At 72.6% G+C, this 51,593-nt stretch carries 45 protein-coding genes (1 of these 45 only partly in view); 26 read left to right on the forward strand and 19 right to left on the reverse strand.

Going from position 1 to position 51,593, the window contains the following annotated elements; translation table 11 throughout:
* From ABTX62_RS13730 to ABTX62_RS13745, 4 genes are all read left to right on the forward strand, one after another.
* On the forward strand, positions 1-123 hold the 3' end of the coding sequence (locus tag ABTX62_RS13730; RefSeq protein WP_352116341.1) for a cellulose binding domain-containing protein. Its footprint begins 1,371 nt before the window's first position; the window shows 123 of its 1,494 coding nt (coding positions 1,372-1,494); the start codon falls outside the window, past its left edge; its stop codon occupies positions 121-123.
* Positions 124-332: 209 nt separating this feature from the next.
* Positions 333-1,442, forward strand: coding sequence for a ribosome small subunit-dependent GTPase A (rsgA, locus tag ABTX62_RS13735; protein ID WP_352116342.1), 1,110 nt, complete (start codon positions 333-335; stop codon positions 1,440-1,442).
* A gap of 86 nt (positions 1,443-1,528) precedes the next feature.
* Positions 1,529-2,941 (forward strand): DNA-3-methyladenine glycosylase 2 family protein, encoded by a 1,413-nt coding sequence (locus ABTX62_RS13740; protein WP_352116343.1) that lies wholly within the window; start codon positions 1,529-1,531, stop codon positions 2,939-2,941.
* A complete protein-coding gene (locus ABTX62_RS13745) occupies positions 2,941-3,435 on the forward strand; it encodes a methylated-DNA--[protein]-cysteine S-methyltransferase (protein WP_352116344.1) in 495 nt (164 codons plus the stop codon). The genes ABTX62_RS13740 and ABTX62_RS13745 overlap by 1 nt, the downstream gene beginning before the upstream one ends.
* Before the next feature lie 3 nt (positions 3,436-3,438).
* Here ABTX62_RS13745 and ABTX62_RS13750 read toward each other — a convergent pair whose 3' ends face one another.
* On the reverse strand, positions 3,439-3,921 hold the full coding sequence (locus ABTX62_RS13750; protein ID WP_352116345.1) for a DUF456 domain-containing protein: 483 nt from the start codon (positions 3,919-3,921) through the stop codon (positions 3,439-3,441).
* A gap of 211 nt (positions 3,922-4,132) precedes the next feature.
* On the opposite strand from ABTX62_RS13750, the gene ABTX62_RS13755 reads away from it, so the two are divergent.
* Positions 4,133-5,524: a protein phosphatase 2C domain-containing protein gene (locus ABTX62_RS13755; RefSeq protein ID WP_352116346.1), complete on the forward strand. Its 1,392-nt coding sequence runs from the start codon at positions 4,133-4,135 to the stop codon at positions 5,522-5,524.
* Between the two features lie 58 nt (positions 5,525-5,582).
* Here the strand turns inward: ABTX62_RS13755 and ABTX62_RS13760 are convergent, their stop codons facing one another.
* On the reverse strand, positions 5,583-6,902 hold the full coding sequence (locus ABTX62_RS13760; protein ID WP_352116347.1) for a transcriptional regulator: 1,320 nt from the start codon (positions 6,900-6,902) through the stop codon (positions 5,583-5,585).
* A 231-nt stretch (positions 6,903-7,133) separates the two neighbouring features.
* On the opposite strand from ABTX62_RS13760, the gene ABTX62_RS13765 reads away from it, so the two are divergent.
* Both ABTX62_RS13765 and ABTX62_RS13770 read left to right on the forward strand, forming a co-directional pair.
* Complete coding sequence (locus ABTX62_RS13765; RefSeq protein ID WP_352116348.1) at positions 7,134-7,757, forward strand: hypothetical protein; 624 nt, start codon at positions 7,134-7,136, stop codon at positions 7,755-7,757.
* A gap of 426 nt (positions 7,758-8,183) precedes the next feature.
* The gene (locus tag ABTX62_RS13770; RefSeq protein ID WP_502997944.1) at positions 8,184-8,666 is read left to right on the forward strand and encodes an ATP-binding protein; all 483 of its coding nucleotides are present in this window, start codon (positions 8,184-8,186) and stop codon (positions 8,664-8,666) included.
* A 57-nt stretch (positions 8,667-8,723) separates the two neighbouring features.
* On the opposite strand, the gene ABTX62_RS13775 is transcribed toward ABTX62_RS13770, so the two are convergent.
* Positions 8,724-9,764: a DUF2637 domain-containing protein gene (locus ABTX62_RS13775; RefSeq protein WP_283971625.1), complete on the reverse strand. Its 1,041-nt coding sequence runs from the start codon at positions 9,762-9,764 to the stop codon at positions 8,724-8,726.
* A 304-nt stretch (positions 9,765-10,068) separates the two neighbouring features.
* Complete coding sequence (locus ABTX62_RS13780; RefSeq protein WP_352116350.1) at positions 10,069-10,920, reverse strand: (2Fe-2S)-binding protein; 852 nt, start codon at positions 10,918-10,920, stop codon at positions 10,069-10,071.
* A gap of 178 nt (positions 10,921-11,098) precedes the next feature.
* Here ABTX62_RS13780 and ABTX62_RS13785 point away from each other — a divergent pair, with 178 nt between their 5' ends.
* Entirely contained in the window at positions 11,099-11,896 is a 798-nt protein-coding gene (locus tag ABTX62_RS13785) for a GntR family transcriptional regulator (RefSeq protein WP_352116351.1), read from the forward strand.
* A 330-nt stretch (positions 11,897-12,226) separates the two neighbouring features.
* On the opposite strand, the gene ABTX62_RS13790 is transcribed toward ABTX62_RS13785, so the two are convergent.
* Positions 12,227-12,994, reverse strand: coding sequence for a hypothetical protein (locus tag ABTX62_RS13790; protein ID WP_352116352.1), 768 nt, complete (start codon positions 12,992-12,994; stop codon positions 12,227-12,229).
* Positions 12,995-13,148: 154 nt separating this feature from the next.
* Complete coding sequence (locus ABTX62_RS13795; protein WP_352116353.1) at positions 13,149-14,822, reverse strand: PucR family transcriptional regulator; 1,674 nt, start codon at positions 14,820-14,822, stop codon at positions 13,149-13,151.
* Positions 14,823-15,200: 378 nt separating this feature from the next.
* Here ABTX62_RS13795 and ABTX62_RS13800 point away from each other — a divergent pair, with 378 nt between their 5' ends.
* From ABTX62_RS13800 to ABTX62_RS13820, 5 genes are all read left to right on the forward strand, one after another.
* The gene (locus tag ABTX62_RS13800; RefSeq protein ID WP_352116354.1) at positions 15,201-16,091 is read left to right on the forward strand and encodes an FAD binding domain-containing protein; all 891 of its coding nucleotides are present in this window, start codon (positions 15,201-15,203) and stop codon (positions 16,089-16,091) included.
* A complete protein-coding gene (locus ABTX62_RS13805; protein ID WP_283971619.1) occupies positions 16,091-16,675 on the forward strand; it encodes a (2Fe-2S)-binding protein in 585 nt (194 codons plus the stop codon). Before ABTX62_RS13800 ends, ABTX62_RS13805 begins: the two co-directional genes overlap by 1 nt.
* A gap of 2 nt (positions 16,676-16,677) precedes the next feature.
* A complete protein-coding gene (locus tag ABTX62_RS13810; protein ID WP_352116355.1) occupies positions 16,678-19,119 on the forward strand; it encodes a xanthine dehydrogenase family protein molybdopterin-binding subunit in 2,442 nt (813 codons plus the stop codon).
* A gap of 110 nt (positions 19,120-19,229) precedes the next feature.
* Positions 19,230-20,687: an NCS2 family permease gene (locus ABTX62_RS13815; RefSeq protein WP_352116356.1), complete on the forward strand. Its 1,458-nt coding sequence runs from the start codon at positions 19,230-19,232 to the stop codon at positions 20,685-20,687.
* A gap of 36 nt (positions 20,688-20,723) precedes the next feature.
* Positions 20,724-21,875 (forward strand): XdhC family protein, encoded by a 1,152-nt coding sequence (locus ABTX62_RS13820; RefSeq protein WP_352116357.1) that lies wholly within the window; start codon positions 20,724-20,726, stop codon positions 21,873-21,875.
* Positions 21,876-21,925: 50 nt separating this feature from the next.
* On the opposite strand, the gene ABTX62_RS13825 is transcribed toward ABTX62_RS13820, so the two are convergent.
* Together ABTX62_RS13825 and ABTX62_RS13830 are read right to left on the reverse strand one after the other, a co-directional pair.
* On the reverse strand, positions 21,926-22,366 hold the full coding sequence (locus tag ABTX62_RS13825) for an SRPBCC family protein (protein ID WP_352116358.1): 441 nt from the start codon (positions 22,364-22,366) through the stop codon (positions 21,926-21,928).
* 28 nt (positions 22,367-22,394) lie between these two features.
* A complete protein-coding gene (locus ABTX62_RS13830) occupies positions 22,395-23,183 on the reverse strand; it encodes a polysaccharide deacetylase family protein (RefSeq protein WP_352116359.1) in 789 nt (262 codons plus the stop codon).
* Positions 23,184-23,327: 144 nt separating this feature from the next.
* Here ABTX62_RS13830 and ABTX62_RS13835 point away from each other — a divergent pair, with 144 nt between their 5' ends.
* Complete coding sequence (locus ABTX62_RS13835; protein ID WP_352116360.1) at positions 23,328-24,329, forward strand: glycosyltransferase family 2 protein; 1,002 nt, start codon at positions 23,328-23,330, stop codon at positions 24,327-24,329.
* Positions 24,326-24,934 carry an HAD-IIIA family hydrolase gene (locus ABTX62_RS13840; protein ID WP_352116361.1) on the forward strand — a complete coding sequence of 203 codons (609 nt, stop codon included), beginning with the start codon at positions 24,326-24,328 and terminating at the stop codon, positions 24,932-24,934. Before ABTX62_RS13835 ends, ABTX62_RS13840 begins: the two co-directional genes overlap by 4 nt.
* Positions 24,935-25,331: 397 nt before the next feature.
* On the opposite strand, the gene ABTX62_RS13850 is transcribed toward ABTX62_RS13840, so the two are convergent.
* The 5 genes from ABTX62_RS13850 to ABTX62_RS13870 all read right to left on the reverse strand — a co-directional run bounded on the left by ABTX62_RS13850 (position 25,332) and on the right by ABTX62_RS13870 (position 29,628).
* Positions 25,332-25,652 carry a DUF3040 domain-containing protein gene (locus ABTX62_RS13850; RefSeq protein ID WP_283971611.1) on the reverse strand — a complete coding sequence of 107 codons (321 nt, stop codon included), beginning with the start codon at positions 25,650-25,652 and terminating at the stop codon, positions 25,332-25,334.
* Between the two features lie 91 nt (positions 25,653-25,743).
* A complete protein-coding gene (locus ABTX62_RS13855) occupies positions 25,744-26,670 on the reverse strand; it encodes a polysaccharide pyruvyl transferase family protein (protein WP_352116362.1) in 927 nt (308 codons plus the stop codon).
* A gap of 105 nt (positions 26,671-26,775) precedes the next feature.
* Positions 26,776-26,916 carry a hypothetical protein gene (locus ABTX62_RS13860; protein WP_352116363.1) on the reverse strand — a complete coding sequence of 47 codons (141 nt, stop codon included), beginning with the start codon at positions 26,914-26,916 and terminating at the stop codon, positions 26,776-26,778.
* A 31-nt stretch (positions 26,917-26,947) separates the two neighbouring features.
* Positions 26,948-29,221 carry a heavy metal translocating P-type ATPase gene (locus ABTX62_RS13865; protein WP_352116364.1) on the reverse strand — a complete coding sequence of 758 codons (2,274 nt, stop codon included), beginning with the start codon at positions 29,219-29,221 and terminating at the stop codon, positions 26,948-26,950.
* 134 nt (positions 29,222-29,355) lie between these two features.
* Complete coding sequence (locus ABTX62_RS13870) at positions 29,356-29,628, reverse strand: heavy-metal-associated domain-containing protein (protein ID WP_352116365.1); 273 nt, start codon at positions 29,626-29,628, stop codon at positions 29,356-29,358.
* 173 nt (positions 29,629-29,801) lie between these two features.
* On the opposite strand from ABTX62_RS13870, the gene ABTX62_RS13875 reads away from it, so the two are divergent.
* Positions 29,802-30,791: a DUF8832 domain-containing protein gene (locus ABTX62_RS13875; protein ID WP_352116366.1), complete on the forward strand. Its 990-nt coding sequence runs from the start codon at positions 29,802-29,804 to the stop codon at positions 30,789-30,791.
* Positions 30,792-31,053: 262 nt separating this feature from the next.
* Here the strand turns inward: ABTX62_RS13875 and ABTX62_RS13880 are convergent, their stop codons facing one another.
* A complete protein-coding gene (locus ABTX62_RS13880) occupies positions 31,054-31,272 on the reverse strand; it encodes a heavy-metal-associated domain-containing protein (protein ID WP_352116367.1) in 219 nt (72 codons plus the stop codon).
* A 159-nt stretch (positions 31,273-31,431) separates the two neighbouring features.
* Here ABTX62_RS13880 and ABTX62_RS13885 point away from each other — a divergent pair, with 159 nt between their 5' ends.
* The 8 genes from ABTX62_RS13885 to ABTX62_RS13920 are packed head-to-tail and all read left to right on the forward strand — an operon-like array spanning position 31,432 to position 39,851.
* On the forward strand, positions 31,432-31,782 hold the full coding sequence (locus ABTX62_RS13885; protein WP_352116368.1) for an NADH-quinone oxidoreductase subunit A: 351 nt from the start codon (positions 31,432-31,434) through the stop codon (positions 31,780-31,782).
* A gap of 23 nt (positions 31,783-31,805) precedes the next feature.
* Positions 31,806-33,242, forward strand: coding sequence for a hypothetical protein (locus ABTX62_RS13890; RefSeq protein ID WP_352116369.1), 1,437 nt, complete (start codon positions 31,806-31,808; stop codon positions 33,240-33,242).
* Positions 33,235-34,179, forward strand: coding sequence for an NADH-quinone oxidoreductase subunit H (locus ABTX62_RS13895; RefSeq protein WP_352116370.1), 945 nt, complete (start codon positions 33,235-33,237; stop codon positions 34,177-34,179). The genes ABTX62_RS13890 and ABTX62_RS13895 overlap by 8 nt, the downstream gene beginning before the upstream one ends.
* An 18-nt stretch (positions 34,180-34,197) precedes the next feature.
* Complete coding sequence (locus ABTX62_RS13900; protein ID WP_352116371.1) at positions 34,198-34,761, forward strand: NADH-quinone oxidoreductase subunit J; 564 nt, start codon at positions 34,198-34,200, stop codon at positions 34,759-34,761.
* A complete protein-coding gene (gene nuoK, locus ABTX62_RS13905) occupies positions 34,758-35,063 on the forward strand; it encodes an NADH-quinone oxidoreductase subunit NuoK (RefSeq protein WP_283971601.1) in 306 nt (101 codons plus the stop codon). Before ABTX62_RS13900 ends, nuoK begins: the two co-directional genes overlap by 4 nt.
* A complete protein-coding gene (locus tag ABTX62_RS13910; RefSeq protein ID WP_352116372.1) occupies positions 35,060-36,910 on the forward strand; it encodes an NADH-quinone oxidoreductase subunit 5 family protein in 1,851 nt (616 codons plus the stop codon). The genes nuoK and ABTX62_RS13910 overlap by 4 nt, the downstream gene beginning before the upstream one ends.
* 5 nt (positions 36,911-36,915) lie before the next feature.
* Positions 36,916-38,424, forward strand: coding sequence for a complex I subunit 4 family protein (locus tag ABTX62_RS13915; protein ID WP_352116373.1), 1,509 nt, complete (start codon positions 36,916-36,918; stop codon positions 38,422-38,424).
* Positions 38,425-38,429: 5 nt separating this feature from the next.
* The gene (locus ABTX62_RS13920; RefSeq protein ID WP_352116384.1) at positions 38,430-39,851 is read left to right on the forward strand and encodes an NADH-quinone oxidoreductase subunit N; all 1,422 of its coding nucleotides are present in this window, start codon (positions 38,430-38,432) and stop codon (positions 39,849-39,851) included.
* 95 nt (positions 39,852-39,946) lie between these two features.
* On the opposite strand, the gene ABTX62_RS13925 is transcribed toward ABTX62_RS13920, so the two are convergent.
* Complete coding sequence (locus ABTX62_RS13925; protein ID WP_352116385.1) at positions 39,947-41,476, reverse strand: MFS transporter; 1,530 nt, start codon at positions 41,474-41,476, stop codon at positions 39,947-39,949.
* Positions 41,477-41,775: 299 nt separating this feature from the next.
* Here ABTX62_RS13925 and ABTX62_RS13930 point away from each other — a divergent pair, with 299 nt between their 5' ends.
* Positions 41,776-43,329 (forward strand): Re/Si-specific NAD(P)(+) transhydrogenase subunit alpha, encoded by a 1,554-nt coding sequence (locus ABTX62_RS13930; RefSeq protein ID WP_352116374.1) that lies wholly within the window; start codon positions 41,776-41,778, stop codon positions 43,327-43,329.
* Positions 43,330-43,335: 6 nt separating this feature from the next.
* A complete protein-coding gene (pntB, locus tag ABTX62_RS13935; protein WP_352116375.1) occupies positions 43,336-44,769 on the forward strand; it encodes a Re/Si-specific NAD(P)(+) transhydrogenase subunit beta in 1,434 nt (477 codons plus the stop codon).
* An 81-nt stretch (positions 44,770-44,850) separates the two neighbouring features.
* Here the strand turns inward: pntB and argG are convergent, their stop codons facing one another.
* From argG to ABTX62_RS13955, 4 genes are all read right to left on the reverse strand, one after another.
* On the reverse strand, positions 44,851-46,305 hold the full coding sequence (argG, locus tag ABTX62_RS13940) for an argininosuccinate synthase (RefSeq protein WP_352116376.1): 1,455 nt from the start codon (positions 46,303-46,305) through the stop codon (positions 44,851-44,853).
* 84 nt (positions 46,306-46,389) lie between these two features.
* On the reverse strand, positions 46,390-47,385 hold the full coding sequence (gene meaB / locus ABTX62_RS13945) for a methylmalonyl Co-A mutase-associated GTPase MeaB (RefSeq protein WP_352116377.1): 996 nt from the start codon (positions 47,383-47,385) through the stop codon (positions 46,390-46,392).
* Positions 47,382-49,574, reverse strand: coding sequence for a methylmalonyl-CoA mutase (gene scpA / locus ABTX62_RS13950; RefSeq protein WP_352116378.1), 2,193 nt, complete (start codon positions 49,572-49,574; stop codon positions 47,382-47,384). Before scpA ends, meaB begins: the two co-directional genes overlap by 4 nt.
* The gene (locus ABTX62_RS13955; protein ID WP_352116379.1) at positions 49,574-51,382 is read right to left on the reverse strand and encodes a methylmalonyl-CoA mutase family protein; all 1,809 of its coding nucleotides are present in this window, start codon (positions 51,380-51,382) and stop codon (positions 49,574-49,576) included. Before ABTX62_RS13955 ends, scpA begins: the two co-directional genes overlap by 1 nt.
* Between the last annotated feature and the right edge of the window lie 211 nt (positions 51,383-51,593).

Genomic DNA, 51,593 nt, shown 5'->3' on the forward strand with positions numbered 1-51,593 from the left:
TACAACAAGGCGGTCCCCGCGGGCGGCGACCTGGCCTTCGGCTTCCTCGCCTCCTGGCACGGGAAGAACTCCCCGCCGTACGACTTCGAGCTGAACGGCCGCGCCTGCGCGAAAAGCGGTTGACGCACCTCCGCCGTGACGGGATAGCGTGACGGCGGTTCCGCGCACACGACGGTTCCACGACGAGAAGAAGCAGAAGAAGAGAGGAGGTGTCGACCGATGGCTGTCATTGCGATGAGCGCTGCCCGCGTCCAGTTCATCACGTCCACCTCCGCGGCCGCCGGCTGATCCGACCGACTGTCGGGCCGGGGCCGACCTGGAAAGGGTCACCCTTGTCTTCCTCTTCCGCTTCATCCGTTTCCTCCGCGCTCGCTCCCTACGGCTGGGACGAGGCCTGGGCCGAGGCGTTCGCCCCCTACGCGGCCGAAGGGCTGCTGCCCGGCCGCGTCGTCCGGGTCGACCGCGGGCAGTGCGACGTCGTCACCGCCGGCGCACTCCTGCGGGCCGACACCGCGTTCGTCACCCCGCACGACCCCCTGCGGGTCGTGTGCACCGGCGACTGGGTCGCCGTCGAGCCCGGCGGGAACCCGCGCTACGTGCGCACCTGTCTGCCACGCCGCACCGCCTTCGTCCGCTCCACCTCCTCCCAGCGCTCCGAGGGGCAGATCCTCGCGGCCAACGTCGACCACGCCGTCATCGCCGTGTCCCTCGCGGTCGAGCTGGACCTCGGCCGCGTCGAGCGCTTCCTGGCGCTCGCCTGGGAGTCCGGGGCCCAGCCCGTCGTCGTCCTCACCAAGGCCGACCTCGTGCCGGACGCCGTGACCCTTTCTCACCTCGTCCAGGACGTGGAGACGAGCGCGCCCGGCGTGCCGGTCGTGCCGGTCAGCTGCGTCGACGACAGGGGAGGGCTCGACGTGCTCACCGCGATCGTCGGCGGGGGGACGTCCGTGCTGCTCGGGCAGTCCGGCGCGGGCAAGTCGACCCTCGCCAACGCGCTGCTCGGCGAGGACGTGATGGCCGTCCAGGCCACCCGGGACATCGACGGCAAGGGCCGTCACACCACGACCACGCGCAACCTGCTCGCGCTGCCCGGCGGGGGCGTCCTGATCGACACCCCAGGACTGCGCGGCGTCGGCCTGTGGGACGCCGAAACCGGTGTCGGGCAGGTGTTCTCCGAGATCGGGGAACTGGCCGAGCGGTGCCGCTTCCACGACTGCGCCCACGAGGCCGAGCCGGGCTGTGCCGTGCTGGCCGCCGTCGAGACCGGCGCACTGCCGGAACGACGGCTGCAGAGCTACCGCAAGCTCCTGCGGGAGAACCAGCGCATCGTCGCCAAGACCGACGCCCGCCTGCGGGCCGAGATCCGCAAGGACTGGAAGCGGAAGGGGGCGATCGGCAGGGCCGCGATGGAGGCGAAGCGCGGACCGCACTGGCGCTCGTAATAAGGCCGCCGGGGGCCGCCGACCGCGTCGAGGGTGCTGTCCGATTTCCGCCAGCGGCCACCCGGCCCACGGCGGAGACTGGACCTGTGACGGACCAGGGAACGGACGAGGACACCAGGTACGAGGCCGTACGGGGCCGCGACGCCCGTTTCGACGGCGTGTTCTTCTTCGCCGTCGAGACGACCGGCATCTACTGCCGGCCGAGCTGCCCCGCGGTCACCCCGAAGCGGGCCAACGTACGGTTCTTCGCCACGGCCGCCGCCGCGCAGGGCTCGGGATTCCGGGCCTGCCGACGGTGCCGCCCGGACACCGTGCCCGGCTCCGCCGAGTGGAACGTCCGCGCGGACGTGGTCGCCCGGGCCGTGCGGCTGATCGCCGACGGCGTGGTCGACCGGGAGGGCGTCCCCGGGCTCGCCGGACGTCTCGGCTACAGCGCACGACAGGTGCAGCGGCAGCTCACCGCCGAGCTCGGCGCCGGGCCGGTCGCCCTCGCCCGGGCCCAGCGGGCCCACACCGCGCGCGTCCTGGTGCAGACCACCGAGCTGCCGATCACCGAGATCGCGTTCGCGTCGGGATTCGCCAGCGTGCGGCAGTTCAACGACACGATCCGGGCCGTGTACGCGGCGACCCCGAGCGAGCTGCGCGCCGCCGCACCGAAGAACGGCCGGGGCCGCCGTACGGCCACCCCGAACGCCGGCATCCCGCTCCGGCTCGCCCACCGCGGCCCCTACCGGGCCGGGCCCGTCTTCGACCTGCTGGAACGCGAGGCCGTGCCCGGGATCGAGCAGGTGAGCGGCCCGCCCGGCACCCGCACCTACCGGCGCACCCTCCGCCTCCCGTACGGCACCGGCATCGTCGCCGTCGGCGAACGCCCCGGCACCACGCGGACCCGACCCGGCGCCCACCCGGGCGGCTGGCTGGACGCCCGGCTTCACCTCACCGACCCGCGCGACCTGACCACCGCCGTCCAGCGGCTGCGCAGACTCTTCGACCTCGACGCCGACCCGTTCGCCGTCGACGGGCGCCTCGCCGCCGACCCGCGGCTGGCCCCCCTGGTCGCCGCCCGGCCCGGTCTGCGCTCACCGGGCACCGCCGACCCGGAGGAACTCGCGGTACGCGCGCTGGTGGGGCCAGCGGAGGCGGAACGGCTCGTACGGCGCCACGGCAAGGCCCTCGACGCCCCCTGCGGCAGCCTCACCCACCTCTTCCCCGAGCCCGCCGTCCTCGCCGGGGCAGAACCCGACGGCATCCTCGGCGCGCTCACGACCGCCCTCGCCGACCACGCCGTCCGCCTGGACCCCGGGGCCGACCGGGAGGACGCGCGGCACGCCCTGCGCGCCGTGCCCGGGCTGGACGCCCGCACGGTCGCGGTCATCCGCACCCGCGCCCTGGGCGACCCGGACGTGGCCCCGCCCGGCCTCGACGCCCCCGACCACTGGCGCCCCTGGCGCTCGTACGCTGTGAACCACCTGCGCGCAGCAGGGGAGTGGGAGTTGTGATGACCGACCCGACCTACTGGACGAGCGTGCCGGGCCCCCTCGGGCCGCTGCTCCTGACCGCCGCCCCGACCGGCGAACTGACCTCCGTGTCCGTGCCCGGCCAGAAAGGCGGACGCGAGGTGCGCGACGACTGGCGACGCGACGCCGGGCCCTTCCGGGAGGCCGAAGAACAGCTCACCGCCTACTTCGCCGGGGAGCTGAAGGAGTTCCACCTGGCCTGGCGCACCGAGGGCACCGCCTTCCGGGAGAAGGTCTGGGCCGCCCTGGACGACATCCCCTACGGCTCGACCGTGACGTACGGCGAGATCGCCGTGCGCATCGGGGCGCCCCGGGCGGCCGTGCGGGCCGTGGGCGGTGCGATCGGGGCGAATCCGCTGCTGGTGGTCCGCCCCTGCCACCGGGTGATCGGGGCGGGCGGCGCACTGACCGGATACGCGGGGGGCCTGGACCGCAAGGTGCGGCTGCTGACGCACGAGGGGGTGCTGCCGGCGTGAGACTCAGCCCCACACGACCGCGCCCGCCCAGGCCGCCGCGATCAGCTGGCAGGTGAACAGTTCGACCAGGATGCGGGAGCCGCCCGCGCGCATGACCGTGCGCAGGGCGGCGACCGCGTCGGCGTGACGGCCGAGGCGCAGCCGTTCGAAGAGGTAGACACCGGCCAGAAATCCGGGGATCGCACCGAGGACGGGGACCAGGACGAAACCGAGGACGGAACCGGCTCCGGCGTAGGCCAGCATGCGGCTGTTGGTGCGGTTCACGCGCAGCCGCCGGGGCGGCAGGGCCCAGCGCACACCCAGCGAGACGAGCAGCAGAACCGTGGCGCCGACCAGCACCCACCAGGCGACGGGCTGCGGATCCTTCAGCGCCCACCACATGACCGCGGCCCACACCAGCCACGATCCCGGCATGGCGGGCAGCAGCACTCCGCACAGCCCGAGCAGGATGACCAGCCCGACCAGCAGGAGGTCCCACACTCCCATCTGACCAGACTGCCGGAATACGCGAGAACGCGCAGGTCAGCAGCGTGGCCGGGGCTCAGACCCGCAGGTCAGCCGCTCGCGGACCGCCGGACGCCGAATATCGCATGACAGTTCTACGGCTCACTCGACGTGTCGTTCACCGGCGGGTGACTGGCCGGTTTTTTCCACAAGCCCCGTTTTCACCCCGCTCGTGCGGTGGACAATGACCGGCATGAGCCAGCAGGGGGGAAGGCCCACCGGTCCCGAGGACGACTGGTGGAGGCAGTTGTACGACGACTCCACCGACGACACGGGCCCCACGCCGGCACCGGACTCCCTCGACGACCGGTTCGCGTCCGCGTCCGGGGCCGTGGGAGACGGTCCGGAAGGACGGTCCGGATCCACGGCCGGGCCGGTGCGGCGGCCCTCCCGAGCGGAGCCGGTGGTCCCGGCGCCCCGGTCCGGGGCCGACGACATGATGGACGTGCTCCGCCCCGGCGACCCGTCACCCGACAGGCGACGCCCCACCGGCTCACCCGCCACCCAGCGCCCCGCCGAGCCCCCGCAGCCGCCTCCGCCGCCTCCGTCCTCGCCCCCCGCCACCCCTCCCGCGACCGACCGTCCCGGCCCCCGGATCGAGCGCCCCGTGCGCACCCCCGGGTCCCGTGGCCACGTCGGGACCCGGCCGCCCACCTACGACGCCGAACCCACCGCTCTCCCGGCCGCGGATCCGGATGATCTCGATGACCTCGTGGCGGACACCGTGCTGGACGGGGCCCGGTACGGAGCCTGCACGTTGCGGGCCGTTTCCGTGCGGGGGGACTCCGCGCGGTACCGGGGGGAGCCCCGCAGGGACGCGCTGCTCACGGCCCGGTTCGGCGCGGGGGAGCAGGCGCTGCTGCTGGTGGCGATGGCGACCGGGGTCCGGGCCACGCGGGGTGCGCACCGGGCCGCCGCCGAGGCCTGTGGCTGGATCGGGCGGGCCGTGGGGCGCAGTCACACGCGTCTGGTCGAGGACATAAGGGACGGCCGGCGCGGCGACCTCAAGTCCGGGCTGCACCGGCTCACGGACCGCAGCCTCGGCAAGCTGCGGGCCAGCGCCTCCGAGCAGGGCGTGGACCCCGAGGAGTACGCGGCCGGCCTGCGCTGCCTGCTGTTGCCGGCCGATCCCGCCTGCCGTACGCGTGTGTTCTTCGGGGTCGGGCCGGGCGGCCTGTTCCGGTTGCGGGAGGGGGAGTGGCAGGACATCGAGCCGCAGGTCGCCGAGGTCAAGGGTGAACCCGTCGTGGGGTTCGGCTCGCCGCCCTCCGAGAACCCCGAGGGCGACCGGCTCACCATGGACCTGGGCATCCCGACACCGCCCAGCCCGTACGAACCGGCGCCGGAGCCGCCCCGCGAGCCCTTCCGGTTCCGGACCTCCGTCGCCCGCCCGGGTGACACGCTCCTGATGTGCAGCGCCGGTCTCGCCGAACCCCTGCGCGGTGAGCCCGAACTGGGCGAGTACCTCGCCGAGCGGTGGTCCCGGACCGAACCGCCCGGCCTCGCCGCGTTCCTCGCCGACTCCCAAGTACGGGTCAAGGGTTATGCGGACGACCGTACGGCCGCCGCGGTATGGGAGGCGTGAGCGCGGCTCGTGTGACCTGATGCAACCCGGGGGACGGTGAGCGTGACGTGTCCTGGTTCTAGCGGTAGGGCGTCCACTCGCGCGCGGAGGTGTCGTACATGTAGCGGGGCAGGTCCTTGATGCCGCTGGTGCGGAACGGGCGACCGCCGTCGTCGATCCGTACCGTGCCCGTGCGGCCCTGTGAGGACCAGTCCAGCTCGAGGTACCAGCGGCAGTCGCACGCCAGGGTCCGGGCGTTGACGAGCAGCACCTCGGGGTCCTGGGCGGAGACGCGGTAGGGCATGCGCATCGCCGGGATCGGCGTACCCGCGTCGCCCCCGGCGACCGAGCGGGCGATGGGGCGGTTCTTGTCGAGGTCCACGTCGAACGAGCGCGGCGTGAGCGAACCGCCGCAGCCCTGGTCCATGGAGTAGGCGTTGCCCGGGGCGGGCGCCGAACGCCCCACGACGCGCACACGCAGTGCCTCCAGCACGACCGCCGTGTCGGTGCGCCCCTGCAGGGACAGCCGCACGAGTGTCTCGCCGCCATGCACCGCGTTGTGTGCGGCGGCCCAGACTCCGGCGTCCTGCGGGACGGGCGGCGGTGCCACCTGCCCGGGTGGCCTGGCGACGACGTAGTCGTGGCCGCAGCCGAGCTTCCAGGCCTGGGAGTCGGCCGACCAGGTGAGGGGGACGGCGGGGTCGGCCGCGCCGGCGGGCGGGGTGGCGCGGCCGGAGGGGGAGGGCGAGGGGGAGGGCTTCTTCTCCGGAGGGGCGGAGGGCGAGGGCGGCCGGGCGGTGGGGGAACTGTCGCTCGGAGCGGGGGAGGCGCTCTCGCGGTCGGGGGCTTCTGACCCCGCCGTACCGGACGGGGCCGGACCGGTCGACGGGACACGGCCGTCGGCGGCCGCACGCCGCCCGTCCAGCAGTGCGGCCAGGCTCCCGAGTACCGCGAGCACCGCGCAGGCGGCCGCCAGTCCCACCGCGACGCGTCCCCGGCGGTACCAGGGGCGGCGGGGAGAGGGCGGCGCCTCATCGGCAGGACCGTCGCCGTCGACCGGCGCGCCCTCCGGTTCCTCCGCCTCGGCGGCGACCGCGCCCTCCTCGGCCGTACCGGCCACGCCGGCGGTGCGGGGCCGCTGCCGTGCCGCCACCGCCAGGAGCCAGCGGCGGTGGAGCTCATGACGTTCCTCCGGGGACGCCCCGCACAGGGCGGCGAAGCGCTCCACGGGGGCGAAGTCGACCGGGACCGCCTCGCCCGCGCAGTAGCGGTGCAGGGTCGAGGTGTTCATCGCCAGGCGCCGGGCCAGTGCCCCGTAACTGCGGTCCGTGCGCTCCTTCAGCGTTCTCAGCAGCGCCGCGAACTCGCCGACGTCGTCCACATCGTGCTGTGCCGACACCGTTCCCCCGTCCTCAAGGTCCGACCCGGCCCGGAACGGCATCCCAGGCACCTCATGTACCTGCACGTCAGACGGGCTGGGATGGTTCCACCGTGCCGGATCGGACGCGGGCTGTTGCGTCCGCCCGGTGTGACCGCTGATGCTTCTGGTGCCGCACCGACCAGGTCCGGGCCGCCCAGCCGGCCCGGCAGCGGCATCGACCATCCACGCATTCAGTCACGGGGGACACCCATGTCCAAGCACGTCCGAGCCAGCGCGCTCACCGCCCTCACCGTCGCCGCCCTCGCGGCTGGCACGGTCCTCACGGCACCGGCCGCCGGTGCCGCGCCGAAGGCCGCCGCACCGAAGTTCCTGTCGGCGTCCCAGCTGCCGCCGCACCCGACGTCGTCCTGGACCGCCGGCCCGGTCACCGAAGGGTTCCCGGACGGACTCGGCTTCTGCGTGGACACGGAGAGCGTGACCTCCTACGACTACCGGTACCGGGAGTTCCGGACCGACCTGGAGACCAGCGCCGAGCAGTTGACCGTCGTGGCGGACACAGCGGCCCTGGCGAAGGCCCTGGCGAAGCACTACGACGACCTGATCCGCACCTGTGCCGAGCGCATCGAGAGGAACGACCCGGACGTCAAGGCCGAGGGCCGGGACTACGGTTCGCTGCCGGTCGAGGAAGGCGCCCGCGTCCGTGGCCTGCACACCGAGACGTCCTGGGGTGCCACGGACATCTCGCTGCTGTCCGTCGGGCGCGACGGCAGGACGGTCACCGTCGTGGGGTGGGGCCAGATGGGCGACTTCGGGGACGCCCCCGTGGGCGCCTTCAAGAAGACGACGACCACCGCCGTCAACAAGCTGTACTGACCGAGCCCGACGGAAGACCGGGGCCGTCCTCCCGCCACGGGGGTGGGGGAGGACGGCCCCTACCGCTCGTGGCGGCCGTGCGGACCGTCGGACTTCGGCCAACTTCACCGCGGCGCCGCGCACTCCGGCCCGCCGCCCCGGCCGTTCGCCGCGTACGCGCGGAGCGACAGTCGGCCCTCGGCCCATCGTCCGATCTCCCTGCGGTCGGGCTCCACTCGAGGACTCTGATCGGCTACCCTCTTGTCCCCCTCTCCTCCACCCGCCTGTCGCTCGGGGGCCCGCCGCCCGGACCGCCCGTCCCGCCCCGGTGGCCGAACACCTGGTCGTTGACGATTCGACATGACTGCCGCGTGCCCGTTGGGGCATGGATCCCCGTGAACGTGTTCGAGCAGGAGGGGAACCGACATCGGCGCGCGGGCGGGGGTCATGGAGAGGCAGGCACGACGAGGCGGTCCCATAGCGATCGGGGGCTTCTCGACGAAGACGGTGGTGGACAGGACCGACGACGTCACGGAGCAGACGCCGGCGCCTCAGTTGAGGCGCAGACTCGGGCGGGCGGACCTGCGGGCCGTCCCGGAGGCCCGCCGGGCCCTGCGGGAACTGCTCGGACAGTGGGGGAAACACGGACAATCGGACGTCGCGGAACTGCTCACCAGCGAACTCGTCACCAACGCGATCGTCCACACCGACCACGACGCGGTCCTCACGGTCACCGTCTTACCCCGCGGACTGCGGGTGGAGGTGCGGGACTTCGTGGCCCGCAGGCCCCGGCTGCGGGTGGCGGTCCCCGACGAGGGCACGAACGGCAGGGGCCTGCTCCTGGTGCAGTCCCTCGCGGACGCCTGGGGGGTCCGGCCGCACGGAGTGGGCAAGGCCGTCTGGTTCGAGCTGGAGGCCGAGGCGGCCTGAACGCCGAAGGGGCGCGGCCCGCAGGCCACGCCCCCTCACCGCCGTTCTGCGGCTCGGCTAACCGAACTGCTGCTCGAGGTCCTTGAGCTTGCGCTCCAGGGAGTCCAGCCGCGGCAGTGCCATGGTGTCGTCCTCCGCGGTGAGGTCCACGGTCACCGGGTCAGCGCCTTTGCGGACCGGCTGAAGGGAGGGACGCGAGCGGACGGGCAGGGGCTCCGGTGCCGATATGGCAGGCTCCGCGGAGACTTGCGAGGAGCCGCGCTCCACCTGCACCTCGAGCTGCCGTCCGCCGCCCCGGCCGAAGTGGCCGCGGTGACCGCGGCTGATCGCCTTCAGCTGGGCCCGCTCCACGCGCTGCTGGTCACGCCGCCGCTGCCGGGTCTCTTCCTTCTTGCGCTTGTCCTCGCGCACCTCGTCGACCGCCTCGTCCAGGCTGCGCACACCCTCGAGGAGCATCAGCGACCAGGCGCGGTAGGTCTCCCGGGGGGCCCGCACCCAGCGCACCATACGGATCTGCGGCAGCGGGCGGGGCACCAGGCCCTGCTCCCGCAGGGCGGCTCGGCGGGTCTGCTTCAAAGCGCGGTCGAAGAGGACCGCGGCCGACAGGGACATGCCGGCGAAGAAGTGGGGAGCACCCGCGTGGCCGGCGCCCCGGGGCGCGTGCACCCAGTTGAACCAGGCCGCGGCGAAGGCGAACGTCCAGACGAGTATCCGGGAGCCGAGTGCCGCGTCACCGTGGCTGGCCTCGCGTACCGCGAGGACGGAGCAGAACATCGCCGCACCGTCCAGGCCGAACGGGACGAGGTACTGCCAGCCGCCGGACAGGCCGAGGTTCTGCTCACCGAAGCCGACCAGACCGTGGAAGGAGAGCAGGGCGGCCACGGCCGCACAGCAGAAGAGCAGGAGGTAGGAGAGGGTGCCGTAGAGGGCTTCCTTGCGTCTGCGGCGTTCCTCGCTGCGCTCCCAGGAGTCGTCCGCGCTCGTGTCCTTGACCGAGGAGCGCTTGCCGCGCGCGAGCACCGCCACCGCCGCCAGCATGCCCAGGAGAAGCACGGCGCCCGGAAGCAGCCAGTTCAGCGATATGTCGGTCAGTCTCATCTGGGTGGTCCCTTGCATTGGGATAGGGCGTAACGCCCGCCATATTGGCCCAATCCCATTGGCCCTCAGGGGGTTTCGGGGCAAGAGGCCGCCAAGGAAGTGCAAGGGAATGCCCAGGGCGGCGTTCTGCTCGAACTGCCGCTTGAGGGGCGGGAGTTGAGTTCGAACAAGACTACCCGTACGAGTGGTTCTCCGGAAAGTTCCCGTGACGCGTGAGGAAGGTGTGAATCGCCTGTGGGCGCATGGGCGACCGGTTCCGCGGTGATCTTACGGGACGCCGGGAGTGATCGACCCCGCTCGTGCCTCAACCGGCCGTGGCCAGCAGCCTGGTGACCCGGTCCGTGTCACAGGTGCGCGGGCACGTGGCGCAGGTGTCCTCCGGGCGCAGCGTGTAGAACATGCAGCAGCTCGCGCGGTCGCGGGTGAGCAGCGGCTCACCGCCGGGGCCGGTCAGCTCCCGGAACGCGGCCGTGCCCACGTACGGCTTGGTCGCGCCCGGCAGGAGCAGCTCCAGCTCGCGCATCGCGCGCCGCTCCTCGGTCTCACCGAGCAACTGGGCGACGTACCAGAGACCCTCGACGATCTCGTCGGTCGCCATCCCCCACAGGGCGCGGCCGCGGCGCCGCATCCGGGGGCCGAAACCGGTCAGGACCGGCTCCAGGTGCTCGGCGACCGCCGACCGCACCTCCGCCCGCAGCGCCTCCTCGTCCGGGACGACCCGGGCGCCGGGCAGGGCGGCCGCCTCGTCGCCGGGCAGGCAGGCGAAGCCGGTGGGGCGGACGGCCAGGTGCCCGAGGGCGTGGCCGGGGGCGGTGCGGTCGTACGAGACGTGCGTCACGGGGTAGCGGGGGACCCGGCGGTGCAGGAACCACGGCACGGTGATGAGGAGGCAGGCGGGCCAGGCGTAGCGGTGCAGACCGAAGCCGGCGACGACGTCGGGGCGGGCCTGGGTCGCGTAGTCCCGCTCGATCTGGTCCACGTCCCACGCGAGGAAGCGGTCGAGGGCGGGGCCGGCGGCCGCGAGGTCGGCCGCCGCGGTCCAGCCGCCGCCCCGCGGTGACCGGTCCTCGCCGGCCAGTTCGGTGACGGCGAGCCCGGGGAGGACCTCGGCCAGGCGGGTGTAGGCGCCGGAGACGGCCGAAAGGGGCGCGGGCATGTGATCACCGATCCGTCGGGCTGAAACGGGGCTTCTCGAAGGTAAGCCTAACCTTACTTGTGATCCGTGGAAACTGAACGGGGATGTGTTCTGAGGGCCGGGGCGCTTATGGTGCTTGACGGACGAGTAACAACCCGCCGCAATGACCCCAAGTAGCGATACGTCCGGAGGAGGACCCGTGAAGCAGGGAGCGCAGGGCTCCGCGGAAACGGGGACTCCGTGGGCGGCCGGTACGGCCGCGCCGGGTGCGCCGGCCGGGCAGGCGCGCGTCCCGCAGCAGTCCGGGGCGGTGCGGGGGGAGCACACGCACAGTGAGCCGCCCGCGCCACGGGCTCGGCCGGTGATCCAGCGGGCCTCCGTGCGCGGGCAGATCCTGAACGCGCTGCGGGCCGCGCTGGTGGCCGGGGATCTGCGGCCGGGAGAGGTGTACTCGGCGCCGGTGCTCGGCGAGCGGTTCGGGGTCTCGGCGACGCCGGTCCGGGAAGCCATGCAGCAACTGACCCTCGAAGGGGCCGTCGAGGTGGTGCCCAACCGTGGGTTCCGGGTGGTCGAACGGGGGGTGCGGGAACTGGCGGAACTGGCCGAGATCCGCACGCTGATCGAGGTCCCGGTGATGCTGCGGCTGGCCCGTACCGTCCCCGCCGAACGCTGGGCCGCGCTGCGCCCACTCGCCGAGGCGACGGTCCGCGCGGCGTCCTCCGGCTGCCGCGCGACCTACGCGGAGTCCGACCGGGGATTCCACCGGGCCGTGCTGTCCCTCTCGGGTAACGAGCAGTTGGTCCGGATCGCGGAGGATCTGCACCGCAGGGCGCAGTGGCCGCTGGTCGGGGGTGCGCCGGGGGGTCGGGGGCGGGCCGACCTGGTGGCGGACGCGCACGAGCACACGGCGTTGCTGGACGCGCTGATCGCGCGGGACCTGGATGTGGTGCGGGCGCTGGTGGGCGAGCACTTCGCGGGGGCGGCGGCGGCCGGTTGAGCTCGAGCGGTGGTGGGTGCGCGTCGTCTGCGCCTCTTCGCCGGGTGTGGGTCGGGGCCGCGCCGGGGGTGTCCGTCCTCGGAACGGCGCGATGGGGTGTCATACCGACTCACTGGCGTTGACGCGCCAACCGCTGCGGGCGGACACCCCCGACACGTCCCCTTGCGGCGTACGGCGGCTGTGGCCGCGTGGGGGCGGGCCGCCGCTTCCGCTGAGTTGCGGGCAATCGGGCCGCCCAGGACGGCACGGGTGGGCACCCCGTCACCCCGTCACGCCGGGTTGCGGATCTACCCGCCCTCTCAGCGACAGCGCCGAGTCCCCCGTACCCCCTCAAGCCGTCGCGGCCGGTGGTACCGGCGGTGCCAACTGGCGGGACAGCCACGTCGGTACGCCCCCGAGCAGCCGGAACAACCGCCGGGCCTCCTCCCGCAGCCGGGAGGCCTCCGGCTCCGTCTCGGCGTCGGCGAGGGACACCAGCGCCGGGGCCGTGCCGACGAGGTAGCCCAGCTCCTCCCGGATCCGCAGGGACTCCGCGAAACCGTGCCGGGCCTCCGCCAGCTCCCCGTCCCGCAGGGCCAATCCCGCGAGGTGACGCCATGTGAAGGACAGCAGCAGCGGGTCGGAGTGCGCGGTCGCCCCCGCATGGGCCCGACGGTACGCGGCCCGCGCGGCCTGGGGCGCGCTCGTCAGGTTCTCCGCCAGGAGACCGCGACGGAAGTCGAGCAGGGCCCGCGCCGGAGCCCCCGGAGGGACCAGCGCCGCGGCCCGCCCCAGCGCGGCCCGTGCCTCGTCGGCCCGGTCCCGCACCGCGAGCAGGGTCGCCGCGTAGGCCAAGTACCCGCGTTCACAAGCGGCCGCGCCCCGTTCGTCGTCGCTGTGAGCCATCGCCTCGGCCGTGCGCAGCGCGTCCTCGGCCTCCTCCCAGCCCTGCTCGGTGTAGAGACACCGTTCCACCAGCAGCGACGCGCGTTGCAGGGCCGTCGCCGGTGTGGCCGGCAGCAGCAGGGCGGCCGCGTCGGCCCAGCACCCGCGGGAGCGCAGCCGCCATACCGCGGTCTGGAGGGGATCGTCACCGGCGGTCGTTCCGTTACCAGACATGGCGGAATGCGCCACGTTGCCCTCCCCGAGCACGCCATCGAGCTGTTGAGTGGTGGCGGCATCTCAGCACGAATCGGCGGGCCGGGCCAAGAGGCCGGGTGAAGGATTTCACAAAGTCGTGGGACTCGGGGGTGTCCCGGGTTCGCCCCGCGTATCAGCTCATGCGCAGCGCCAGGAAGAAGTCCAGCTTGTCCTCCAGGCGTGACAGGTCGCGACTCGTCAACTGCTCGATACGCCCGACCCGGTAGCGCAGCGTGTTGACGTGCAGGTGCAGACGGCCGGCGCAGCGGGTCCAGGAGCCGTCGCAGTCGAGGAACGCCTCCAGGGTGGGGATCAGCTCGGCGCGGTGGCGGCGGTCGTAGTCGCGCAGGGGGTCCAGGAGGCGGGCCGTGAAGGCCCGGCGGACGTCGTCCGGGACGAACGGCAGCAGCAGGACGTGCGAGGCCAGTTCCTGGTGGCCCGCCGCGCAGACCCGGCCCGGCCGGGCCGCGGCGACGCGGCGGGCGTGGCGGGCCTCCTCCAGCGCGCCGCGCAGGCCCTCCGCCGAGTGGACGGCCGCGCTGACGCCCAGGGTGAGGCGGCCGTCGCCGTCGAGACCCGCCGTCAGGGGGTCTCGCACCGATTCCAGGAGCGCGTCGGCGAGGACGCCCCTCTCCGAGCCGTCGTGCTCCGTGGAGACGGCCGGAAGGGGCACCAGGGCGATGGCCTCGTCGCCCGTGTGGGCCACGGCGATGCGGTCGGAGTGCTCGGGCCCGGCGGCGGCGGGGTCGACGAGGACCTCCTCCAGCAGGGCCTGCGCCACCGGGCCGCCCTCGATCTCCTCGCCGTCCCACTCGACGCGGGCCACGACCACCTGCCAGTGCGGCGCGGTGCCCAGGCCGGGCAGCAGCACCGGCGCCGCCACGCGCAGCCGGGCGGCGATCTCGGCGGGTGCCGCGCCCGTCTGGACCAGTTCCAGGACCTCCTGGGCGAGGCGGCGGCGGACCGTGCGGGCGGCGTCGCGGCGGTCCCGTTCGACCGCGATCAGCTGGGTGACGCCGTAGAGCAGGTCCAAGCGTTCCTCCGGCCAGTCCCCGGCGTCCGCCTCGACGGCCAGCAGCCAGTCCGACAGGACGGTCTCGCGGACGTCCCGGGACGGCTGCGGGGAGCGGCCCGTGGAGCGGACCGGAAACAGGGAGTACGTGGTGGCGCCCAGGACGGCGCGGTGAGGGCCGCGGCGGCCCGTGCGGGTGGCGGCCAGGTGCTCTCCGGCGAGCCGGGCGCACGTCCCGGCCGGCAGGGTGGGGCCCGCCGCCTTCGAGCCCGCGATCAGGCGGCCGGTGGGGGAGAGGACCCAGGCCCGCAGGTCCAGGTCCGTGCCGAGCAGGTCCAGGACCACGTCCGGGCCGCCGCCCGCCGGGCCGGAGGTCATCATCCGGCGGTGCCGGTCGACGACCGCCGCGAGGTCTCCGGCGCGCTCGCCGGAGACCTGCCGCACGACGTGCTCGGTGATCGTCGCGAACGCCACCGACTCGTGCACCGCGAAGAGCGGCAGGTGGTGGCGGGCGCAGGCCACCACCAGGTCTTCGGGGACGTCCTCGAGCTCCGCCTCGCCCGCGGCGAGCGCCGTCACGCCCGCCTGCACCAGGATCCGGACGAACGGCTCCGAGTCGTCGGCGTCCCGGCGCCAGGCCAGACCCGTGAGCACCAGCTCACCGCCCGCGAGGTAGCGGCTGGGGTCGCGCAGGTCGGTGGTCATCACACCCCGCACGGTGCGGTCCAGCTCGTCCTCGCCGCCGAGCAGCTTGAGGCCCAGCGCGTCGGTGTCCAGCAGTGCGCGCAGCCGCATTCTCGTCGCCGCCGTTCTCTGTCTCGAAATCTTTGGTGGATCTTGGAGGGAAATGCGAGGAACGCATGTTCGGGGGGTCGGTGGGCGGCGCCCGTCGGCCTCCGGACCGCATCCGGGTTGTGTCCCAGGTCACGCGGCTGTGTTGCGCGTTTCGCCAGGAGAACGAGGAGGTTTCCGATGACCTCCGTTCATACGAATCTACAAGATGCCTTTCCTGGCCAGCCAACTCCTTCATGGTTTCCGTGACTGACTCGCTCGGCGCAACGCGCTGTGTACTGGCTCCACTACGCGTCAACAGCACATGAACGAGCCGGGACCGCCGCACACGGATTGGCTCAATCTGAACGTTCCACGAGAAGACGAAGAAGAGAGCCGGTCATGGACTTCCTTCGCCCCGCCAGCTGGGAGGAGGCGCTCGCCGCGAAGGCGGAGCACCCCTCGGCTGTGCCGATTGCGGGTGGCACCGACGTGATGGTCGAGATCAACTTCGACCACCGCCGACCCGAGTACCTCCTGGACCTGAACCGCATCGGCGATCTCTCCGAGTGGGAGGTCGGCGAGGAGAGCGTGCGGCTGGGTGCCTCCGTGCCGTACACCAAGATCATGGAGAACCTGCGCACCGAGCTGCCGGGTCTCGCCCTCGCCTCGCACACGGTCGCCTCACCGCAGATCCGCAACCGCGGCGGCGTCGGCGGCAACCTCGGCACCGCCTCCCCGGCCGGTGACGCCCACCCCGCCCTGCTCGCCGCGGGCGCCGAGGTGGAGGTCGAGTCGGTGCGCGGCACGCGCCGCATCCCCATCGACGCGTTCTACACGGGCGTGAAGCGCAACGCGCTGGCGGCGGACGAGCTGATCAGGGCCGTGCACGTGAAGAAGGCCGACGGACCGCAGCAGTTCTCCAAGGTGGGCACGCGCAACGCCATGGTCATCGCCGTCTGCGCCTTCGGGCTCGCCCTGCACCCGCGGACCCGGACGGTGCGGACCGGGATCGGCTCGGCCGCTCCCACACCCGTCCGGGCCGGGGCCGCCGAGGAATTCCTGAACGCCGCGCTGGAGGAGGGCGGCTTCTGGGACAACGGGCAGATCATCACCCCGTCGGTCGCCAAGCAGTTCGCGGACCTGTGCTCCGCCGCCTGCAACCCGATCGACGACGTCCGGGGCACCGCGAGCTACCGCCGCCACGCGGTCGGCGTCATGGCCCGCCGCACACTGACCTGGACCTGGGAGTCCTACCGCGGCGCCCGCCGCACCATCGAGGGAGCTGCGTGATGCGCGTCAACTTCACGGTCAACGGCCGTCCGCAGGAAGCCGACGACGTGTGGGAGGGCGAGTCCCTGCTGTACGTGCTGAGGGAGCGGCTCGGGCTGCCGGGTTCGAAGAACGCCTGCGAGCAGGGCGAGTGCGGCTCGTGCACGGTCCGGCTGGACGGTGTGCCGGTGTGTTCGTGCCTGGTCGCCGCCGGGCAGGTGGAGGGCCGGGAGGTCGTCACCGTCGAGGGGCTCGCCGACTTCGCCAAGCAGCGTGCGGAGCACGGCGGTTGCGCCACCGGCGCCTGCGGCACCTCGCTCCAGGACGCCCGGCAGTGGGCGGCGAAGGGGCAGGACTCGCAGACCGGCGAGGGCACCGAACTCTCCCCGATCCAGCAGGCGTTCATCGACGCCGGCGCCGTGCAGTGCGGCTTCTGCACCCCCGGTCTGCTGGTCGCCGCCGACGAGATGCTGGAGCGCAACCCGAACCCGACCGACGCGGACATCCGCGAGGCGCTGTCGGGCAACCTGTGCCGCTGCACCGGCTACGAGAAGATCATGGACGCGGTCCGTCTCGCGGCCGCCCGGCAGGGAGAGGCGGTCTGATCATGGCTTCCCCCAGCGGAACCCCCACGAAGATCACCCAGGGATCCCGGACCAAGGGCGGCATCGGCGAGAGCACGCTGCGCCCCGACGGCACCCTCAAGGTCACCGGCGAGTTCGCGTACTCGTCCGACATGTGGCACGAGGACATGCTGTGGGGGCAGATCCTGCGTTCCACCGTCGCGCACGCCGAGATCGTGTCCATCGACACCGGCGAGGCGCTGGCCACGCCGGGCGTCTACGCCGTCCTGACCTACGACGACCTGCCCACCGACGTGAAGAACTACGGGCTGGAGATCCAGGACACCCCGGTCCTCGCCCACGGCAAGGTCCGCCACCACGGCGAGCCGGTCGCCCTGGTCGCCGCCGACCACCCGGAGACCGCGCGCCGCGCCGCCGCGAAGATCAAGGTGGACTACCGGGAGCTGCCCGTCGTCACCGACGAGGCCTCCGCCACCGCCCCCGACGCGATCCTCATCCACGAGCACCGCGACGACCTCCCCCAAGGGCCTCCGGCAAGCTCCGGTCCAGGGGGGACCCCCATCGCCGGCCACGTCCCGCACCCCAACATCGTGCACCGCCAGCCGATCATCCGGGGTGACGTCGCGGCGGCACGCGAACGGGCCGACGTGATCGTCACGGGCGAGTACACCTTCGGCATGCAGGACCAGGCCTTCCTCGGCCCCGAGTCCGGCCTCGCCGTGCCCGAGGAGGACGGCGGCGTCCACCTCTACATCGCCACCCAGTGGCTGCACAGCGACCTGCGACAGATCGCGCCCGTGCTCGGACTGCCCGAGGACAAGGTACGGATGACGCTGGCCGGCGTCGGCGGCGCGTTCGGTGGCCGCGAGGACCTGTCGATGCAGATCCACGCCTGCCTGCTGGCCCTGCGCACCGGCAAGCCCGTCAAGATCGTCTACAACCGGTTCGAGTCGTTCTTCGGGCACGTCCACCGCCACCCCGCGAAGCTCCACTACGAGCACGGGGCCACCAAGGACGGCAAGCTCACCCACCTGAAGTGCCGGATCGTCCTGGACGGCGGCGCCTACGCCTCCGCCTCCCCGGCCGTCGTCGGCAACGCCTCCTCCCTGTCCGTCGGCCCGTACGTGGTCGAGGACGTGGACATCGAGGCCATCGCCCTCTACACCAACAACCCGCCCTGCGGCGCGATGCGCGGTTTCGGCGCGGTCCAGGCGTGCTTCGCCTACGAGGCGCAGATGGACAAGCTCGCCGCGAAACTCGGCATGGACCCGGTGGAGTTCCGCCGGCTCAACGCCATGGAGCAGGGCACGCTCCTGCCGACGGGCCAGCCCGTCGACTCCCCGGCCCCGGTCGCCGAACTCCTGCGCCGCGTCAAGGCGATGCCGATGCCGCCGGAGCGCCAGTGGGAGTCCAGCGAGGGCGCCGACGTACGGCAGCTGCCGGGCGGCCTGTCCAACACCACGCACGGCGAGGGCGTCGTCCGCGGGGTCGGCTACGCGGTCGGCATCAAGAACGTCGGCTTCTCCGAGGGGTTCGACGACTACTCCACCGCCAGGGTCCGCCTGGAGGTCGTCGCCGGTGAGCCCGTCGCCACCGTGCACACCGCCATGGCGGAGGTCGGCCAGGGCGGCGTCACCGTCCACGCGCAGATCGCCCGCACCGAACTGGGCGTCACACAGGTGACCATCCACCCGGCCGACACCAAGGTGGGCAGCGCCGGTTCGACGTCGGCCTCGCGGCAGACGTACGTCACCGGCGGCGCCGTGAAGAACTCCTGCGAGCTGGTCCGCGAGAAGGTCCTGGAGATCGGGCGCCGCAAGTTCGGCTCCTACCACCCGGCCTGGGCGACGGCCGAGCTGCTCCTGGAGGACGGCAAGGTCGTCACCGACGGCGGTGAGGTCCTCGGCGACCTGGTCGACGTCCTGGAGGGCGAGGCCGTCGAGGTCGAGGCGGAGTGGCGGCACCGGCCGACCGAGCCCTTCGACCTGCGCACCGGCCAGGGCAACGGGCATGTGCAGTACTCCTTCGCCGCGCACCGGGCCGTCGTCGAGGTCGACACCGAACTCGGCCTGGTCAAGGTCATCGAACTGGCCTGCGCCCAGGACGTCGGCAAAGCGCTCAACCCGCTGTCGGTGCTCGGCCAGATCCAGGGCGGCACCACGCAGGGCCTGGGCGTGGCCGTCATGGAGGAGATCGTCGTCGACCCCAAGACGGCGAAGGTCAAGAACCCCTCCTTCACCGACTACCTGATCCCGACCATCCTCGACACGCCGACCATCCCGGTCGACGTCCTCGAACTCGCCGACGAGCACGCCCCGTACGGGCTGCGCGGCATCGGCGAGGCGCCCACCCTGTCGTCGACCCCGGCCGTGCTCGCGGCCATCCGCGACGCGACCGGGCTCGAGCTGAACCGGACCCCGGTGAGGCCCGAGCACCTGACGGGTACGCAGCTCTCCGAGGGCTGAGCAGTCTCGTTCCCCCGGGGGGCGCCGCCCCCCGGGTCCCCAGTTCGTCTCGGGCCGTCCCCCGGGTCGTGAACATCCCAACCCCCTTTGAAACTTGGGAGACGGCACCCATGACCCAGCAATCACTGGAGCCGAGGGCCACAGCCGAAGACGCGGGTGAAGGCACCCGCGTCCCGGCCGGACGGTCCTGGCTCGACCGGTACTTCCACATATCCCACAGAGGGTCCACGGTCGCCCGTGAAGTGCGCGGCGGCATCACGACCTTCATGGCGATGGCGTACATCCTCCTGCTCAACCCCCTGATTTTGTCCGGCAAGGACGCGGCCGGAGTCACCCTCGCCCAGCCGGCCCTGATCACCGCCACCGCGTTCGCGGCGGCCTTCACCACCCTGCTGATGGGCTTCGTCGGCAAGGTGCCCCTGGCCCTCGCCGCCGGCCTGTCCGTCTCCGGGGTGCTCGCCTCCCAGGTCGTGCCCGAGATGACCTGGCCGCAGGCGATGGGCATGTGCGTGATGTACGGCGTGATCATCATGCTGCTGGTCGTCACCGGCCTGCGCGAGATGATCATGAACGCGATCCCGCTCGCCCTCAAGCACGGCATCACCATGGGCATCGGCCTGTTCATCGCCCTCATCGGTTTCTACAAGTCCGGCTTCGTGCACCAGGGCAAGGCCACGCCCCTCGCGCTCGGCCCGGCGGGCGAACTGGCCGGCTGGCCCGTCCTGCTCTTCGCCGGCACCCTGCTGCTGATCTTCATGCTCCAGGCCCGGAACGTCCCGGGCGCCATCCTCATCGGCATCGTCAGCGGCACGGTCGTCGCGGCGGTCCTGAACGCCGCCGGCGTCGTCGACCCCAAGCAGTGGGCGGGCGGCGCGCCCGAACTGCACGGCAGCGCCGTCTCCATGCCGGACTTCTCGCTCTTCGGGGACGTGGAGTTCGGCGGCTGGGGCGAGGTCGGCGCGATGACGGTCGGGATGATCGTCTTCACCCTGGTGCTGGCCGGGTTCTTCGACGCGATGGCCACCATCATCGGCGTCGGCACCGAGGCGAAGCTCGCCGACGACAAGGGCCGTATGCCGGGCCTGTCGAAGGCGCTGTTCATCGACGGGGCCGGCGGCGCCATCGGAGGCGTGTCGGGCGGCTCCGGGCAGACGGTGTTCATCGAGTCGGCGACGGGTGTCGGCGAGGGCGCCCGCACCGGTCTGGCCTCCATGGTCACGGGCCTGTTCTTCGCGGCCTGCCTCTTCTTCACCCCGCTCACGGCGATCGTGCCGCAGGAGGTCGCGTCCGCCGCCCTCGTCGTCATCGGCGCGCTGATGCTGATGAACGCCCGGCACGTGGACTGGGCCGACCGGGCCACCGCCATCCCGGTGTTCCTCACCGTCGTGCTGATGCCGTTCACGTACACCATCACCACCGGTGTCGCCGCGGGCGTCATCTCCTACGTCGCCATCAAGGCCGCGCAGGGCAAGGTGCGCGAGATCAGCGCCTTCATGTGGATCCTCACGGCGGTGTTCCTCGTCTACTTCGCCCTCAACCCGATCGAGAACTGGCTCGGCGTCCACTGACGCCCCGCCGCCGCAACCCCGAGGAGACCGAGACAGATGCTGGACATCGCCGAGGAGTTGAACCGGTGGGTCGAGCAGGGCCGTGACTTCGCCGTGGCCACTGTGGTGGCCGTCGGCGGCAGCGCGCCCCGCATGCCCGGCGCCGCGCTCGCGGTGGACACCGACGGCACGGCGATCGGCTCGGTGTCCGGCGGCTGCGTGGAGGGCGCGGTCTACGAACTGTGCGAGCAGGCGCTGCGGGACGGCGAACCCGTCCTGGAGCGCTTCGGATACAGCGACGACGACGCTTTCGCCGTGGGCCTGACCTGCGGCGGCGTCATCGACATCCTGGTCACCCCGGTACGGGCCGCCGATCCGGTCCGCCCGGTGCTCGCGTCCGCGCTCACCGCCGCCGCCCGAGGGGAGGCGGCGGCGGTGGCGCGGATCGTGTCGGGCCCGCGCGAACTGACGGGCCGGGCCCTCGTGGTCCGCCCCGACGGCTCCTTCGACGGCGGTTTCGGCGCCCATCCGGAGCTGGACCGCACGGTCGCCGCCGAGACCGGCGCCTTCCTCGACGCCGGCCGCACGGGCACCCTGGAGATCGGTGAGCGGGGCTCCCGCTGCGGAGCGCCCCTCACCGTTCTGGTCGAGTCGTCGGTCCCCGCCCCCCGCATGATCGTCTTCGGGGCGATCGACTTCGCCGCCGCCCTGGTCCGCATGGGCAAGTTCCTCGGCTACCGCGTCACCGTGTGCGACGCGCGCCCCGTCTTCGCGACCCGGCCGCGCTTCCCCGACGCCGACGAGATCGTCGTCGACTGGCCCCACCGCTACCTGGAGCGCACGGACGTCGACGCGCGGACGGTCCTGTGCGTACTCACCCACGACGCCAAGTTCGACGTGCCCCTGCTGAAGCTGGCGCTGCGCCTGCCGGTGGCGTACGTCGGTGCCATGGGCTCCCGGCGCACCCACCTGGACCGCAACGCCCGGTTGCGGGACGTGGGCGTCACCGACATGGAGTTGAGCCGCCTGCACTCGCCGATCGGCCTGGATCTCGGGGCCCGCACCCCCGAGGAGACGGCCCTGTCGATCGCGTCGGAGATCGTCGCCGGTCGGCGGGGCGGCAGCGGCGTCTCCCTGACCGGGGCGCACACGCCGATCCACCACGAGCCGGAGTCGAAGACGGTGGGGCGGATCGGCTCGGTGGCCTGACGGCCCTGCCCGGGTGGCGCCGGTGCGTCCCCGTCCCGGCGGCCGGTCCGTCAGGGCTGTCTGAGCAGGCGGTTCAGGGCCCGTCCGAACACGTACCGCGAGGAGCGCCGCACCACACCGTCGAAGAGCGACGGCAGGAACCGGACGCGGATCTCCTCCCGCCAGATCACCCGCGTACGGCCCCCCGGCCCGGGCCGCACTTCGAGTTCGGCCCATCCCAGCACCACCCGGCCCCGCTTCTCCAGCCGGCACCTCCCCACGGCCCCGCCCTCGGGCGGCTGCCACACCGTGACCTCCATCGGGTCGTCGAAGACCAGCGGCCCGGCGCCCGAGCGGGCCACGACGAGGGTCCCCTCGCGCGTCGGCCCGGGCGGCACCACCCGCACCACCGTCAGCGGCACCGCCTCACCGTGCCGCGGCCACCGTGTGATCCGCCGCCAGGCCTCGTCGAGGGGGAGCGGTACGGTGCGTTCGAGCAGGAAGTTCGCCACTCCCCGATCGTAGGGAACCAAGGGCGCGTCATCGGTACACCTCACCCGGTTCCGCCTTTCCCGGCGCCAGCAGCTGGGGCACCGTGACGAAGGCGAAGCCGCGTTCCTTCAGCGCGTCGATGATCCCCGGTACGGCCGGCACCGTGCCGTCGTAGAGGTCGTGCAGGAGGATGATCCCGTCCCGGGAGGACTGGTCGAGGACGCGGCGGGTGATCAGGTCGGAGTCCGTCGTCCGGTAGTCCTTCGCCGTCACGCTCCACAGCACCTCGGACAGGCCCAGTTCGCGGCAGACGGCGTGCACCGTGTCGTCGGTGCGGCCCTGCGGCGGGCGCATCAGGGTGGGGCGCCGGCCGGTGAGGCGTGCTATCTCCTCGTTGGGGCGTTCCAGTTCCTCGCGTATCTCCTCGGGTCTCAGCTTCGTCAGTATCTTGTGGTCCCAGGTGTGGTTGGCCACCTCGTGGCCCTCGTCGGCCATCCGCCGCACCAGCTCCGGGTACTTCTCGATGTGCCGCTTGCCCAGGAGGAAGAAGGTCGCCGGGACCTGCTTCTCCTTCAGGATGTCCAGCAGCCGCGCGGAGTGCTCGCTCGGTCCGGCGTCGAAGGTGAGTGCGATGCACTTGACCTCGCGGCAGTCGACGGCGCCGAGAGGGGCCGCCTGCGTGTCCGTGGCGGGGCGGGCCCGGGCGGCGCTGGGAGCCGTGGTGTCGGCCCCCGTGCAGCCGCTCAGGGCGAGGGTGAGGGCGGCGGTCACCGCGAGCGTTCCCGCCGTTCGGAACGCGGTCCCCGTTTTCTTCGTCTTCCTGGTCAGAGAAGGCATGCCGGGACTATACAGTGCGTGTATACATGCGTCGTATAGTCACCGAGGCGTGCTCCGACGGCCTGACCAGGTGTTTGAGGAAGCCGTACCGCGGCACCCGCCAGCACCAGGGTCCGCGCACACGTCGGAGGGAGGCCCGCCCGCATGACCTCGTACGCCGTCGTGATCCCCACGCTCGTACCGGACACCCTCGCCGACTGTCTCGCCGCCCTGGCCGCCGCGACCGGGCCACGCCCCGAGGAGATCGTCCTCGTCGACGACCGCACCGACCCCGAACCCGGTCCGCTCCAGCACCCGTTGAGCGTCCTCGGCGACCTGCGGGAGCGGACCACCGTGCTGGGCGGCGGCGGTCGTGGGCCCGCCGCCGCCCGCAACACCGGGCTGCGCGCCGTGCGCGCGCCGTGGACCGTGTTCCTCGACGACGACGTCCAGGTCGGGGCCCACTGGTGCGACCAGCTGGCCGAGGACCTCGCCGAGGCGTCCCCCGACACCGCCGGCGTCCAGGGCGTCCTCGTCGTGCCGCTGCCCGGCGAACGCCGCCCCACCGACTGGGAACGCGGCACCGCCGGACTCGCCAGGGCCCACTGGGTCACCGCCGACATGGCCTACCGCACGGAGGTCCTCAAGCAGGTCGGCGGCTTCGACGAACGCTTCCGGAGGGCCTTCCGCGAGGACGCCGACCTCGCGCTGCGCGTCCTCGACTCGGGCCGGCGCATCCGGCAGGGCCGCCGCACCACGCGCCACCCCGTGGGCTCCGCCTCCCGCTGGGCCTCCGTGCGCCGGCAGCGCGGTAACGCCGACGACGCCCTCATGCGGCATCTGCACGGCCCCGACTGGTGGGACAAGGCCGTCGCGCCGCGCGGCCGGATCCGCAGCCACGCGGCCATCACGACCGCTGGGGTCGCCGCCTGCACCCTCGCCGCCACCGGCCACGGACGGGCCGCGACGGCCTGCGCCCTCGGCTGGGCGGCCGGCACCGCGGAGTTCGCCCGCGCCCGGATCGCCCCCGGCCCGCGCACCCGCCACGAGGTGACGACGATGCTCGCCACCAGTGTGCTCATCCCGCCCGCCGCGACCTGGCACCGGCTGGCAGGTGCCTGGCGCCACCGACACACCCCCGCCTGGCAGGAGGAGGCCACCCCGTGAGCCCGGTCAAGGCCGTGCTGTTCGACCGCGACGGCACACTCGTCGAGGACGTCCCCCACAACGCCGACCCCGACCGCGTACGCCCCGTGGACGGCGCCCGCGAGGCGCTCGGCCTGCTGCGCGAGCACGGCATCCGCACCGGCGTCGTCACCGACCAGCCCGGCGTCGCCCGCGGGCTGCTCACCGACGCCGACGTCCGCCGCGTCAACCACCGGGTCGACGAACTCCTCGGCCCTTTCGACGTGTTCGCGGTCTGTTCACACGACCCCGACGACGGCTGTGGCTGCCGCAGGCCGCAGCCCGGCATGCTGCTCTGGGCGGGCGGGCGGATCTGCACCGGGCCCGCCGAACTCGTCGTCGTCGGCGCGACCGCCGCCGACGCGGAAGCCGCGCGCCGGGCGGGCGCCCACGGCATCCTCGTCCCGAACGGGCGCACCCGCCCCGAGGAGACAACGCGGGCCGACCACGTCGCGCCGGACCTGCTCACGGCCGTCCGCGCGGTACTGGACGGACCGCCGAAAGGCCGCGTCCTCGTCGACGAACGCCCCATCCAGCAGGCGTTCACGGCCGACCCGGGACCGGACGGGCAGACCGGGCACGCGTGACCGCCCAGGCCCGTGACGGGCTGGGGCGTCCGCGACGACCTGGGGTGTCCGTGACGGTGCCGGGCTCGTGACGGGCTGGGGTGTCCGTGACGGTGCCGGGCTCGTGACGGCGCCGGGCCCGTGACGACCTGGGATGTCCGTGACGGTGCCGGGCTCGTGACGGGCTGGGGTGTCCGTGACGGTGCCGGGCTCGTGACGGGCTGGGGCGTCCACGAGGGCCGATCCATGCGTGCTTGACGGTCCCGCACCCGGTGACCGCCCCGGCCCCGACCGCGCCCACCTCGCGGTCGCCCACGCCGCGCGCTCCGTCCCCCTGTTCGGGCCGGTCGCACCCAGCCGCTGGGGACCGCCACGCGATCCGCGCCACCGCGCCCTGTGGTACGGCCCGGAGGGGGGTTCAGTCCTCGCACCACCGGCACATCAGCCGGAACGCGGCGAACAGCGTCAGGGGCCACAGCGCGGCGAACGCCCAGATCACACCCGGCTCGGACGTGACGATCCCGGCCACCATCAGCCCGACCGACACCGCGAGCAGGACCGCCACGGTCCAGCCACGGGGGCGGTAGGAGCCCAGACGGGCCAGGACGCGGGCGGGGTCGGGGCGGCGGCTCACTCGGTGGGTGCGCAACCTGCGGGCCAGGCGACGGTCGCGGCGCAGGGCCCGCTCCATCTCGTCGAGGATGCGCTGCTCGTTCTCGGGAAGTCGACCGATGGACACGCTCTCTCCTTCCGGGCGGCCGGACCGTCTCTCCTCCGAGGGGGAAGTGCGGCGGGGGACGTACATGCGGGTGCCCCCTGGTGCCCTCGGGCTAACCGGGCACCGGCCGTGCCAGCGCCTCGACGAGCCGGTCCGCGCTGTCCGGCACCGTGCCCTCGCGGAACCCGTCGCGGATCTGCCGGGCGGTCACCCGGCCGCCGGTCAGGCACCAGTCCCACCAGCGGTCCAGCTGCCGCACGTCCAGCCGCTCGGCGGGCACCAGCGCGGGCCAGCCGCACGCGCGGGCCTGCGCGGTCAGCTTGGCGCCGCCGGCGACCGGGTCGACGGCCAGCACCGGCGTGCCGACGCGCAGGGCGATCACCAGACCGTGCAGCCGGTCCGTGACGACGAGGTCCAGCCGGGCCAGCACGGACTGCAACTGCGCGGGTGTCGCGCTCAGATGCCAGTCGTGCGTGTCCAGCCGGGTCTCCAGCTCCAGCCGGCCGCAGTCCTTCCCGGCCAGCCAGCGCGTCACCTCCTCGGCGACCTGCCCGTGCCGCCGCAGATGCCCGTACTCGGCCTGACCGTGGGTGAGGATCACCCCGACGACGGGCCGTGCGGGTACGTCCGGGGCGCGCGCCGCGAGGTCCTCCACCGGCTCACTGTCCGGTCCGTCCCGGGGCAGCACCCGGTGGAAGCCGGTCACGGCCGTGCTGGCGGGATCGATCACCGAGGTGCCGACGGCGATCCGCACGCAGTGCGCGAACCGCCGGTGCAGTTCCTCGATCTGCGGCCCGTGCAGCGGGCCGCACACGAACACCAGATGGGTGTAGTCCTCGGGCCACAGCCGGTCCAGATGCAGCGCCTCCGGACGGAAGCGGGGACTCCAGGCCACGTCGTAGGGAAGGCCCGTGCCCCGCAGCACGTCCTCCACCCGGCGCAGGGCCAGCACGTCCCCGGCGGTCGCCTCCCCGTCCCGGAAGCTGAACCACCCGGTGAGCAGCACCCTGCGCGGTCGCTTGCGCTCTTGTGTGTGCACATGCCCTGAGTGCCCGCCCGGCGAGAAGGCAATCAGGGCATTACGGCTATATGCCGTGCCGTCACGGGGTGTAGAAGGGGACGTCCGCCCGGTCGGTGGCCGTGCTCACCGCCTGTACCTCCAGCAGGAACTCCCCGTGTCCGACGCGAACCCGGTGCTGCCGTCGTCCTTCTCCGGCCACACCTCGAAGTTCTCGTACCGCAGGCAGTAGCCGGGGAGGTCGGCCGGCTCCAGCTCTCCGGCCACGGCGGCCTCCTTCCCGTCCTGGTCGGCCGCTTCAGCGGTCGGCGGGCTGGAAGCCGCGCAGCCGCAGGCTGTTGCCGACCACGAAGACCGAGGAGAAGGCCATGGCCGCTCCGGCGATCATCGGGTTGAGCAGGCCGGCGGCGGCGAGCGGCAGCGCGGCGACGTTGTAGGCGAAGGCCCAGAAGAGGTTGGACCTGATGGTCCCCAGCGTCCTGCGGGACAGGCGGATGGCGTCCGCCGCGGCCCTCAGGTCACCCCGCACGAGCGTCAGGTCTCCCGCCTCGATCGCGGCGTCCGTACCCGTTCCCATCGCCAGGCCCAGATCGGCCTGAGCCAGCGCGGCCGCGTCGTTGACGCCGTCACCGACCATCGCGACCGAACGGCCCTCGTCCTGGAGGCGCTTGACGGCGTCGACCTTGTCCTGCGGCATGACCTCGGCGATCACGTGCTCGGGGGCGATGCCCACCGCCGCGGCGACCGCCGCGGCGACCGCCTTGTTGTCGCCCGTCAGCAGGATGGGGGTGAGGCCGAGCCCGCGCAGCCGCTCGATGGCCTCGGGGCTGGTCTCCTTGACGGCATCGGCGACCTCCAGGACGGCGCGGGCCTCGCCGTCCCAGGCGACCGCGATGGCGGTACGCCCGGCCGCCTCGGCCTCGGCCTTGGCGCGCCGCAGTTCCTCCGGCAGGGACATGGCCCACTCGTCCAGCAGCTTCTCGCGTCCGACCAGAACCGCGTGGCCCTCGACGATGCCCTGGACGCCGAGGCCGGCGATGTTGGCGAAGTCCTCCGGAGCGGGGAGCGTGCCGACCCGGGCGGCGGCGCCGGAGGCGACGGCCTGGGCGATGGGGTGCTCCGAGGAGTGCTCCAGGGCGCCGGCGAGGCGCAGGACGTCGTCCTCGCCGGTTCCGTCGACGGTGTGCACGGCGAGCAGGGTCATCTTGCCGGTGGTGACGGTGCCGGTCTTGTCCAGGACGATGGTGTCGACCTTGCGTGTCGTCTCCAGGACCTCCGGGCCCTTGATCAGGATGCCGAGCTGGGCGCCGCGCCCGGTGCCGACCATGAGGGCCGTCGGCGTGGCCAGGCCCAGGGCGCACGGGCAGGCGATGATCAGGACGGCGACCGCGGCGGTGAAGGCGGCGGTCAGTCCGGCGCCGCTGCCGAGCCAGAAGCCCAGGGTGCCGAGCGCCAGGGCGATCACGACCGGTACGAAGACCGCGGAGATCCTGTCGGCGAGCCGCTGTGCGGCGGCCTTGCCGTTCTGCGCGTCCTCCACCAGCTTGGCCATGCGGGCGAGCTGGGTGTCGGCGCCGACACGGGTGGCCTCGACGGCCAGGCGGCCGCCGGCGTTCAGCGTGGCACCGGTGACGGCGTCCCCGGTGCCGACCTCTACGGGTACGGACTCGCCGGTGAGCATGGAAACGTCCACGGCGGACGACCCCTCGACGACCACACCGTCGGTGGCGATCTTCTCACCGGGCCGCACCAGGAACCGGTCGCCGACCTTCAGCTCGCCGACGGCGATGAGCTCTTCCCGGCCGTCACGCACCACCGTGACTTCCTTGGCGCCGAGCTCCAGCAGGGCCTTCAGCGCCGCCCCCGCCTTCCGCTTGGAGCGCGCCTCGAAGTAGCGCCCGGCCAGGATGAAGGCGGTGACGCCGGCCGCGGCCTCCAGGTAGATGTTCCCGGCGCCGTCGGTGCGGGCGATGGTCAGCTCGAAGGGGTGCGTCATGCCGGGCGTACCGGCCGTGCCGAAGAACAGTGCCCACAGGGACCACAGGAACGCCGCCGAGGTACCGACGGAGATCAGCGTGTCCATCGTGGCGGCACCGTGCTTGGCGTTCGTCCAGGCGGCCTGGTGGAAGGGCCAGGCGGCGTACGTCACCACGGGCGCCGCCAGCGTGAGCGAGAGCCACTGCCAGTACTCGAACTGCAGCGCCGGGACCATGGCCATCGCGATCACGGGGCCGGCGAGCGCGACGGCGGCGGTCAGCCGCTGGCGCAGCGGCCGCAGCTCGTCGCTCTCCTCCCTGGGCGAGCCCTCACCGGACGCCGAGTCGTCGGAGCGGGCGGTCTCGGGCCGGGGCTCCCGCGCGCTGTAGCCGGTGGCCTCGACCGTCGCGATCAGGTCCGAGACGGTCACGTCCTCGCGGAAGGTGACCTTCGCCTTCTCGGTGGCGTAGTTGACGGTGGCCTCGACCCCGTCCAGGCGGTTGAGCTTCTTCTCGATCCGGGCGGCGCACGAGGCGCAGGTCATGCCGTCGATGGCGAGTTCGACCTCGGCGGCGCCGGGCGTGGTGGTGGTCATGTCTGCTCCTCGGAGCTCACGGACGCGATGCGCGAAAAAAGGAGATGCATGAAAGACATGCGAAAGAAGAGATGCGCGAGAGGACAGGGAGAACGGGGGCCGCGAGGGTCTGCGGCCCCCACCCGGCTCGTGGGTCAGGCGGCCACGCGGCCGGCGAAGTCGTAGCCGGCCTCGTCGACGGTCTTGGCGATCAGCGCGTCGAGCGCCTCGCCGGGCTCGGCCGCGGTCGTCACCGTGACCAGGCCGGTGCCGATCTCGACCTCGACCGCGGCGACCTCGTCCAGGCCGCTCACCGCCTTGGCGACGACGCCCTGGCAGTGCGCGCTGCCCACGCCGCCGACCTTGTAGGTGGTCTTGATCTCCGCCGTGGTGTGGCAGCTTCCGTCGGGGGTGCAGCAGTTCGACACGGGTCCTCCGCAACTCATGGGCTTATACCCCTAGGGGGTATCCAGGAGCGCTTCCATGTATACCCCCCTCCCGTATGCGTGGCAAGCACTGTCCAGACTTGACTTGATACCCCACGGGGGTATGTTGAAGGCGTCGGTCGCCTGCATGAGCGGCCCGGAGAGTAGGAGTGGTCATGAACACCGGACTGAGGATCACCGTCTTCTCCGTCGCGCTCGCCGCGACGTTCGGCGCCGCCTACGGCGTGGGCGGCGTGGTCGGCCCGACCTCGCCCGAGCCGAAGAACGGCACGCACAGTGACGCTGGAGGCCACGCCTCCGCCGGGGACGAGAAGGAGACGGCCGGGCACCGCGAGGCGCGGGGCGGCGGTCACGAGGCGGCACCGCCGGGCGGCCTCGAGATCTCCAGCGGCGGCTACACGCTCGACCTGAAGACCCCGCGTGTCGAGGCCGGCAAGAAGGCCGACCTGCGCTTCGCCGTGGTCCAGGACGGGACCGGACGCAAGGTCACCGGGTACCAGCGCGAGCACGGCAAGGATCTGCACCTGATCGTCGCCTCACGTGACCTGGCCGTCTACCGCCACCTGCACCCCACCCGGGCCGCGGACGGCACCTGGTCGACGCCCGTGAACCTGCCCGAGGCGGGCGGCTACCGCGTCTTCGCCGACTTCAAGCCGAAGGGCGGCGAAGCGCTCACCCTCGGTGCCGACCTCGCCGCGTCCGGGCCGTACGAGCCCGGCGAACTGCCCGAGCGCAACACCACGGCGAAGGTCGACGGCTACGAGGTGAAGCTGCGCGGCGCGTTGACCCCCGGCAAGGCCGGCGAACTCACGCTGAACGTGGCGAAGAACGGCAAGCCGGTCCGCAATCTCCAGCCCTACCTGGGCGCTTACGGCCACCTTGTCGCCCTGCGCTCGGGTGACCTCGCCTACCTGCACGTCCACCCCAACGGCGAGCCCGGGGACGGCAGGACGAAGCCCGGCCCCGACGTCTCGTTCACGGCGACGGCGCCGAGCGCCGGCGCGTACCGCCTGTTCCTGGACTTCCAGCACGAGGGCAAGGTCCGTACCGCGGCCTTCACGGTGCACGCGGGCGGTGCGGCGGACGCGTCCGGGCAGCCCTCGCGGCCCCGGCCCGCCGAGGAGGAGGCCGGACACACGCACTGAGGTACGCGGGACCGTGGGCGACCACGGCCCATGGGCCGCCAGGGATTACGGCATGGTTGCGGCTTGGCCGCCCTGGCGCAGCGTCAGGACCCGCCACGGTGCGGGTCCGCCGGCGCGCGTGCCGGCATCGGCGCCGGCGGCCACTCGGCCGGAGCCGCTGTGGGACCCGTGGGGTGGGAGGCCGCGGCCCGGAGCGGCGCCGCCGTCGTGAGCCCGACGACGGGGCGACCGACAGCCCGGCGCAGCGGGTCCGCCCGCCGGGTTACCGGGGCTCTCCGCCGGCGAGCTGGTAACCGGCCTCGTCGACCGCGGCGGCGACGGCGGCGCGATCCAGCGGCTGCTCGCTGGTCAACGTGACCCTGCCCGACGGCAGATCCACCTGGACGTCATCGACCCCGGGGAGGCCGGCGAGTTCGGAACTGACGGCCTGAACGCAGTGAGCGCACGTCATGCCCTTGACGTCGTACACCTTCTGAACCATGTGCTTCTCCTTTCTCGGGAAGGAGGCATCACCATACCCCCAGGGGGTAACCGGGTCCTGGGAGGAATTGTTCCCGACGGCTCGGGCCCGCTTCCAGGGCCCGGACCGGACGGTCGCGCACCATGAGCGGTAGGACGCCGAGAACGGAGGTCGGGCGGGATGGACGCGTGGCAGCCGATGCTGGTTCTCCTCGGTGTGGTGGGGGCCGGCCTGGCCGGCCTGTACGGGCTGGGCCTGTGGCTGGCGGCAGCGCGGGCTCCCCTCGAAAGCGGCCCCTTCGCCGGAGGGCTCGAGCCGGGCGAGCACGCCGTGTCCCGGTTCCATGTGCGCTGGTACCCGGTCACCATGATCTTTCTCGCCTTCGACATGGAGATGCTCTTCATGTACCCGTGGGTGAAGGTCGTCTCGGAGGTGGGTACCTCGGCCGTCGTCGAGATGTTCCTCTTCCTCGGCATCCTGTTCGCGGCGGTGGCGTACGCCTGGCGTGAGGGGGCTCTGAGGTGGACCTGAGAGGGCTTGTCCGGCATACGGCGATGAACCGCCCGGCGGTACTCGTGGTCACGCTGCCCGGAGCGACGGAACTCCGGCTGGAGACGGAGGCGGAGATGCGTCGGCGGGGGTGGCCCGTGGTCGGCGCTCCGGCCGCCGCGGATCTGCTGGTCGTCTGCGGCGTTCCGGCGCCGGAGGACGCGGAGTGGCTGGACCGCATCGAGCGGTCGATGCCGGAGCCCGCCGTGCGCGTCGTGGTGGGGGAGAGCGGGCAGGTCGCACACGCCCTCGGCGCGGCGCGCGGAGACCTGGCCGACAGGGCGGTGACTCCCCGCGGCGCCGACGCGGCAGCCGATTCCGTTTCCGTGCACCATCGCGACACGGCGGATCAGACGCGGAGCCCGCGCCATGGACACGCGGGGCACGAGCCCGGATCTCACCACGACCAGCCCCACCCGTCCGGTCCGCAGGAACACGGGGACGACCACGAGCACGGCCGCGGCGACCACGAGGGACACGAGAACGAGGACGGCCACGGCGCACACCACGACAGCTCGCGGCCCGATGCATCCGACGGCCAGGGTCATGACGACCACGGCACGGGCCATGACCTTGGTGGCCCTACGGACCACCAAGGTCATGGCGGCCACATGGATCATATGGGCCATGACACGCACGCCATGGGCGAGGTGGCGGGCCTGCCGATGGCCGACCGGGCGGACGACCGGGACGAGTTGCGGCTCGACCGGCTGCACGTGCCGATCGGTCCCGCGCTGAGCGACTGGCCGACGGGGCTCATTCTCCGTCTCACCCTTCAGGGAGACGTCGTACAGGACGTCGAGGTGGACCACCTCTCCGTGGCGCACGATCCGCGACCGCCGTTCTGGGACGAGCCGTGGCTGCGGGCCGCGCACGGCGAGGAGGTCGCCGGAGGGGACGCGGCACGCCGACGCTGTGCCGCGCATCTGGACAGCGCGGGACGGCTGCTCGCCGTCGTCGGCTGGGACGACGTGGCGGCGCGGTGCCGTCGGCTGCGGGACGAGCTGCTGTCGGGGGCGCCGCGTGAGCCGGTCGGCGGCGATCTGCGCAGGACGGTGCGCCGAGTCGGACGGTCCAGGTCCCTGCGCTGGTCGATCGCCGGACTGGGGGAGTTGCCGGCGGAGACGGCGCGGGCTGCCGGAGTGACCGGACCGGCGCTCGCCGCGGACGGGGACGCGTACGACCGGCTGCTGAGGTGGCTGAGCGAGGCCGAGCGCGGCCTCGAAGGGATCGGCGACGCACAGCCGTTGGCGCCGGACGACCGGACCGGTCCGCGTGGCCGGCTTGACGGGCCACAGCCGCCGTCGCGAGCGCTGCTCGACGTCCTCCCCGACCTCCTGGCCGGCGCCGAGTTCGCCTGCGCACGGATCATCGTGGCCAGCCTGGACCCCGACCTCGACGAACTCTCGCTCGCACCCGTGCCCGGAGTGGTCCATGCCTGATGCAGCGCCCCTGTGGGCGACCGTCGTCCTCCCTGTCGCCCTGGCCGTGGCGGCCGTGGTCGCGGCCGGATTCGACGCGGTGCTGTCCGGATCGGCCGAGCGCGGGCCCGCCGGAAGTGTCCGGGAGGCCGGGCTGCGGGCGACGGCTCCCTTACGCGAGGCGCTGCGGCTGCTCGTTCAGCGGCCGCGCCGCACGACGGCCGCCGACCGGTTGCTCGGAAGGCTGGGCGTGGCGCTGGTTCCGGTGGCCGCCGTGCTCGCGGGTGCCGTACTGCCGTGGGGCTTTCGTGCCGTGAGTGATCCGTCCGTCGGCATCGTGTGGTTCAACGCGATGGAGGCCCTGGCCTGGGCGGCGGTGTGGATGGCGGGCTGGGGGCCGAACTCGGCGCTGTCGCTGATCGGCGGGTACCGGTTCCTGGCGCAGGGTCTCGCCTACGAACTGCCGCACATGTTCGCGCTCACCACCGCCGCCCTGGGAGCCGAGTCCCTGCGGGTGGGGGACGTGGTGGCGGCTCAGGACGGCCTGTGGTTCGCGGTGTGGATGCCGGCCGCGTTCGCCGTCTATCTGCTGAGCGCGCTCGCGATGGCCTTCTGGGGGCCGTTCGCGCACCCGGTGTCGCGGGACGCGGCCGGTGGTGCGGCGGCCGAACTGGCGGGCGTGGACCGACTGGTGTTCCTGGGCGGGCGGTGGGTGCTGCTCGTGGTGACCGCCGGCTTCAGCGTGCCGCTGTTCCTCGGCGGCGGGCACGGCCCGCTGCTGCCGGGCTGGGCGTGGACGCTGATCAAGACCGCCGCCGTCCTGGCGCTGCTGGTGGCCGCTCGCCGGGCGCTGCCCGTACTGCGGATGGAGCGCTACACGGAGCTGGCCTGGATGGTGCTGGTACCGCTGACGCTGCTTCAGGCGCTGTTCGTGGCCGTCGTCGTCCTGAACCGATGAGAGGGAGGTATGCCGCCGATGCTCGATGACGTGATCTTCTGGGTGCTGGCTCTCCTGGCGGTGACCGCCGGAGTCATGGTGTTCCGGTTCGACTCCATGGCCCGGGCGACGTACGCGCTGCTGACCTCGCTGCTCTGCGTCGGCGGTGAGGTGCTGCTGCTCGGGCTGGACTACCTCGGCGTGGTGATCGTGCTGATGATGACCATCGAGATGGCCATCATGGCCGTGTTCATGGTGATGTACATGATGAACCCGGCCGGGCTCATGCCGATGACCATGGTCCACAACACGAAGGGCGCGGTCGCGATCAGCGCGGCGCTCTTCGCCGTGCTCGCCGCCGGGATCCTGCTCGCCCCGTGGCCGTCCCGGCGCGGCAGGCCGTCGGACGATCCCACCATGGACCTGGGTATGTCGCTGATGGGTCCTCAGATGCTGACCATGATGACCCTGGGACTCGCTCTGTTCGCCACCATCGTCGCGACCGTCGTCCTGTCCACCCGCCGGGGCCGCTACGACCGCTTCGGCGACGACCTGAAAGCACGGAGGGCCGACGACCCGGTCCAGGGAGGGACGGGCCGATGACCCTGGAACTGTTCCTGCTGCTCGCCGCCGCGCTGTTCTGTATCGGTCTGTTCGGCGCGCTCACCCAGCAGTCGATCGTGATGCTCATGATGGGACTGGAACTGATGCTGGGCGGCATCATCGTCGGCGCGGCGGCCGTCTGGCACTACATCGCCCCGGGCACCGCCGACGGGCAGGTGCTGGTCGTCCTGGCGGTCACGGTCATGGCGGTGGAGATGGCCATCGGGTTCGCCGTCGTGACCGCGCTGTTCCGATCCCGTGAGGTCGACATGACCGACATGGCCGCGGAGTTGAAGGAGTGAGCGCACTGCTGTGGGTGCTCGTCGCGCTGCCGCTGACCGTGGGGACGCTGCTCGCGGTCGCGGGCCGCCCGGCGGACCGGTACGCCCCCGGTGTCGCGGTCGGCACGGCCGTCGTCGCCCTCGGCCTGGCCGTCGCGGTGGCGTTCGGGCACCCGCGGGTCGAGGCGCCGCTGCTCGAAGGGCTTCCCGCCGGACTCGCGGTCGACGGGCTGTCGGGCCTCATGGTCGTGACCGTCACGGCGGTGACCGCGGCCGTCCTGCTGTTCAGTGTCACGGACATCGGACCCGGCGAGGCACGCGCCCGGTTCTTCGGCCTGATGCTGCTGTTCGGCGGCGCGATGCTGACGACGGTCACCGCGACCACGCTGCCGGCCCTGCTGATGGCGTGGGAGGTGATGGGCGCCACCTCCTGGGCGTTGATCGGCTACTGGTGGCGCGACCCCGAGCGCGGGGACGCCGCCGACACCGCCTTCCTCACCACCCGCGCCGCCGACCTCGGCCTCTATCTCGCCGCCGGGGCGGCGCTGGCGAGCGGACAGGCCGGTTCCCTCGCCCTGGAGGACCTCACGGCCGCCACCGGCGCGTGGTCCGACATCATCACCGCCGGCGTCATCGCGGCCGCGTTCGGCAAGTCGGCCCAACTGCCGTTCAGCTTCTGGCTGTCCAGGGCCATGCAGGGCCCCAGCCCGGTCTCCGCCCTGCTGCACTCGGCGACCATGGTGGTGGCCGGGGCGTATCTGCTGCTCCGGCTGGAGCCGCTGCTCGCGCGGTCCGGCTGGGGCGGACCGGCGGTGGCGTGGACGGGCGCGGTGACGGCGGTGGTGCTCGGTCTCGTCGCCGTGGCGCAGACCGACCTCAAACAGCTCCTCGCCGCCTCGACCTGCGCACAGATCGGCTTCATGGTGCTCGCCGCCGGGACCGGCGCGGTCACCGGCGGCACTCTGCAGCTCATCGCCCATGCCGCCGCGAAGAGTCTCGCCTTCCTCGTCGCGGGCGCCTGGCTGACGGCCCTCGGCACCAAGGCGCTGCCCGCCCTGCGCGGCGCGGCCCGGCGGCACCGTACGGCCGGAATCACCTTCACCGTCGCGGCCCTTGCACTGGCAGGGGTTCCGCCCCTGGCGCTGTGGGCGGCCAAGGACGTACTCCTCGCCGGTGCCCTGGAGGACAACGCGGCGCTCTACGGCGTCGGGTTGGCCGGCGCGGTGATCTCCGCCGTCTACAGTGCGAAGGCCCTGTGGTTCGTCTGGCAGCCCGTCGCCGTACCGGCCGGCCGTGAGCAGCCGCCGCCGTTCGCGGCCCGGCTGCCGCTCGTGGCTCTGGCCGTCGCCTGCGCCGCACTGACCGTCACGTCCTTCCCGCCCGTACGGGACGCGGTGGGGCGGGTGCTCGGCGACGAGGCCCGACCGGGCCCGCACGTATGGGAGTTCGCCCTGTCCGGGGCGCTCGCGGTGGCCGTCTCCGCCGTGGTCTGGTTCCGCGGTCCGCAACTCCTCGCCCTGCCCGGCCGGATCGTCTCCCCGGCGTCGGAATGGCTCCGCATGGAGTCAGCCGCGCGCACACTCCTCGTGAACCCGGTGCTGCGCCTCGCCGACGCGCTCGCCGCCTTCGACGACCGGGTGCTGGACCGCGCCGCCGAAGGCACCGCCCGCGGCTCGGTCCGGCTGGCGCGGTGGACCGACGCCCGGGCGGAGCGGCTGGTCGACGGCACCGTGGAGGGCGTGGCGGGCGGTGCCCGCGCGCTCGGCCGCCTGGCGCGCCGGCCGCAGACCGGGCAACTGCACCAGTACCTCGCCCAGGCGGTCGCCGCCTTCACCGTCCTCGCCGTCGTCCTCGTCCTCGTGAGGTGACCGCCGTGCTCACGGCCATCGTCCTGCTCCCGACCGCCATCGCGGCCCTCCTGCTGTGCGTGCCGCGCAGTGCGCCCCGCAGGCTGTTCCTGACGGCCTGGGCGGCGACCACCGCCGCCGAACTGGTCCTGACGGTGATCGTCTGGGCGGGCTACCGGTCCGACGGCGGCATGCAGTACGAGACGCGGGCCCGCTGGATCCCCAGCGCCGGCATCGGCTACCACGTCGGAGTCGACGGCCTGTCCCTGCCACTGGTGGCCGTCACCTGCGTGCTGTTCCTCGCCTGCGCCCTGTACGCGTGGCGCGAGACCCGACGGCCCCGGGAGTTCGCGGCCCTGTTCCTCTTCCTCCAGACCACCTGCCTCGGCCTGTTCGTCGCCCTCGACCTGATCCTCTTCTTCGTCTTCTTCGACCTGTCGATCGTCGCGATGTACTTCATCATCGCCGGATGGGGGCACAAGGACGCGGCCCGCGCCGCGCTGAAGTTCTTCCTCTACACCTTCATCGGCTCCCTGGCCCTGCTGCTCGGCTTCATCGGCCTCTACCTGGCCGCCGACCCGCACACCTTCGACATCGTCGCACTGGCCGACGCCGATCCCCTCGCCGGACGCTCCGCCTACGGAGCCCTGGTCCTCCTCGCCATCGCCGCCGGACTGGCGGTGAAGACCCCGACCGTGCCCTTCCACACCTGGCTGCCCCCCGCCCACACCGACGCCCCGGCCGCCGGGTCGGCCATCCTCGCCGGCGTGCTGCTGAAGATGGGCACCTACGGCTTCCTGCGCATCGCCATGCCCGTCCTGCCCGGCGCCTGGCGCGACTACGCGCTCGTCTTCGTGGTCGTCGGCGTGGTCTCCGTGCTCTACGGCGCCCTGGTCGCCCTCGCTCAGTCCGACTTCAAGCGGATGGTCGCCTACACCTCGGTCAACCACATGGGCTACATCCTCCTGGCGATCGGCGCGGCCGGGGCCGTCGGTGACGGCCAGGAAGAGGCCCGCCGCCTCGCCGTCACCGGCTCGGTCTTCCAGATGGTCAGCCACGGCCTGCTGACCGGCGCGCTGTTCCTGCTGTCCGGCGTGCTGTACGAGCGCGGGCGCACGTATGAGATGTCCGCGTACTCCGGCGTGGCCGGGCGGGCGCCCGTCTTCGCCGCGCTGACCGGCGTCGCCGCCTTCGCCTCGCTCGGGCTGCCGGGCTTCTCCGGCTTCATCGCCGAGTTCCAGATCCTCACCGGGAGCCTCGGGCCCGAGCCGGTCGCCACCGGCCTCGCCGTCCTCGGGATCCTGCTCACCGCGGGCCTGTTCCTGCGCGCCCTGCAACAGATCTTCCTCGGGCCGCTGCGGCTGCCGGTTGCCGCGCCCGGCACCGACCGGCCCTTCCCGGACATCCGCCTCCACGAAGGACTCGCGATCGTCCCCCTGCTGACCCTGGGAGTCGTCCTCGGCCTCGCACCCCGTTTTGTCCTCGACGTCATCGAACCGGCCTCCCGCGCCGTGCTGGAGCTGCTCGCGCGATGAACGAGATGACCGCGATGAACGAGAACCCCCTCGACCTCCTGCCCGAGGTCCTGCTCGCCGCCTCGGCCGTGCTCGGGCTGCTGCTCGGTGCGTGGCTTCCGCGTCACCGCCAGTGGCTGACCGGGGCTCTGGCGGGCGCGGCCTGTATCGGAGGGATCGCGGCTGCCGCGATCGCCGCGGCCGGGCCGGTGAAGACGGCCTTCGGCGAGTCCTTCGCCATCGATCCGGTCACCGCCACCAGCAGGATCGTCATCCTCGGCGGCACGCTGCTCGTCCTCGCGCTCGCCATGCCCCGCCTGCACGCCGACGCGCGCGAAACCGAGTTCTACGTCCTCCTCCAGCTCGCCGCCGTGGGTGCCCTCGTACTGGCCGGAGCCCAGGACCTGCTGCTCCTCGCCGCCGGCTACCTGCTGGCCAGCGTCCCCGCCTACGCGCTCGCCGGGTTCCGCAAGGACGGCCCCGGCACCGAGGCGGCCCTGAAGTTCTACGTGGTCGGCGCGCTCCTCGGCGTCCTGATGCTCACCGGCGTCACCGTCCTGCTCGCCGCCGGCCGGGCGACCGCGTACCCCGTGCTGCGCTCCGAACTCGCCGAGGCACCGGCCGGACTGGTGGCGGTCGGCACGCTCGCGCTGCTCGCCGGTGTCCTGTTCAAGGCCGGAGGCGTGCCCGGCCACTTCTGGGTACCGGACGCCGTCCAGGGCAGCCCGGCCCCGGTCGCCGCCTTCCTCACCACCATCCCGAAGATCGGCGCCCTGGCGGCCCTCTACCGGCTCGGCGCGGTGCCGCTGGCGGACGTCGACCTGCCCTGGGCCGACCTGGTGGCGGTGCTCTCGGTCGCCTCCATGACCCTGGGCAATCTGGCGGCCTTCTTCCAGCAGGACGTCAAACGACTGCTCGCGTACTCCACCATCAGCCAGGTCGGCTACCTCCTGCTGCCGGTGGCCGTCGCCGGACGCACCGACCTCGGCCAGGAGGCGCTGCTGTACTACCTGGCCGCGTACGCGCTGACCAACCTCGGGGCCTTCGCCGTCGTCTGCGCACTCCCCGGCGCCCACTCCATCGACGACTACCGGGGCCTGGCACGGACGCACCCGGCGCTGCCGGCCTCGCTCGTCGTCTGCCTGCTGGGGTTGGTGGGCACGCCCCCGACCGCTGTCTTCCTCGGCAAACTGGAGGCGTTCAGCGCGGCCGTCGACGGCGGCTACGCCTGGCTGGCCGTCGTCGCAGCCGTCAACACCGTGGCGTCCCTCTTCTACTACCTGCGCTGGATCGCCCCGGCGTTCCTCGCACGCGGACCCGCGGGTGACGCCCGCAGGACGTCACGGACGGCCGCTGCGATCGCCGGCGGCGCGGCCGCCGGATCCGTCGTTCTCGGACTGCTCGGCGGGACCGTCCTCGACGTACTGGGCGGTCCGCTCGCGCCCTGACGGCCGTCCGCCCGAGCGTTCAGTGGCGGCGGCCCGGTGCCAGGTCACCACGTACGACGGGCCTGTCACGTCCTGAAGCGGAGCCGGGGCACCGGTCAGTGCGTCCGCACGAACGGTTCCTCCACCGAGGAGGTGTCGGCCACCTTGCCGCCCGGGTGCCGCAGGGCGCACAGAAAGCCGATGCCCAGGGCGATGGCCATGCCGTAGAACACCCACTGGTTGGCCTCGGCGAAGTCCATGCGGATCGCGGACATCGACTCCCGGGCCGCCTCGGCGGCGGGGCCGGTGCCGGTGGGCGGCCGGGAGTCGCCGCTGCCGGTGATCGACTCGGTGACGTCGCGAGCCAGGGTGTTCGCGTCGGCGGCGGACATGCCCCGGGACGTCAGGGTGCCCACCACGTTGCCGGTCATGACGTGGGTCAGGATCGTGCCGTAGACGGCCAGGCCCACGCTCGCCGCGTAGTTGCGCACGGTCTGGGTGATGCCGGTGACCTCGCCGTACGAGGCGCCGATGGCCCGGTTGACGGCGTCCGTGGAGGCCGGCGCCAGGACGAAGCCGATACCGGCCCCGGCGAGGGCGGCGTAGGGCCACTGGTCGTGCATGGACAGGTCGGTCAGCTTGCCCGCCCACAGGGCGAAACCGACGCAGCCCACGGCCGTGCCCAGCTTCAGGGCCGGACGCGCGCCCTTCTTGTCGAGGATCCGGCCGCCCCACTGCGAGGCGATGGCGAAACCGACGAAGAAGTACAGCAGGAACAGGGCCGCCTGGTTCGGCGAGGCGCTCAGCGACACCTGGGCGTACACGGAGGTGAAGAAGAACACCGGGACGAAGGCGAGCATCGAGAAGAACAGCACCGCCGCGTCCACGGTGAACGCCTTGTCCCGGAAGACCCGCAGGTCGATCAGCGGATGTTCCACCCGCCGCTCGAAGCGGACGAACCCGGCGAGGATCGCGAGGCCCCCCGCGATGCACACCCAGGTCGCCCAGCTGTCCCAGCCCCAGGACCAGGCCTGCTGGAAGCCGAGGACGCTCAGGCCCATACCGGCCGCGATCAGGACGGCGCCCGGGACGTCCAGGGTGCCGGAGCGCCGCCGGTCGGGGATGTGCGCCAGCGCCGTGAGGACCAGCGCCGCGATCGCCACGGGCACGTTCACCCAGAACACGGCGCGCCAGGTCCAGCTGGTCAGCCAGCCGCCCAGCAGCGGGCCGATGGCGGTCAGCGCGCCGGTGACCCCGAAGAACAGGGCGAGGGCGCGGCCCCGCCGCTCGACCGGGAACACCGCCACCACCGCGGCCAGGGCCGCGGGGAACAGCAAGGCCGCCCCGAGCCCCTGGGTGGAGCGGAAGACGATCAGCCAGGTCTGCGCGGCGTCGCCCTCGGGGACACAGCCGCACAGCACCGACGACACGACGAACACCAGGGTGCCGATGACGACGATCCGGCGCGGTCCGTAGAGGTCCGCGAGCCGGCCGCCGAGGGCGAAGAACGCGGCGAGGGCGAGCAGGTAGGCGTTGACCACCCACTGCAGGCCGGAGGACGACAGCCCCAGTTCGCGGTCGATGTCCGGGGCCGCGATGGACACGATGGTCTGGTCGATGAAGGTCATGGCGACGGCGAACATCATCGCCGCCAGCGCCACGGACTGCTGCGATGCGGATCGGGAGGGGGGCGCGGCCTCGCCGCGCCCCGGGCGCGTGCTGCTCACGCCATCAGTCTGCGCCCGGCACCGTCGCCTCGCATCACAGACCTCTGCGGCCCCGGGCGACACACCCATACCCCCGAGCATGTCCCACGGCAAGACCTCGGCGGTGTGAGGACGGCCTCCTCGGCCATGTGACCACGGCCCGCCACGGATGCCGCGTCGAACGTGCAGGATGCGGGCACCAAGCAGGACAGGCAGTCGAACGACGGGAGAGGCAGACGATGGTCCCAGCGGAACCGCAACCCCAGGGGATCGGCATACCGGCCGAATCCACTGCGGGCGAGACCAGGGTGGCGGCGACACCGGCCACCGTGGGCAGACTCGTCGCGCTCGGCTACGACGTGACGGTCGAACCGGGAGCGGGAGCCTCGTCCCGCTTCTCCGACGCGGCCTACGAGGAGGCGGGAGCCCGGCTCGGCGACCCGTGGCAGGCGGAGATCGTGCTGAAGGTCAACGCCCCCTCCGGCGAGGAGATCGGCCGGCTGCGCGACGGGGCGACGCTGATCGCGCTGATCAGCCCCGCCCTCAACCCGGAACTGGTCGAGGAACTGGCGAGCCGTCCGATCACCGTGCTCGCCATGGACGCCGTCCCGCGCATCTCGCGCGCCCAGTCCCTGGACGTCCTCAGCTCGATGGCGAACATCGCCGGATACCGGGCCGTCGTCGAGGCCGCGCACGCCTTCGGCCGCTTCTTCACCGGCCAGGTGACCGCCGCCGGCAAGGTGCCGCCCGCCAAGGTGCTCGTGGCCGGGGCCGGAGTGGCGGGGCTCGCGGCGATCGGCGCGGCCCGCAGCCTCGGTGCCGTGGTCCGCGCCACCGACCCCCGTCCCGAGGTCGCCGAGCAGGTGCGCTCCCTGGGCGGGGAGTTCCTCGCGGTGGGCGTCCAGCAGGAGGTGAGCACCGACGGCTACGCCAAGGCCACCTCCGACGACTACAACCGGCTCGCCGCGCAGCTGTACGCCGAGCAGGCCGCCGACGTGGACATCATCATCACCACCGCGCTCATCCCGGGCCGCCCGGCACCGCGGCTGATCACCGCCGCGGACGTCGCGCGCATGAAGCCGGGCAGCGTGATCGTCGACATGGCGGCCGCCCAGGGCGGCAACGTCGAGGGCACGGTCGCCGGGAAGGCCGTCGTCACCGACAACGACGTGACGATCATCGGCTACACCGACCTGCCCGGCCGGCTGCCCGCCCAGGCCTCGCAGCTGTACGGCACGAACATCGTCCATCTGCTGAAGCTGCTCACCCCCGGCAAGGACGGCCGGCTCGTCCTCGACTTCGACGACGTCGTGCAGCGCTCGATGACCGTGGTCCGCGCGGGCGAGAAGACCTGGCCGCCGCCCCCGGTCCAGGTGTCCGCCGCGCCCGCCGCCACACCGGCCCCGGCAGCCGCGGCCCCGTCCGAGGCGCCGGCGAAGCCATCCCGCCCGGCCTGGTCCTCGTACGCCCTCGTCGCCGCCGGAGCGCTCGCACTGTTCCTGGTGACGGCCTTCTCACCGAGCGAACTCCTGGGCCACTTCACGGTGTTCGTCCTGGCGATCGTCATCGGCTTCTACGTCATCGGAAATGTGCACCACGCCCTGCACACCCCGCTGATGTCCGTCACCAACGCCATCTCCGGCATCGTCGTGGTCGGAGCGCTGCTGCAGATCGGACACGGCGACACCGCCGTCACCGTGCTGTCGTTCGCCGCGATCCTGCTGGCGAGCATCAACATCTTCGGCGGATTCGCCGTCACCCGCCGCATGCTCGGCATGTTCTCGAAGGGCTGATCAGGGATGACCACAGACACGGCCGCCCAGGCCGCCTACGTCGTCGCCGCGCTGCTGTTCATCCTCAGCCTCGCCGGCCTCTCCCAGCACAGGACCTCCCGTTCCGGAGTCGTCTGGGGCATCGCGGGCATGGTCGTCGCCCTGGCCGCCACGGTCGGGCTCGCCTCCCGCAGTATCACCGCCACCGGGCTGGTGCTGATCGCCGTCGCCACGGCGGTGGGCGCGGGCATCGGCCTGTGGCGGGCCCGGGTCGTCGAGATGACCGGCATGCCGGAGCTGATCGCGATCATGCACAGCCTCGTCGGCCTCGCCGCCACGTTCGTCGGCTGGAACGGCTATCTCGACGTCGACCCCGAACTCTCCGGTTCGCTGCTGGGCATCCACCACGCCGAGGTGTTCATCGGGGTGTTCATCGGCGCCGTCACCTTCACGGGTTCCGTCGTCGCCTACCTGAAGCTCTCGGCCCGCATCAACTCCCGCCCGCTGACGCTGCCGGGCAAGCACGTCCTCAACATCGGCGCGCTCGTCGCGTTCGTGGGGCTCACGGCGGCGTTCGTCGTACGCCCCGGCATGGGTCTGCTCATCGCGGTCACCGTGATCGCGCTCGCCCTCGGCGCGCACCTGGTCGCCTCCATCGGCGGCGGTGACATGCCGGTGGTCGTCTCCATGCTGAACAGCTACTCGGGCTGGGCGGCCGCCGCCTCGGGCTTCCTGCTCGCCAACAACCTGCTCATCGTCACCGGCGCGCTGGTCGGCTCCTCCGGCGCCTACCTGTCGTACATCATGTGCAAGGCGATGAACCGGTCCTTCCTCTCGGTGATCGCGGGCGGATTCGGCACACCGGCGGCGAGCGCCGACGACGGCGAGCAGGGTGAGCACCGGGAGATCAACGCCGAGGAGACCGCCGAACTGCTCCGCGACGCCGGCTCCGTCATCATCACGCCCGGCTACGGCATGGCCGTCGCCCAGGCCCAGTACCCGGTCGCCGAACTGGCGCGCAAGCTGCGCGAGCGGGGCGTGGAGGTGCGGTTCGGCATCCACCCCGTCGCCGGCCGGCTGCCCGGGCACATGAACGTGCTGCTCGCCGAGGCCAACGTGCCGTACGACATCGTCCTGGAGATGGACGAGATCAACGACGACTTCGCCGCCACCTCGGTCGTCCTGGTCATCGGCGCCAACGACACGGTCAACCCGGCCGCCACCGACAACCCGTCCAGCCCCATCGCCGGCATGCCGGTCCTGCACGTGTGGGAGGCGGCCAACGTGATCGTCTTCAAGCGCTCCATGGCCGCCGGGTACGCGGGCGTGCAGAACCCGCTGTTCTTCCGCGAGAACACCCAGATGCTCTTCGGCGACGCCAAGCAGCGGGTGGAGGACATCCTGCGCGGCCTGGACGCCCTTGACGCTCCGGTCCGGGAGATGGCCGGCACGTCACGCTGAACCACCGGGGACCCGAACGCGAAGGCCGGCTCGACACCGTCGAGCCGGCCTTCCCGTGTCCTCCCGCGTGCCGCCGTGCGGTCAGTCCGTGCCGGACTCCATCGCCGCGCGGTCCAGCCACGCGTCCTCCTCCGAGACCGCCCCGCGGGAGGCGATGGCCTCGGCGCCGCCCTCGGGCAGCTCCGGCATGGTGCCGATCAGCCCGGTCGCGGCGGCCTGGGAGGCGCCGATGGTGGGGCTGCCGGTGCCGATCAGGCCCATGCCGGCGTACTGCTCCAGCTTGGCGCGGGAGTCGGCGATGTCCAGGTTGCGCATGGTGAGCTGGCCGATCCGGTCCACCGGGCCGAACGCGGAGTCCTCGGTGCGCTCCATGGACAGCTTGTCCGGGTGGTAGCTGAACGCCGGGCCCGTGGTGTCGAGGATCGAGTAGTCCTCGCCGCGCCGCAGCCGCAGGGTCACCTCGCCGGTGACGGCCGCGCCGACCCACCGCTGCAGCGACTCGCGGATCATCAGCGCCTGCGGGTCCAGCCAGCGGCCCTCGTACATCAGCCGGCCGAGGCGCCGGCCCTCGGTGTGGTACTGGGCGACGGTGTCCTCGTTGTGGATGGCGTTGACCAGCCGCTCGTAGGCGGCGTGCAGCAGGGCCATGCCCGGGGCCTCGTAGATGCCGCGGCTCTTGGCCTCGATGATGCGGTTCTCGATCTGGTCGGACATGCCCAGGCCGTGCCGGCCACCGATGGCGTTGGCCTCCATCACCAGGTCGACGGGGGAGGCGAACTCCTTGCCGTTGACCGACACCGGGCGGCCCTCGACGAAGCCGATGGTGACGTCCTCGGCGGCGATCTCGACCGACGGGTCCCAGAACTTCACGCCCATGATCGGCTCGACCGTCTCGACGCCGGTGTCGAGGTGCTCCAGGGTCTTGGCCTCGTGGGTGGCGCCCCAGATGTTGGCGTCCGTGGAGTACGCCTTCTCCGTGCTGTCCCGGTAGGGCAGGCCGTGGGCGAGCAGCCACTCCGACATTTCCTTGCGGCCGCCGAGCTCGGTCACGAACGCCGCGTCCAGCCAGGGCTTGTAGATCCTGAGGTGCGGGTTGGCGAGCAGGCCGTAGCGGTAGAACCGCTCGATGTCGTTGCCCTTGAAGGTCGAGCCGTCGCCCCAGATCTGGACGTCGTCCTCCAGCATCGCCCGGACCAGCAGCGTGCCGGTGACGGCGCGGCCGAGCGGGGTGGTGTTGAAGTACGCCCGCCCACCCGAGCGGATGTGGAACGCGCCGCAGCTCAGCGCGGCCAGGCCCTCCTCGACCAGTGCCGCGCGGCAGTCGACCAGACGCGCGATCTCGGCACCGTAGGTCTGGGCACGGCCGGGCACCGAGGCGATGTCGGGCTCGTCGTACTGGCCGATGTCGGCGGTGTAGGTGCACGGGACGGCGCCCTTGTCGCGCATCCACGCGACCGCGACGGAGGTGTCGAGACCGCCCGAGAAGGCGATGCCGACGCGCTCGCCGGCGGGCAGGGAGGTGAGGACCTTGGACATAGAAAGAGTATGTATCACTTTGCATACTCATGCAAGCCGGGTATGTGAAGTCGCCGTCCCGGTCGCTTCCGGTCGTGGTTCGGTTCAGGAACCCGCTGCCTCGGAGTCGCCGCCCAGCGCGCCGAGGATCCGCTCGGCGGCCAGCGTCGGGGTCAGCTCGCCCGCCCTGACCCGCCGCTCCAGCTCCGGCGCCAGCGCCCGTACCGCAGGATCGGCGGTGAGGCGGCCGAGGAGTTCGTCGCGGACCATGTTCCAGGTCCAGTCGACCTGCTGGTCACGGCGCTTGGCGGTGAGGCGGCCGGTGGAGTCCAGCAGGGTGCGGTGCTGTTCCAGGCGTTCCCACACGGTGTCCAGGCCCGTCGACTCGCGGGCGCTGCAGTGCAGGACCGGGGGCGTCCAGAACGCGTCCCTGCCGTGCATCAGGCGCAGCGCGCCCGCCAGTTCCCGCGCGGCGGCCCGGGCGTCGCGCTCGTGCGGGCCGTCCGCCTTGTTGACGGCGATCACGTCGGCCAGCTCCAGCACGCCCTTCTTGATGCCCTGGAGCTGGTCGCCGGTGCGGGCGAGGGTGAGCAGCAGGAAGGAGTCGACCATGTTCGCCACGGCCGTCTCGGACTGGCCGACGCCGACCGTCTCCACCAGGATCACGTCGTAGCCGGCCGCCTCCATCACCACGATCGACTCGCGCGTGGCCTTGGCGACCCCGCCCAGCGTGCCGGCGGTGGGGGAGGGGCGTACGAACGCCGCCGGGTCCACGGCCAGGCGCTCCATCCGGGTCTTGTCACCCAGGATGGAGCCGCCCGTACGGCTGGAGGACGGGTCGACGGCCAGGACCGCCACCCGGTGCCCGAGCGAGGTCAGCAGCGTGCCGAAGGCGTCGATGAACGTCGACTTGCCCACGCCGGGTACGCCGCTGACGCCGATCCGCCGGGCCCGGCCGCTGTGCGGCAGCAGCGCGGTCAGCAACTCCTGGGCCAGCGCCCGGTGCTGGGGCCGCGTCGACTCGACGAGTGTGATGGCACGGGCGATGAGCGCCCGCTTCCCGTCGAGCACGCCCTTCACATACGCGTCGACATCGATCACAGGTCGTGCCCGAGGTCGTCCGACAGCCGCTTCACCAGGTCGTACGCCGCGTCCGGGATCACCGTCCCGGGCGGGAAGACGGCGGCGGCGCCCATCTCCAGCAGCGTCGGCACGTCCTGCGGCGGGATCACCCCGCCGACCACGATCACGATGTCCTCGCGGCCCTCCTCGGCCAGTGCCTCGCGCAGCGCCGGGACGAGGGTGAGGTGACCGGCCGCCAGCGAGGAGACGCCGACGATGTGCACGTCCGCCTCGACGGCCTGCCGGGCCACCTCGGCGGGCGTCTGGAACAGCGGGCCCACGTCCACGTCGAAGCCGAGGTCGGCGAAGGCCGTGGCGATCACCTTCTGGCCGCGGTCATGGCCGTCCTGGCCCATCTTCGCGACCAGGATGCGCGGGCGGCGGCCCTCGGCCTCCTCGAAGTCGGAGACCAGCGCTCGGGTGCGGTCCACGGACGGCGACTCCCCTGCTTCGTTGCGGTACACGCCGGAGATCGTACGGATCTGCCCCGCGTGCCGTCCGTACACCTTCTCCAGGGCGTCGGAGATCTCCCCGACCGTGGCCTTCGCGCGTGCCGCGCGCACCGCCAGCTCCAGCAGGTTGCCCTCGCCGCCGGCAGCCCGGGTCAGCGCGTCCAGCGCGTCCTGGCAGGCCCGCTCGTCCCGCTCCGCGCGCAGTCGCCGCAGCTTCTCGATCTGCTGCGCCCGCACGGAGGAGTTGTCGACCTTCAGGACGTCGATCTGCTCGTCGGTCTCCACCCGGTACTTGTTGACTCCGATGACGGGCTGGCGGCCCGAGTCGATCCGGGCCTGCGTGCGGGCCGCGGCCTCCTCGATGCGCAGCTTGGGGATGCCCGCGTCGATGGCCTTGGCCATGCCGCCCGCGGCCTCGACCTCCTCGATGTGCTGCCAGGCACGCCGGGCCAGGTCGTAGGTCAGCTTCTCCACGTACGCGCTGCCGCCCCACGGGTCGATCACGCGGGTCGTGCCGGACTCCTGCTGGAGCAGCAGCTGCGTGTTGCGGGCGATGCGCGCCGAGAAGTCGGTGGGCAGGGCGAGCGCCTCGTCCAGGGCGTTGGTGTGCAGCGACTGTGTGTGCCCCTGGGTGGCCGCCATGGCCTCGACGCAGGTGCGCGTCACGTTGTTGAAGACGTCCTGCGCGGTGAGCGACCAGCCCGAGGTCTGCGAATGGGTGCGCAGCGAAAGGGACTTGGCGTTCTGCGGGTCGAACTGCCTCACCAGCTTCGCCCACAGCAGGCGCGCCGCGCGCAGCTTGGCGATCTCCATGAAGAAGTTCATGCCGATCGCCCAGAAGAACGACAGCCGGGGCGCGAACGCGTCCACGTCCAGGCCGGCTTCACGTCCCGCGCGGATGTACTCCACGCCGTCCGCGAGCGTGTACGCCAGCTCCAGATCGGCCGTCGCGCCCGCCTCCTGGATGTGGTAGCCGGAGATGGAGATGGAGTTGTAGCGCGGCATCCGCTGCGAGGTGAAGGCGAAGATGTCGGAGATGATCCGCATCGACGGCTTCGGCGGATAGATGTAGGTGTTGCGGACCATGAACTCCTTGAGGATGTCGTTCTGGATGGTCCCCGCCAGCTTCTCCGGCGGCACGCCCTGTTCCTCGGCCGCCACGATGTACAGCGCCAGCACCGGCAGCACCGCGCCGTTCATCGTCATCGACACGGTCATCTTGTCCAGCGGAATGCCGTCGAACAGCTGCCGCATGTCGTAGATCGAGTCGATGGCCACGCCCGCCATGCCGACGTCACCCGTCACGCGCGGGTGGTCGCTGTCGTAACCGCGGTGCGTGGGCAGGTCGAAGGCGACCGACAGGCCCTTCTGGCCGGCCGCGAGGTTGCGCCGGTAGAAGGCGTTGGACTCCTCGGCCGTGGAGAAGCCGGCGTACTGGCGGATCGTCCAGGGCTGGTTGACGTACATCGTCGGGTACGGGCCGCGCAGGAACGGCGCCGTGCCCGGGTACGTGTCGAGGAAGTCCAGGCCCTCCAGGTCACGGCCGGTGTAGAGCGGCTTGACGGCGATGCCCTCCGGCGTCTCCCAGAGCAGGTCGTCCCCGCCGGACGCGTTCTTGACCGCCGTGCGCCACTCGTCGGCGCCACCGTCGGGGGCCGGGGTGCCCAGCTCGATCCCGGAGAAGTCGGGGACGGACGGGCCGGTAGGGGCGGACATCAGGACACTCCCATGCGGTCGAGGGTCGCGGACAGCACGGCCACGGCGTCGCAGCCCGCGAAGACGTGGTCGTCGACACCGGGGTACTCCCCGGGGCGGCCCGCGAGGAACACATGCCGTGCCCCGGCGGCCTTGAGCTCCCGGACGGCGGCCTCGGCCCGCTCCGCGTACAGCGCGTCGCTGGAGCACAGCACGGCCTCCGTGGCCCCGCTCTGCTCGAAGGTGCCCTCCGTGACCGGCTCGATGCCGCCGGCCTGGAAGAGGTTCGAGGCGAAGGTCAGGCGTGCGGTGTGCGCGGCGGCCGGGCCGAGCGCGGCGAGGTAGATCCGGGGCCGGGAGCCGGTCGCGGCGAGGTGGGCGTCGGACCGGGCGCGCAGCGTCTCGTACGCCTCGTCCCGGCGTACGCGCGGCAGCCCTCCGGAGCGCGGCTCGGGCGCGCTCGGGCGGACGACCGGCTTCTCCGCGAGGAAGGGGAACTCGCTGACCCCGGTGACGGGTTCGCGCCGCTTGGCCAGCCGGGCCGTGCGGGCCTGCCAGGTCTCGGCGAGCTCCCGCTCGACGTCACCCGACCGCAGGGCGGCCGCCATGCCGCCGAGCCGCTCGACGCGCTGGAAGAACTCCCAGCCGGCGTGGGCGAGTTCGTCGGTGAGCCGCTCCACGTACCAGGAGCCGCCCGCCGGGTCGATGACCCGGGACAGGTGCGACTCCTCGATGAGGATCGTGGAGGTGTTGCGGGCGATCCGCCGCGCGAACGCGTCCGGCAGGCCGAGGGCGTGGTCGAAGGGCAGCACGGTCACCGCGTCGGCTCCACCGGCCCCGGCGGCCAGCGTGGCGATGGTGGTGCGCAGCATGTTCACCCACGGGTCGCGGCGCGTCATCATCACCGGCGAGGTGACGACGTGCTGGAGCTGCGCTCCCGCGCGCGGCGCCCCGCAGACCTCGGCCACCCGGGCCCACAGCCGGCGCGCGGCGCGCAGCTTGGCGATCGTCAGGAACTGGTCGGCGGTCGCGGCGTACCGGAACTCCAGTTGCCCACAAGCCTGGTCGACATCCAGCCCGGCCCCGGTCAGCTCCCGCAGGTACGCCACCGCGGTGGCCAGCGAGCAGCCCAGCTCCTGGGCGGCCGAGCCACCGGCCTCGTGATACGGCAGCGCGTCCACGGTCAGTGCCCGCAGCCCCGGGTACCGCCCGGCGCACAACCGCGCGAGCTCCGCCGCCGGCGCGGCATCGCACCGTAGGCCGGTGCGGGCCTCGTGCCCGAGCGGATCCGCGCCCAGATTGCCGCGCGCCGCGTCCCGGGCGACACCCCGCTCCTCGTACACCCGCAGCAACTCCCGCGCGGCGGGCTCGGTGTCGCCCCCCGCGTCGAGGACGACGGGCGCCAGGTCGAGATACACGCCGTCCAGGACCCGGCCCAGGTCCGGCACCGCGATGCCGCCCTCCCCGACCGTCAGCCAGAGGGAGGTGACACCGTTCTCCAGGTCGCCGAGCACCGCGTCACGGTCGGCCGTGGAGTGCCGTTGCCGTACGTCCCAGCCGCCGACCGTGTTCCCCTCGGCACGGCCACCGCGTACAAAGGGGGCGAAACCGGGGAAACCCGGCTCGGGTGCGGAGTCACGGGCGGTGTAGAGGGGGCGGGTACGCAACCCGTCCTCAAGCGCGGTGGACAGGGCTTCCTCGGCCTCGGCCCCCTCGACGTCCTTGCCCGATTTGCGCAGTACGCCCGCCGCAAGGCGCTGCCACTGCTCCTGGGGCACGTCAGGGAACTCACCGGCCAGTTCAAGCCCGTCGTCAGGCAGGACCGTCATGCTCGGATGCTAGGTCACGGACACGAACGAGCAGCAGAGGGTGCGGCTGTGACCTTGCCCTCGCCCTGGCTGTGATCCCGCTCTCCCCGCCCTCGCGGCCGGGATCGGTCGCTCATGCTAGTGCCGTGGCAGGCAACGTTTGCCCGTCAAGGAGCGGCGTCCGGTGCGTGCTCTCGGCGTGCCGGGTGCAAGCCCTCGTACTGGGTGTACT

This window comes from Streptomyces sp. NPDC096046 (genome assembly GCF_040303285.1).
Lineage (GTDB): Bacteria > Actinomycetota > Actinomycetes > Streptomycetales > Streptomycetaceae > Streptomyces.

Bases quoted from the DNA above. Each gene is read 5' to 3' on its own strand.
- ABTX62_RS13745 (WP_352116344.1), top strand. From the start codon at position 2,941: ATGACCGACCCGACCTACTGGACGAGCGTGCCGGGCCCCCTCGGGCCG.
- ABTX62_RS13750 (WP_352116345.1), bottom strand. From the start codon at position 3,921: ATGGGAGTGTGGGACCTCCTGCTGGTCGGGCTGGTCATCCTGCTCGGG.
- ABTX62_RS13755 (WP_352116346.1), top strand. From the start codon at position 4,133: ATGAGCCAGCAGGGGGGAAGGCCCACCGGTCCCGAGGACGACTGGTGG.
- ABTX62_RS13765 (WP_352116348.1), top strand. From the start codon at position 7,134: ATGTCCAAGCACGTCCGAGCCAGCGCGCTCACCGCCCTCACCGTCGCC.
- ABTX62_RS13770 (WP_502997944.1), top strand. From the start codon at position 8,184: ATGGAGAGGCAGGCACGACGAGGCGGTCCCATAGCGATCGGGGGCTTC.
- ABTX62_RS13775 (WP_283971625.1), bottom strand. From the start codon at position 9,764: ATGAGACTGACCGACATATCGCTGAACTGGCTGCTTCCGGGCGCCGTG.
- ABTX62_RS13780 (WP_352116350.1), bottom strand. From the start codon at position 10,920: ATGCCCGCGCCCCTTTCGGCCGTCTCCGGCGCCTACACCCGCCTGGCC.
- ABTX62_RS13790 (WP_352116352.1), bottom strand. From the start codon at position 12,994: ATGTCTGGTAACGGAACGACCGCCGGTGACGATCCCCTCCAGACCGCG.
- ABTX62_RS13795 (WP_352116353.1), bottom strand. From the start codon at position 14,822: ATGCGGCTGCGCGCACTGCTGGACACCGACGCGCTGGGCCTCAAGCTG.
- ABTX62_RS13800 (WP_352116354.1), top strand. From the start codon at position 15,201: ATGGACTTCCTTCGCCCCGCCAGCTGGGAGGAGGCGCTCGCCGCGAAG.
- ABTX62_RS13805 (WP_283971619.1), top strand. From the start codon at position 16,091: ATGCGCGTCAACTTCACGGTCAACGGCCGTCCGCAGGAAGCCGACGAC.
- ABTX62_RS13810 (WP_352116355.1), top strand. From the start codon at position 16,678: ATGGCTTCCCCCAGCGGAACCCCCACGAAGATCACCCAGGGATCCCGG.
- ABTX62_RS13815 (WP_352116356.1), top strand. From the start codon at position 19,230: ATGACCCAGCAATCACTGGAGCCGAGGGCCACAGCCGAAGACGCGGGT.
- ABTX62_RS13820 (WP_352116357.1), top strand. From the start codon at position 20,724: ATGCTGGACATCGCCGAGGAGTTGAACCGGTGGGTCGAGCAGGGCCGT.
- ABTX62_RS13830 (WP_352116359.1), bottom strand. From the start codon at position 23,183: ATGCCTTCTCTGACCAGGAAGACGAAGAAAACGGGGACCGCGTTCCGA.
- ABTX62_RS13835 (WP_352116360.1), top strand. From the start codon at position 23,328: ATGACCTCGTACGCCGTCGTGATCCCCACGCTCGTACCGGACACCCTC.
- ABTX62_RS13865 (WP_352116364.1), bottom strand. From the start codon at position 29,221: ATGACCACCACCACGCCCGGCGCCGCCGAGGTCGAACTCGCCATCGAC.
- ABTX62_RS13875 (WP_352116366.1), top strand. From the start codon at position 29,802: ATGAACACCGGACTGAGGATCACCGTCTTCTCCGTCGCGCTCGCCGCG.
- ABTX62_RS13880 (WP_352116367.1), bottom strand. From the start codon at position 31,272: ATGGTTCAGAAGGTGTACGACGTCAAGGGCATGACGTGCGCTCACTGC.
- ABTX62_RS13885 (WP_352116368.1), top strand. From the start codon at position 31,432: ATGGACGCGTGGCAGCCGATGCTGGTTCTCCTCGGTGTGGTGGGGGCC.
- ABTX62_RS13890 (WP_352116369.1), top strand. From the start codon at position 31,806: ATGAACCGCCCGGCGGTACTCGTGGTCACGCTGCCCGGAGCGACGGAA.
- ABTX62_RS13895 (WP_352116370.1), top strand. From the start codon at position 33,235: ATGCCTGATGCAGCGCCCCTGTGGGCGACCGTCGTCCTCCCTGTCGCC.
- ABTX62_RS13900 (WP_352116371.1), top strand. From the start codon at position 34,198: ATGCTCGATGACGTGATCTTCTGGGTGCTGGCTCTCCTGGCGGTGACC.
- nuoK (WP_283971601.1), top strand. From the start codon at position 34,758: ATGACCCTGGAACTGTTCCTGCTGCTCGCCGCCGCGCTGTTCTGTATC.
- ABTX62_RS13920 (WP_352116384.1), top strand. From the start codon at position 38,430: ATGACCGCGATGAACGAGAACCCCCTCGACCTCCTGCCCGAGGTCCTG.
- ABTX62_RS13925 (WP_352116385.1), bottom strand. From the start codon at position 41,476: ATGATGTTCGCCGTCGCCATGACCTTCATCGACCAGACCATCGTGTCC.
- ABTX62_RS13930 (WP_352116374.1), top strand. From the start codon at position 41,776: ATGGTCCCAGCGGAACCGCAACCCCAGGGGATCGGCATACCGGCCGAA.
- pntB (WP_352116375.1), top strand. From the start codon at position 43,336: ATGACCACAGACACGGCCGCCCAGGCCGCCTACGTCGTCGCCGCGCTG.
- argG (WP_352116376.1), bottom strand. From the start codon at position 46,305: ATGTCCAAGGTCCTCACCTCCCTGCCCGCCGGCGAGCGCGTCGGCATC.
- scpA (WP_352116378.1), bottom strand. From the start codon at position 49,574: ATGTCCGCCCCTACCGGCCCGTCCGTCCCCGACTTCTCCGGGATCGAG.
- ABTX62_RS13955 (WP_352116379.1), bottom strand. From the start codon at position 51,382: ATGACGGTCCTGCCTGACGACGGGCTTGAACTGGCCGGTGAGTTCCCT.